A 57,671-nucleotide genomic window follows, 5' to 3' on the forward strand; every position below is an offset into this window, starting at 1 on the left:
CGGAGTGGACGGGACTCGAACCCGCGACCCCCGGCGTGACAGGCCGGTATTCTAACCAACTGAACTACCACTCCGCAGAACCATCTCGTCTGGTGCGGCGCAGATAATACGGTTATGCCTATTACGAGTCAACAAAGAATTGTCTTATTTCTTTAAAAATCCGTTCAAGCGCCGATGTTTTAGCCAATGCGCCGAGCTTTTAGCCAAGACGGTTAAAAAATCACTCAGACGGCATTTTTAAAGTACTGGCTTCATCCATTTTAGGCTCAACGCTTGGTTGGGCCGCTGGGGCTTCTTTGGCATTTTTTAACGCCGCTTCAAAAGCCTTACGTTTGCGCCACCAAATAAACAAAAATGCCAAGCCGGCAACCGCCACAAAACCGAATACCGATAACAGTATAACTAACCACAACGACATCTCTGGTTCTGGCACAACCACCGTCTTAACAACCACCGGTTCTGGCGGCGGAGGGGGAGGTGGTAAAATCACAAAATCTTCTTCAGGTAAATCGATAACAATTTCGCGGTTTTGAATCGTTGTTGCTAATAACGTCCCCATTACCCGATAGCGGCCTTGTTCTGTGGGTGTAGGCAAATCAACCGTAAATTCTTCACCGTCGGCATAAGTTTGAAAAGCTTGCTCCCACCCTACGTTGTTATATACCTTGCCGCTAATCACTACCGACTCAGGTCGCACTTCATCGGTATCTATCACCAACGCCATACGCGCTTGGCGCTGTTCGTCTTTTGGCGACATCACCTTTATAGACACTGGATTAGGATAAATAAGAACTGGTGAAAGCTGTGCGCGAGTGAAAATTTGGTTTAGCGTGCTCACCACAATCTCATACTTACCTGGCCGAGCTTCTAACCTGATGTGGGTTGTGAATACACCGTCGTCAGCATACTCGTCATAGTCTTTACCATCATCATAGAACTTTCCGAGTTCATCTCGACGCACTTCTACAGTTTGGTCTTCTAGTAACTGTTGACGCATTAGCGCTACGTTCATCAAGGCTTCTTTGAGCATGACCTCTAGATCTATCCGCTCGCCCTTAGAACTTAAACGTGCCGAGATGCGTAAACGTTCGCCTTGATATAGTTGATGGGGGATGGGATCAACGTTGAGCTCTACGTCACTGAGAATCCGAATACGGTTACGCCCGTTGTTTTCTGCCACTGCTTGCCAAGGACCACGCATCGGGTTTTCAATGGTCACAATATCCAGCTCGTCGGTTTCTAACCAGCTCACATTTTTGGGCACTTCCCAAGCGTAGATTTTGCTGCCATCGGGGCGTACTAAAATAGCAGCCGGAGAGCCCGGCGAACGATACAGCAGGAAAGTAGCTTTCTCGATACTGTGATCTAAACGAAAGCGGTTATCGATTAAAGGGATATCACGATTTTCAAAAATAGTGCTGGCTTGCAAGGGCAACGCCAGCCATAACAACAGCCACAGAGTTTTTTTAATCATTCAGTCTAGTTACGCCAGCGACACTGGCCTCCCTTTTTTTCTACCAAATCTAAGCGCTCTTGGTGCGAACCAAGTTCTTGTTCGCTGGCAAACACCACTTTTAGTGGAGGCCTATTTGAATCAACCAAGCGAACACCTACTCCGTCACCACTGCCCTTCTGCTTTAAGTTCAGCTTATTCTGGCCACCGGTCATCTTTAAGAACACGTCGGCCAATAACTCGGCATCAAGCAATGCGCCGTGATAGGTACGTGAAGAGCGGTCTACGCCATAGTAATCACTTAAAGAATCTAAGTTTTTCCGTGAAGGTAAGGGTTTATTACCCGCTAACTGTACTTCACGTTTATTGTACTCGCCTCGTCTTGCCACCAATAATGAATCGGTGATAGTACAAATATCGGCACAATTTGGCATCGCTTTAGTTAAGGTTCGCGACATCATGGCAAACTCGTGATCTAGGAAGCTAATATCGAAGTTTGCGTTGTGCGCGACTAACTCGGCACCACGAATAAACTCAACAAAGTCTCGCGCAACATCTCTAAATAGCGGTTTGTCGGCAATAAATTCATCGGTGATACCGTGAACGTGGATTGCTTCTTCATCAATCAACTGCTCTGGATTGATATACACATGAAAAGTATTACCGGTTAGCTTACGGTCAATAACTTCAACACAGCCAATTTCAATCACTCGGTGCCCTTGGTAGATAGGCCCGCCACTATCGTTCATACCGGTGGTTTCAGTATCAAATACGATTAAACGATGGCTCTTAGATTGGTTCAAAACAGCTCCTATGCGACACTAAGCAGATAATCCTGTTAGTTTACCAAAGATATGGCAAAAGAAGTTCACTTGTTTACCGATGGCTCTTGTTTAGGTAACCCTGGACCAGGAGGTTATGGCGCGCTGCTGGTATATCAGCAACATCGCAAAGAACTCAGCCAAGGCTTTCGCCTCACCACCAATAATCGTATGGAAATGCTCGCTGCTATTGTTGCCTTAGAAAGCTTAAAACAAGATTGCAAAGTCATTCTTACCACCGACAGCCAATATGTGCGTCAAGGTATTACTCAATGGATCCACAATTGGAAAAAACGCGCTTGGAAAACCGCAGCCAAAGCCGAAGTGAAAAATGTTGATTTATGGCAACGTTTAGATGCCGCTTGCCAACGTCATCAGGTTGAGTGGCATTGGGTAAAAGGCCATGCAGGCCACCCAGAAAACGAACGGGTAGACGATTTAGCTCGAGAAGCGGCTACCAATAACCCAGAGCAAATCGACCTCGCCTACGAACAGTTACACGATTAACCACTAATCGATGACGTTACAGGTATGCGCTGCTTGACTCTCCAAGCTTTTTTAATAGGAGTAAGCGGGGCTCTGCGTTTTCGAGCCACAATAAAATAAGCTGAGGCTGTGGCTCTAAAATAGCGTTTGCCCCAACGCTCAAACCATTGCGGTGCGGGTCGGCTATTAACAAAAGAGGTGTAAGCTAAACGCTCATCATTTAACACCTCAAAACCCAATAGGTTAAGCCAGTCTTTTACTCGCGCAGGAGTAAACATTCGGCAAGACCACGGCAAACCACGCTTTCTAAAAGGGAAATAACGGCGCATACCTAATAAGCTAAAAGGATTAAAACCACTAATAATAATGTAGCCGTCTGCAGTGAGTACGCGCTCCACTTCGCGCAATAATTGGTGAGGGTCTTTTGAAAAATCTAAACTGTGGGCTAACAAGCAGAGATCGATACTACTTTCTTGAAAAGGCAATTGCTCCGGTTTGGCACGCAAACCTATTAAATGCCCCTCCTTCGCCACATTTAACTGATGACGAATCATCGACGCGTGACAATTAAGCTGAGCACTTAAATTACCCAGTTTTAACATATGATAACCAAAAGCTACTGGCAGATATTGGTCCAACAAACTTTGCTGCTGATCCATTAGCCAATCACCTAATGGCAAATCTTGCCAGAAGTCAGGACTTTCAATTACTTCACGAATTTTCGCCGGCTTCATCAATTCCCCGTACCAATCTATTGCAGATAAGGCAATAATGTCTCATCGACTTTAACGACAGAGATATCATAATGCAAATCATCCATATACCCGCTTTTAATGATAACTATATCTGGTTATTAAAAGAGGTTGATTCAAACCATTGTGTCGTTGTCGACCCCGGTGATGCAAGCCCTGTGAAACAGCGTTTACAAGAAATTGATGGTCAGCTTAGCGCAATCCTTATTACCCACCATCATGCCGACCATATTGGAGGAGTAACAGAGTTACTCGAAGCCTATCCAGCAGCAGAAGTATTTGCCCCAAGTAATAGCAAATATCACTTTCCTCACACTGTTGTTAACGAAGGTATGATTATTACGCCGCAAGGTTTACGTGATGAGATGTCTGTTATTGAAGTACCAGGGCACACCTTGGATCATATTGCTTACTTTAGCCAGGGGCATTTGTTTATTGGCGATACCATTTTTTCGGCCGGCTGCGGTCGCTTGCGAGAAGGCAGCGCCGAACAAATGCACCACTCTTTAGCCAAAATTTGTCAACTTGATAGTGAAACGCTAATTTATGCCGCACATGAGTACACTCAAGCAAATCTTCAATTCGCCTTAGCTGTAGAACCTGATAATCAAGCTTTAGTGAACTTTCAGCAACAAGTAAGCAAGCAGCGTCAAATGGGATTACCCACCCTACCTACAAGTTTAGAGCAGCAACTGGCGATAAATCCTTTCCTACGTTGCCAGAATGCCTCAATTAAAGCTGCGGTAGAGCTAGAAAATTTACAGCCATTAAACAATGAGATAGCAGTGTTTGCTGCCCTCAGGTCATGGAAAGACCGCTTCTGACTTGCTAATTTCACGCGACCTCAATAACATTGGCTCTGAATTTTTAGTAGATGGATAAATCATGAAAGCGCTCATTGTTGGCCTTTTTTCATTGTTATTGGGCGCTTGCCAACTGACCACTCCCACCGTAACCGAGCAATTGGCCCCCGCCGATTCAGAGCTTACGCAACCAGAACAAAACACCGAAGTAGCGGCGAACAGTCAAACCAGTGACGACAACCTAAGCAAAGAAACAGAAGTTGTCGCTAAAGTCGAAGCGCCTCAGCCAGTGGTTTACGACGACGTGTGGCTGCGTATTGAAGACCAACTTGCGATACCGCTACCAGAAAATAACAAACGCCTACAAGCCCAGCTTAACTGGTTTTTAAAACATCCAGATTACATGCGCCGCGTATCAGTGCGCGCCGACCCTTATTTGTTCTTCATTGTTGAAGAAATTGAGCGTCGCAACATGCCATTAGAGCTGGCCTTGTTACCGATTGTAGAAAGCGCCTTTCAGCCTTTTGCCTACTCGCATGGCCGAGCGGCAGGCATTTGGCAGATTATTCCAGGAACGGGTACGCGCTTTGGCTTAGAGCAAAATTGGTGGTACGACGGACGACGTGACGTTTATGCTGCCACCCATGCCGCCTTAGATTACTTGGAATACCTCAACAAATATTTCGACGGCGATTGGTTACACGCCTTAGCGGCTTACAACTCTGGCGAAGGTCGAGTTCGTCGCGCTATTCGTGCTAACGAAAAAGCCGGTAAAGCCACTGACTTTTGGTCATTAAACCTGCCAAGAGAAACACGTGCTTACGTACCAAAACTACTGGCTTTAAGCCAAATGTTACAACAGCGTGATGACTACAAACTGAATATTCCAGCCATTGCGAACAAGCCGTATTTTGAAAAAGTAGCCACCTATAGCCAAATTGATTTAGCGTTGGCGGCTGAGCTTGCAGGTATCAAGCTAGACGAGCTGCATAAATTAAATCCTGGTTTTAACCGCTGGGCCACAGCACCAGACGGCCCACATTACTTGTTGGTTCCAACCAAAACAGTCCCCAACTTTGAGATTGCTTTAGCATCATTGTCTAAACAAGAACGCATGCAATGGGCACGTTACAAAGTAAAATCGGGTGATAGCTTAAGTGTTATTGCAAAGCGCTATAACACCACCAGCAAACAAATCCGCGAGCTAAACCAGCTGAGCAACAATACGATTCGAATTGGTCAGCATTTGTTGGTGCCGGTATCTTCTCGCAAACAAAGCGCTTATACCCTAAGCCAAAGCCAACGATTAGTTAGCCAGCAAAACAAGCCACGTGGTGACATCAAACTTAGTTACACAGTAAAGTCTGGTGATAGTTTTTGGAGCATCGCGCAAGCCTACAAGGTTAGCCACCGAAATGTTGCTAAATGGAATAGCATGGCGCCTACTGACACTTTGAAACCAGGTAAAAAGTTAGTTATTTGGCAAAAATCTAAAGCCAGTAAAAACCATATTCAAACCGTGACTTACCAAGTAAGAAATGGTGATTCACTGTCTCGTATTGCGCAAAAGTTTAAAGTATCGATAACCGATTTATTAAAGTGGAATGACCTAAATAAAAATCACTACTTACAGCCGGGTCAAAAGTTGAAGTTATACATTAACGTTGCCGAAGTGAGCGCGTAGAAAACTCAAAACTAGCCATTAAGGCGTTGTGATCCGATGTATCGGTAGCAACGCTTTGGCTACTTTGGAGCGTTAAGCCACGATAAAAAATATAATCTAAAGCTTTACCAAAAAAGCGAGTGCGTTCATCGGGTTTAAACGATACTGTTTTTAATTGATGGGCCAAAATAAACTGTTCCAACACTGCTAAACGTCCAACACTCCAGGTATTAAAATCCCCGGCTAAAATCAAAGGTCCATCATAAGCGGCCAACCAAGGGCTCAGTTGCTGTAATTGCTTTAAATAATCGGCTTCACTCAAGGTAAAGTTGATACTGTGTACATTAACAATCAATAAGCTTTTATCCTGCCACTGATAGTGTTGTAACAATGCCGATTTAGGCACCCTTATCCACGGCTCAGTGCTTAGCACCAAACAGTTCTCGCTACTCGCTTGCTTTGCAAGATTCACTACGCCTAGGCCGTCACCAAACCACTCAAATGCGATAGCTTGATACATGTGCCATTGGCTAAGCTTGCTCCATTGGCTAAAACGCTCCCTGCTCGCTTCTTGTAACAGCATAAAATCTACCTGCTGACTAAACTGCTCAAGCTGCTCTATCCATCCCTCATTTTGCCCTTTGTACGTATTCCAAACTAACACTGAAAAAGACCGGCTGTTTGGCTCGGCTTGCAGCAGCTCTGGCAGAGCTGGCTGATAAGTTAAGTCTTGATTATCGCAAGCAGGCAGCTCTGCAAAACAACTGATGCTAAATAGCACGCTGCAAGCAAGCAATAATTTAACCAGTGGTAGAGGTGTAAACAGTCTCAAGTGGCGCTCTCACAAATCAGTTTATTGTTATAAACAATAGCGATGTAAAAAAAATACGACATACTTGAGCTATCATCAAACAATGGAAACGCTAATGCAATCCAATGAGCCAAGGACTTTGGTACCCATCTTTGCGGGAGGTGGAACTCGGCTACCAGCACATATCGGGATCCTCGCGGGCTTAAAAGAGCTTAATGTTCAGTTCTCTCATATTGTGGGAGTATCTGGCGGCAGCATTATTAGTTCATTGTTTGCCAGCGGTATGGATGTAGAGCAAATCAAAGCCATTGCCCTAGATACCGATTTCGAACAGTTCAAAGGTTTTTCCTTGATCAGTTTATTACGCAACGGCGGGTTATGTTCAGGCGACAAATTCGAAGCGTGGATTGATGATTTGCTTAACGGTGCTACGTTCAAAGAACTTCCTTTACAACTGCACGTAGTGGCCACCGATGTACGCTCTGGTTCACCTGTAGTATTTGATGCTAAAAGAACCCCTGATCTCAAAGTTTCTCGGGCGGTGCGTTTTTCAATGTCTATTCCACTTATCTTTTCATTCAAGCCCTACCAAGACCATTTAATGGTAGACGGTAGCATTTTGTCTGAAGATGCTTTACATCAAGACTGGGCCACCGATGGCACCCCGGTAATTTGCTTTCGCTTACGTGGAGATAACGATATTAAGCCACTTCAAACCAACGGGATTTTCCCACTCGCGGCATACATATCACTATTAATACGTACTTTTATGACCACCATTTCTCGAGAATATGTTAATGAGAAATTCTGGCATCGCACTATTGTGGTTAATACTGGCAATACCTCACCGGTAGATTTTCATTTAGACGACCAAGCAAAACTACGCTTATTCGACACAGGATATAGAACTGCACTTGATATTGTTCCTGCTAAAATTTGGCATCAACAACACCCCGCCCCTCAAAGTGACAAAAACATTAATTAAAACAATGCATTGATCACGTTTTCAGTCATGACTAATGGTTAATACAAACTAGCTCCAGTTGCCGTCTACACTTATAAAAAGCTGTAAAATAAAACAATTTGGAAGAAAGATTATGTCCTTAACCATTCGAAAAAGACTGTTAATACTTGCCCTTGCCCCCGTGCTTATTTTGTCAATTAGTATCTTATTACTGACAATTTCAGAAACTCAAAAGCTCACTCACGGTCAATCAACCGAGACGCGAGAGAATATGGTTGCCATGAAAAAGGCAGAGTTAAAAGCCTACATGGACATGGCTTACTCCGCCGTCGCCGAAATTTATGAAAACGGCGGAACGCTTGAACAGGCACTGCCTATTTTGCAGCGCTTAGAATATGGCGAATCAGGGTATATTTTTGGCTATACCAATAAAGGTGTTCGAGTATTCATGGGGACTTTAGATAAGGGCATTGGTGATAACTTTTGGTCCTTACAAGACAAGCAAGGTCAGTATCTAATTCAAGACTTAATCAAGGCATCACAAAAAGAAGAATTTTATACCTACTACTTCCCCAAACCAGGTGCTACTGAGTCATCTCCCAAGCTTAGTTATGCTGTCTACTTAGATCGCTGGGATTTAATGATGGGAACAGGCTTTTATACCGACGATGTAGACGCGGTTATCGCTCAGCTTGAAGAGCATGCTGAAGAGAGCCTAAACTCCTCATTAATATTTTTGGGCTTAACCGCTTCTGCCCTGTTAGCCTTTGCCCTATTAATTGGATACTTCATTAATCGCAGCATTATGTCTCCACTGCACGATCTTACCCTGTCTTTTGAGAAACTGGCCAGTGGCGATGCCGACTTAAGTGCCCGCCTAAATACCAACTACGTACACGAATTTGGTCAACTCGCCACTAACTTTAATGCCTTTATTGAACTGCTGCATGAGATCATCAGCATGGTAGGCAAAGTGGCGCACGACGTAGCCCAAGAAACCTCGTCGATGTCTGACCGCGCCAACTCTGTAGACCAACTTTTAGTTGAACAACGCGAAGAAACCGAGCAAGTGGCCACCGCCATGACAGAAATGACCGCCTCGGCGCATGATGTTTCCGACAATGCTAATCAGGCCGCTAACTCTGCTCAGCAAGTAGATAACAGCGCTGGTGATGCAATGACCACAGTAGATAGCGCAGCAGCTACCGTGCAATCCTTGGCAAACGAGATAGGGCAAGCGAGTGAAGTTATCGCCAAACTAGAAGGCGATGTACAAAATATCTCATCAGCACTAAGTGTGATTCAAGGCATTGCCGAGCAAACCAACTTACTCGCACTAAACGCGGCCATTGAGGCTGCACGTGCGGGCGAACAAGGTCGCGGTTTTGCCGTGGTTGCCGACGAAGTACGCCAACTTGCCAGTCGTACTCAACAAAGTACCGGTGAAATTCATGGCATGATCGAGCGCCTTAAGAGTGGGTCTGATGCGGCAGTATCAGCCATGGATAGCAGCCAAGAACGCAGCGGAGAAGCGGTAACTGGTGCAAACGCCGCTAGTGAAGCACTACAACTGATTAAAAGTTCGATTCAACACATTATGGATATGAACGCCTTAATCGCCACCGCCACCGAAGAGCAAAGCCATGTGGGGCAAGAAATTTCTCAACGGATTGTGCATATTGCCGACCAATCAAGTCAATCGGCGGGTCTTGCTCAAGAAAATCGCAGCGGCAGTGTCAATCTTAATGAGCGAGCAGAACAACTTGAAGAGCTCGTTAAACGATTTACTTTATAAACTCAGCAAGTCGCTCACAAAAAGCCTCAATTTATTTGAGGCTTTTTTATATCAATTGTTAACTAGCCGGAATAATTCACAAAAATGACTAAGGCCTTGTGTTAGCTTGCCGAATAATAAAAAAGACCTCTAATAAAAATCAACAAGACAGGATCCAACTATGTCTCTTACAATTCGCCAACGTTTACTCGTTTTAGCCCTAGGGCCAGTTCTTATTCTTGCTACCAGCATGTTGTACCTAAGCTACAACGAAACCAAAGCACTCAGTCAAGCTCAGTCCTCAGAGACTCAAGAAAACATGATGGAGATGAAAAAAGCCGAGCTAAAAGCTTATATGGACATGGCTTATTCATCAGTCGCCAACATTTACGAAAGCGGCGGCAGTTTAGAGCAAGCTATGCCAACACTTAAACGCCTAAAGTATGGCGAATCAGGTTATCTATTTGGCTACCACAAAACCGGTACACGGGTGCTGCTAGGCGAAAATGACAAGGGTATTGGCGATAACTTTTGGTCCTTACAAGATAAACAAAATCAGTACATCATTCGCGATTTACTCAAAGCGTCTAAATCAGGTGAGTTTTATACTTACTACTTTCCCAAGCCTGGCGGTAATCAAGCGCTTCCTAAGCTTAGTTACGCCATTTATTTAGATAAGTGGGATATATTTATTGGCACCGGGTTTTACACCGATGATGTTGATGCCCTCATCACAAAACTGGAAGAAGAAGCACAAGCTAGCTTAGAGTCGTCGATGTTTTTCATATTCCTTACTGGTGCGGCATTACTGGGGCTTGCGGTGTTAATTAGCTACTTCATTAACCGAAGCATTATGGCGCCACTACAAGACTTGAATCAGTCTTTTGCTAAATTAGCCTCTGGCGAAGCCGATTTAAGTGCTCGCCTTAAGACCGATTATGTTCATGAGTTTGGTCAGTTGGCGGGTAACTTCAATGCCTTTATTGAATTGCTACATGAAATCATCAGCATGGTAGGTAAAGTTGCCTTAGATGTCTCAAAAGAAACCTCATCTATGTCAGACAGAGCCAACTCGGTAGACCAGCTGTTGGTTGAGCAGCGTGAAGAAACCGAGCAAGTGGCCACCGCGATGACAGAAATGACCGCATCTGCTCATGATGTATCAGACAACGCCAATCAAGCCGCAGACTCTGCCCAACAAGTAGATAATAGCGCTGGAGAGGCCATGACCACCGTAGATAGCGCTGCCGCTACAGTGCAATCGCTAGCAAATGAAATTGCCCAAGCCAGTGAAGTTATCGCTAAGCTAGAAGGTGATGTGCAAAATATTTCGTCTGCATTGAGTGTGATTCAAGGCATTGCCGAACAAACTAACTTGTTAGCCTTAAACGCAGCCATTGAAGCCGCTCGGGCTGGCGAACAAGGTCGCGGCTTTGCGGTTGTTGCCGATGAAGTACGTCAACTGGCCAGTCGCACCCAACAAAGTACTGGGGAAATTCATGGCATGATTGAGCGCTTAAAAAGCGGTTCCGATGCAGCGGTATCTGCCATGGACAGCAGCCAAGAGCGCAGTGGAGAGGCTGTAACAGGGGCCAATGCTGCTAGTGAAGCCCTGCAACTGATTAAAGATTCAATTCAGCACATTATGGATATGAACGCCTTAATCGCGACTGCCACTGAGGAGCAAAGCCACGTAGGCCAAGAAATCTCTCAACGCATCGTACATATTGCTGACCAATCCAGTCAATCTGCTGGCTTGGCTCAGGAAAACCGTAGCGGCAGTTTGAACCTAAAACAACGTGCCGAACAACTCGAAGAACTCATTAAACGCTTTACTTTGTAAACCCAATCACTGGTTCGCCCAATAAAAAAGCCACCCTAGGGTGGCTTTTTACTCGCTAACGTTTGATTAACCTACGTTAACGCGTGCGTTACGGAACATACGCATCCACGGGCTATCTTCGCGCCAGTCATCTGGGTGCCACGAGTGCGCCACGGTGCGGAATACGCGCTCAGGGTGAGGCATCATAATAGTCACTCGACCATCTTTTGATGACAAACCTGTAATGCCAAGCGGTGAACCGTTCGGGTTAGCTGGGTATTGCGTGCTAGCTTCGCCATAGTTATCCACGTAGCGTAAGGCCACGGTACCACTGTTAGCTAAGGCGTCTAAATGCGCTTGGTCACGCACTTCTACGCGGCCTTCTCCGTGAGATACCGCGATAGGCATTTGTGAACCAGCCATACCGTTTAAGAAAATTGACGGTGATTGCTGTACTTCTACCAAGCTGAAACGCGCTTCAAAACGTTCTGATTCATTGCGTACAAAACGAGGCCACAAGTCAGCACCTGGAATCAGCTCACTGAGGTTAGACAACATTTGACAACCATTACACACACCCAGTGCAAAAGAATCGTTACGCTCGAAGAATGCACTGAACTGTTCACGCGCTCGGCTGTTAAACAGAATCGACTTAGCCCAACCTTCACCAGCACCAAGTACGTCACCGTAAGAGAAGCCACCACAAGCTACTAAACCTGCGAACTTATCTAGGCTCACTCGGCCAGCCAAAATATCGCTCATATGAACATCTACTGCTGCGAAACCAGCTCGGTCAAAGGCGGCTGCCATTTCATGATGCGAGTTAACACCCTGCTCACGTAAAATAGCCATTTCTGGTTTTAGCCCCTTAACAATGTAAGGCGCAGCAACGTCTTCATTAATGTCAAAGCTTAAACCAATGTTCAAACCAGGATCTGCCGCATCAAACTTAGCGTCAAACTCTTGCTTTGCACACTCTGGGTTATCACGCAGCGCTTGCATTTGATAAGTAGTTTCAGCCCAAACACCGCGGTAGTGAGTGCGGGTATTAGCCAGTACCACTTCACCGTTGCGGGTAAAGCGGATAGCGTCATCATCGTTCAGTGAACCAATCACATGGCTGCAAGAGGCTAAGCCGTGACCTGCTAACACATTAAGTACTGCTTCTTTATCTTCAGTTTTAACCTGAATTACCGCACCTAGTTCTTCATTGAATAGTGCTTCTACACTGTCTCCAGCGAGCAAATCTAAGGCTACATTTACGCCGCAATGTCCTGCAAAGGCCATTTCTGCCACAGTGGTAAATAAACCACCGTCACTACGGTCATGGTACGCCAATAGCTTTTGATCAGCAGTAAGTACTTGAATGGCATTAAAGAAACCTTTAAGCAGCTCAGGTGAATCAACATCAGGCACCTTATTGCCTAGCTGTTTATAAACCTGGGCTAAACACGAGGCGCCCATGCGGTTTTTACCCTGACCTAAATCGATTAAGATTAAGTCTGAGTCACCAAGGTCATTACGCAGCTGAGGAGTCACCGTTAGGCGAATATCTTCAACTTTGGCAAAAGCACTGATAATCAATGAAAGCGGCGAAGTCACAGACTTATCTTGACCTTCATCTTGCCAAGCCGTCTTCATCGACATTGAATCTTTACCAACCGGAATGGTTAAACCTAGCGCAGGACATAATTCCTCACCCACCGCTTTAACCGCTTCATACAAACCAGCATCTTCACCAGGGTGACCCGCTGCAGACATCCAGTTAGCCGATAACTTAATATTATTTAGCGAACCAATATTAGTGGCGGCAATGTTGGTTAGTGCTTCAGCTACCGCTAAACGGGCTGAGGCAGCGTGGTCAATCAGTGCCGCAGGGGTGCGCTCACCAACCGACATCGCTTCGCCATGGTAAGTATCATAGCTGGCTGCTGTTACTGCACAGTTCGCTACGGGTACTTGCCAAGGGCCTACCATTTGGTCGCGAGCCACTAAGCCGGTAACACTGCGATCACCAATGGTAATTAAGAAGGTCTTCTCGGCAATTGCCGGCAAACGCAACAAACGCTCGGCCGCATCGCTTAAGTCTAGTTTTTCAGTGTTGAAACCAGGGCCGTTAAAGCGAGCGGATGTAACATCACGATGCATTTTAGGGGCTTTGCCTAACAGAACCTCTAACGGCATACGAATAGGATCGTTGCCAAAGTGCGAATCGTGCAGGACTAAATCCATTTCTTCAGTTGCTACACCAATCACTGCGTATAGCGCGCGCTCACGTTCACAAATGGCATCAAATACAGCTAGGTGCTCTGGTGCTACAGCAAGCATGTAACGTTCTTGCGACTCGTTACACCAAATCTCTAAAGGCGACATGCCAGGTTCGTCATTTGGCACCGCGCGTAAATCAAAAATGCCACCGCGGCCACCATCGTTTACTAATTCAGGACAAGCGTTAGATAAACCACCTGCACCAATATCGTGAATAAAGGCAATAGGGTTCGCGTCACCTAGCTGCCAACAACGGTCGATAACCTCCTGACAACGGCGTTCCATTTCTGGGTTTTCACGCTGTACCGAAGCAAAATCTAAATCTTCACTTGATTGGCCAGAAGCCATTGAAGAAGCCGCGCCGCCACCTAGGCCAATATTCATTGCTGGACCACCCAGAACAATAATTTTTGCGCCAACCGGGATCTCGCCTTTTTCTACGTGGTCTTCGCGAATGTTGCCTAAACCACCGGCCAACATAATCGGTTTGTGATAACCACGAACTTCTAAGCCGTTAAAGCTTTCTACTTGCTCTTCGTAAGTACGGAAGTAACCAAGAATATTAGGTCGACCAAATTCGTTGTTAAAAGCAGCGCCACCTAACGGAGCTTCTAACATAATCTCTAGGGCGTTAACGATACGGCTCGGTTTACCAAAGTCACTTTCCCAAGTTTGTTCAAAACCCGGAATACGCAAGTTACTAACAGTAAAGCCCACCATGCCCGATTTAGGCTTAGAACCACGACCAGTAGCACCTTCGTCGCGAATCTCACCACCAGAGCCGGTAGCGGCTCCAGGATATGGAGAAATAGCGGTTGGGTGGTTATGCGTTTCTACCTTCATAAGAATATGAATATCTTCTTGATGGTAGTTGTATTGCTTGGTGTCTGAATTTGGGAAGAAACGCCCCGCCACAGAGCCAGTCATTACCGCGGCATTATCTTTATACGCCGACAATACATAATCGCTGTTTAGCTCATAGGTATTCTTAATCATTTTGAACAAAGATTTAGGCTGTTTTACCCCATCAATTGTCCAATCTGCATTAAAAATTTTATGACGACAGTGCTCTGAGTTTGCTTGGGCAAACATCATTAGCTCAACATCATTAGGATTACGTTTCATTTTCTCAAAATTTTCTACTAAGTAGTCAATTTCGTCATCAGCTAAGGCTAAACCCAACTCTTGGTTAGCTTGCTCTAAAGCTTGTTTGCCACCGCTAAGAATATCTACCGATGTAAAAGGTGCTGGGCTAGCGTGTTCAAATAAGGCAGCTGCTTGTTCCACCTCTGCATATACCGCTTCCATCATGCGGTCATGAATCAAGCTGTTTAATTGAGCGCTTTGTAACTCGCTTAACTCACTGCTGATTTCTACGTAGTAAGCAATACCACGCTCTAAACGTTGTACGTTGGTTAGTCCACAGTTATGAGCAATGTCGCTGGCTTTTGAAGACCAAGGAGAAATTGTGCCAGGGCGAGGAGTAACCAATAACAGTTTTCCAGTTGGCTGGTGTTCTGCAATGGTAGGCCCGTAGGTTAATAACTTGTCTAATACTTGTTGTTCAGCATCACTTAAATCTGTAGATATATCAGCAAAATGCATGAACTCAGCATAGATAGAAGTAACAGGAAGGTCTTGCTCTGCGCAACGTTTTAACAGTTGTGCAATTCGAAAATCAGACAGTGCAGGTGCACCACGTAGTACCAACATATTTATGGCTCGCTTTTCCAGATGGAGGTGGGAGGGGGAAAATTGCGCGTATTATAGATAAAAACTGCGACAATGGTAAACAAAACGTTAGCTTAACGAGGAAAACCGCGCTTAAAGCTAGACAGCTAGGCGGATATCCATAAAATCGAATAAAAATATTAGTGTGGAAAACAAATTTGATGATTAAACAGCAACGCTTCACCCTGCTCTTAGCGTTGCTCGCTTTGTTTCTTTTGCAAGGCTGCGAACCCAAACCTTTTGTCTCTGAACTAGAGCAAATTCGCCAACGCGGAAAATTGCGCGTGGGAACGCTGTATAGTCAGCAAGTTTTCTATTACGACCAGCACGAGCAACCTACCGGCATGGAGTATGAGTTGCTAGAAGACTTTGCCGCTTACCTTGGTGTTGAGCTGCAAATGGTGCCTTTATATAACCAAACCGAACTTTACCGAGGCTTGCACAACAAGCAGGTAGATTTATTAGGTGCAGCTTTATCCCCCACCAATGCGCTGCGTGAGAATTTTCGTTTCTCCCCTGAAATTTATCGTGTTGATGCCAAAGTTGTTTACAAGAAAAATACCCGCCGCCCCCGCGATATTAGCCAAGTAGACTCACCGTTATGGATCACCTCGGGCAGTTATCACCAGCCTTTATTAAAAAGCTACCGTAAAGAAAATCCTGAGCTGAGCATAGAGGTGACTGACCGACTAGATAGCAGCGAACTACTTAAAAGCATTGTGGATGAGGAAATCCGCTTCGCCTTAGTCGACGATACCACCTTGGCGCTACATCAGCGCTTTTACCCAGATCTTGCCGAGGCCTTTACTCTCAACAAATCTACGTCAGTGGTATGGATGGTTAACCGGCTTCGTGATGACAGTTTGTATAGCGCCTTAATCGAATTTATTGGTGATAAGCACAACAGCGGTGGTATTACTCGTTTATATGAGCGTTATTTTGGCCATATTCAACGTTTTGACTATGTTGATACTCGCGCCTTTTTGCGCTCAACCACCACTCGCCTGCCGAAGTACGAAGACTGGTTTAAGCAATATGCGGGGAAACTAGACTGGCGCCTAATTGCTGCCGTGTCATATCAAGAGTCTCATTGGCGCCCGCACGCTAAATCGTTTACCGGTGTACGCGGCATGATGATGTTAACCCTTCCCACGGCTAAGTCTGTGGGAGTGACCAATCGGCTTGATCCAGAGCAAAGTATTCGTGGTGGAGCCGAGTACTTACAAAAGTTAATTAATCGCGTGCCCGACAGCGTGCGCGAAGATGACAAGATCTGGTTTGCCTTGGTGTCCTACAACATTGGTTTCGGCCACATGTTAGATGCCAGACGAATTACTAGAATGCGTGGTGGTGATCCCGATGCTTGGGTAGATGTGAAGGAAAATTTACCGCTATTGATGCGTAAAAAGTGGTATCAACAAACTCGTTATGGCTATGCTCGCGGCCAAGAAGCCTATAACTATGTGAACAATATTCGTCAATATTATCAAAGCTTACTGTGGTTAGATGCTCAAAGAAAAGAGTCTCAGCGACGCCAGGAGTTAATGAAGAATCGCGCGCCTTACCCAGTGAATAACCCTACAGGTTCGGTAAGCACTCCGAATAAAACAGAGATTAATCCCAACAATTAGAGAATAATCTTGACGATTTGTCACAATACTGTCATGTTTTGTGCTTAATCTACAATGGAGATTAAAAACAGTAAGCGTCCTGCCTAACATAATGGAGAGGATAGATAGTATGATTAGAAAAAAACGCGTTACCCTTCACTCGCCACGCCGCCGCATTCAACTGGCTCGTCAGCATCGTAAGGTTTTATTAAGACAACGTTCTTTTGTTTTGTCTGAAATGGGTTTAGTCAGCGTCGCTGGGTAAATCACTGCTCTGTTGTTTTTTTCGCAGCTTGTGTTGTTCACGACGCTTGCGGAAAAAACGACTAATAGTATCAGCGCAAGATTCAGCCAACACACCAGCTTCAATCTCTACTTTATGATTAAGCTGCTTACAATTAACAATATTGAACACACTTCCGGCCGCACCTGTCTTTAAATCATTGGCACCAAACACTAAGCGCTTCACACGGGCGTGCACCATTGCACCCGCACACATAGAGCAAGGCTCTAAGGTAACGTAAAGCGTGGTGTCTAATAGTCGGTAATTACCTATCTTTTTGCCTGCCTCGCGCAATGCTAGCACTTCTGCGTGAGCGGTAGCATCATTTAGCGTAATGGTTTGATTCCAGCCCTCGCCCACCACCTCGCCTTGGTAAACCACCACTGCTCCCACTGGTACTTCGCCCTGAGCCTCAGCTTTCGCAGCTAAGTTTAGTGCATAGTTCATCCAGTCAATATCAGTGTATTCCAAAACGATGTCTCTCAAGCTTAATTAGGGGGCATATTGTAAACCCGAACAGTGATAGACAAAAGCCAGCAACTCCGGCTTTAACTCATTCACAATACAACAAACACAAAAAAGCCGGCGTATAGCCGGCTTTTTTACTGATTAAATAAGCGTTTATTCAGCAGGTTTTTCTGCTGGAGCTTCGCTAGGCGCAGCCGCTTCTTTAATACTTAAACGTACGCGACCTTGGCGGTCTACTTCTAGTACTTTAACTTTAACGATGTCGCCAACAGTTAGGTGGTCAGATACATTCGCAACACGCTCTTGAGAGATTTGCGAGATGTGTACTAGGCCATCTTTACCAGGAAGGATTTCAACGAATGCACCAAAGTCTGCTAAGCGAACAACTTTACCTTCGTAGAATTGACCCGCTTCAACTTCAGCAGTTAACTGCTCAATACGTTTAATCGCTTCTTGAGCTTGCGCATTGTCAGTAGCGGCAACTTTTACAGTACCGTCATCTTCGATTTCGATAGTAGTGCCAGTTTCGTCAGTAAGTGCACGAATCGTAGCGCCACCTTTACCAATAACGTCTTTGATCTTCTCAGGGTTAATCTTAAGCGTATGGATACGTGGAGCAAACTCAGAGATATCTTCGCGAGAAGTACCGATAGCTTGGTCCATTACACCTAGAATATGTAAACGCGCGCCTTGTGCTTGACGAAGAGCGATTTCCATAATTTCTTTAGTGATACCTTCAATCTTAATATCCATCTGCAATGCAGAGATACCTTCAGAAGAACCGGCTACTTTAAAGTCCATGTCGCCTAGGTGATCTTCGTCACCCAGAATGTCAGAAAGAACAACAAAGTTGTCACCCTCTTTCACTAGACCCATTGCGATACCCGCAACAGAGGCTTTAATTGGAACACCAGCGTCCATCAATGCCAATGAGCTACCACAAACTGAAGCCATTGAGCTTGAACCGTTAGATTCAGTGATTTCAGAAACAACACGTACTGTGTACGGGAATTCTTCTGAGGTAGGCATAACCGCAGCAACACCACGTTTAGCTAAGCGGCCATGGCCGATTTCGCGACGCTTAGGAGAGCCAATGAAGCCGGTTTCACCAACACAGTATGGAGGGAAGTTGTAGTGCAACATAAAGCGAGATGTTTGCAAGCCAGCTAGCGAGTCAATCATTTGAGCATCACGCTCAGTACCTAAAGTACAGGTTACTAATGCTTGCGTTTCACCACGAGTAAATACTGAGCTACCGTGAGTACGCGGTAATACGCCAGTCATTACGTCTAGAGCACGAATCATGTCTGGTTCGCGACCATCGATACGTGGCTCACCAGCAATAATGCGTGAACGTACTACGTTTTTCTCTAATTTGCCTAGCTCGTCACCAATGTCTTGGCTGTCTAGAGCGTCGTCTTCAGCCGTTAATGCTTCAACAACTGATTTTTTGATTTCGCCAACTTTAGCGTAACGCTCAGTTTTATCAGTAATTTGGTAAGCTTCAGTTAACTTAACTTCTGCTAACGCTGCTACTTTGTCTTTAAGTACAACGTCTACTGCAGGTGCTTGCCAATCCCAAGCAGGTTTAGCCGCTTCTTCACACAGCTCGTTAATGGCAGTGATTACCGCATTAGATTGCTCGTGACCGTATACTACCGCGCCTAACATTACTTCTTCAGACAACAACTCAGCTTCAGATTCAACCATTAGTACTGCACTTTCAGTACCGGCAACCACTAAGTCTAGTTTGCTTTCTGGAAGCTCTTCAGTGGTTGGGTTAAGGATGTAGTTACCATCAATGTAACCAACACGTGCTGCACCAATTGGACCGTTAAATGGAATACCTGAAAGGCTTAATGCCGCAGAGGTACCAATTAGGGCAACAATGTCTGGTTGTACTTGTGGGTTAACAGATACCACAGTAGCTACAACTTGTACTTCGTTTACAAAGCCATCTGGGAATAGCGGACGAATTGGACGGTCAATCAAACGTGCAATTAAGGTTTCATCTTCAGAAGGGCGACCTTCGCGCTTGAAGAAACCACCAGGAATTTTACCTGCTGCGTAAGTACGTTCTTGGTAGTTAACAGTCAACGGGAAGAAATCTTGGCCAGGAGTAGCGGTTTTCTTGCCCACTACCGATACAAATACTGTTGTATCGTCCATAGTTACCATTACAGCAGCGGTTGCTTGACGAGCAATAGCGCCAGTTTCGATGGTGACTGTATTCTCACCGTATTTAAACGTTTTTACGATAGGATTCACGTGAATTTCCTTTAATTTATGTGCTCTTTTAATTCGCGCTAAAGTATAAAACAATGCTATTGCAAAAGATAACTTTATCCTTATTAAAAGCCTTGTTATTGCGCGAGTTTGTGATTTTTATTTAGGCAACAAAAAAGGGAGCCTAATGGCTCCCTTTCGGTATTCTTTCTTGGCGACGTTAAAATTAACGACGTAGACCCAATTTAGCGATCAACTCAGCGTAGCTCGCTTGGTTTTTACGCTTCAAGTAATCAAGCAATTTACGACGCTGGCTAACCATGCGTAGTAGACCACGACGGCTGTGGTGATCGTGAATGTGCTTCTTGAAGTGACCTTGCAAGTGGTTGATTTGTGCAGTTAACAAAGCAACTTGAACTTCAGAAGAACCAGTGTCTCCTGCTTCACGTGCGTATTCTGCAACGATTGCTGCTTTTTCAGTGCTACTTAGTGACATACTAACTCCTAAAAATGTAAATTTACTCTCCGCCAATCACTAACTCAGCGAAGAAGGACGCGCATTATATAGCGCGTTCAGTACAGTTGCAAGCAACGAACTTAACTATCGCTGCTTTGAATCAAACGCTTGGGCGCCACTAAACCATCATCATTCAGCTGACCAATTCCCACAAATCGGCGTTGCTCGCCAATAGTAAGCCTGAACACGTCATTCAACGGCGCGCCAGCCACTTGCATAGCTTGCCCTTGCATTAAATATCCACCCAAGGCCTCGGGGATATTTACTTCAGCTAAATGCTCAACTGCAGAGTCCATTGGCAACAATAAAGGATCCAATAACTCTTTAGGTGCAATCTCCTGCTCATTGGCTTGTTCCAATAAGGCTTCAAGTTGCTCCAGCGTCACCATTCGCTCACTGGGGTAACTAGCCACTTGCGAGCGATGCAATTTAACCACATGTGCGCCACAGCCAAGCATTTCACCTAAATCATCAATAATGGTACGAATATAGGTACCCTTACTGCAGTGCACGTCAAGCGTTAGCATATCGCCTTCAAGCGAAATGAAGTTATTCTCGTACACTGTAATCGGCCGAGCTTCGCGCTCAATAGTGATGCCTTCTCGAGCATAACTGTATAAAGGCCTACCATTGTGCTTTAACGCCGAGAACATCGACGGCACTTGATTGATAGGCCCTCGAAAAGTATCTAAAGCCGTTTCTACGTCTGTTTGATTAACGTTTACTTCACGTTGCTCAACCACTTCACCATCTGAATCAGAGGTATTAGTGCGAACACCTAGCTGAGCAGTTACTTGATAACGCTTATCTGAGTCGAGCAAGAACTGTGAAAACTTGGTCGCTTCGCCCAAACAAATAGGCAACATACCGGTCGCTAAAGGATCTAACGCGCCTGTATGCCCTGCCTTTTGAGCAAAATAAATCCGCTTAATACGCTGCAAAATGCCGTTAGACGACACGCCAGTAGGTTTATTCAGCAGAAGGATGCCATCAATCGCGCGTCCCTTTTTTCTGCGTCCTTGTCCCATTACTCGCCCTCTTTCTCTTGCTCTGCATCGTCGACTAATGTGCGACCAGAAGCTTCTGCTTTTTGCTTATCGTCTTTCACCGCTTTAGTCGCCAGCTCTGTCATGCGTAAACCTTCACGCAATGAGCCGTCGTAATGAAAACGCAACTCTGGTACCGCACGTAAACGCATTGCTTTAGCTAATAGATGACGAACATAACTAACATGCTCTTCTAACGCTTCTAGGCTAGCTTTTACCGCGTCTTCGCTGTCATCTAAAAAAGTGACAAAGACTTTGGCATAAGCTAAATCTCGGGTCACTTCTACCGCTGATACTGTTACCAGGCTCAAGCGAGAGTCACGTACTTCACGCTGTAAAATTACAGCAACTTCTTTTTGAATTTGTTGGGCTACCCGATCAGGGCGGCTAAATTCTCTAGGCATCACATTTCTCCTGATACCACTCCCAAGGGAGCATTAAAAACACAAATGGGGGCGCAAGCCCCCATCTTAGAGATAATGTATAAACTTACACTTACAGTGTGCGTTTAACTTCTACTATCTCAAATACTTCGATTTGGTCACCAGCGCGCACGTCATTATAGTTCTTCACGCCGATACCACATTCCATGCCGTTACGAACTTCGTTTACGTCATCTTTAAAGCGGCGTAGAGATTCTAGCTCACCTTCATAGATAACCACGTTTTCGCGTAGTACACGGATTGGGTTAGAACGTTTAACTTGACCTTCAAGTACCATACAACCAGCAATAGCGCCCAGTTTAGGTGACTTGAATACGTCGCGAACTTCTGCCAAGCCCATAATCTGCTGTTTGAATTCAGGGGCTAATAGACCCGTCATCGCACTTTTCACTTCATCGATTAAGTCATAAATTACGCTGTAGTAGTGTAAATCTACGCTTTCTGATTCGATGATGCGACGCGCAGTTGCGTCGGCACGAACGTTAAAGCCAAGAACAATTGCGTTAGACGCTGCAGCAAGGGTTGCGTCGGTTTCAGTGATACCACCTACACCACGACCAATGATGTTAACTTTAACTTCTTCTGTAGACAGTTTAGTTAACGAATCTGCAATTGCTTCTAGTGAACCTTGTACATCAGATTTCAGTACAATGTTCAGCTCTTGAACCTCACCTTCTTCCATGTTGGCAAACATGTTTTCTAGTTTAGATTTCTGTTGACGAGCAAGCTTAACATCGCGGAACTTACCTTGACGGTACAAGGCTACTTCACGAGCTTTCTTCTCATCACGAACTACTGTCGCTTCGTCGCCAGCTTGTGGCACACCAGAAAGACCTAAAATCTCTACTGGAATAGACGGACCAGCAGTCTCAATATCTTTACCGTTCTCATCTCTCATAGCACGAATACGACCGTATTCTAAACCACAAAGAATGATGTCACCTCGTTGCAACTGACCATGCTGAACTAAGATAGAAGCAACTGGGCCTCGGCCTTTATCAAGACGAGACTCAATAACCACACCTGAAGCTGCACCAATATGGCTAGCAGTTAGTTCAAGAACGTCTGATTGCAATACAATGGCTTCTAATAAGTCATCGATGCCTTCACCGCTTTTCGCTGATACGTGAATAAACTGAACATCACCACCCCAGTCTTCTGGAATAACTTCATGTTGTGACAATTCATTCTTAACGCGATCAGGATCCGCGCCTTCTTTATCCATTTTGTTTACAGCAACAACCAATGGTACTTCAGCCGCACGAGCGTGCTGAATTGCTTCAACAGTTTGAGGCATTACGCCATCATCTGCAGCAACAACTAACACAACGATATCGGTTGCTTTAGCACCACGAGCACGCATTGAAGTAAACGCAGCGTGTCCAGGAGTATCTAAGAAGGTAACCATGTTACCGTTAGTTTCAACGTGGTAAGCACCAATGTGCTGGGTAATACCACCCGCTTCACCATCGGCAACTTTAGCGCGGCGAATGTAATCAAGTAGCGATGTCTTACCGTGGTCAACGTGACCCATAATGGTAACAACAGGAGCACGTGTAGTTTGCTCGCCAGTTGATTCAGCTTCTTGCATAACTTGTTCTTCAAGTGCGTTTTCTTTTACAAGAACAACTTTATGGCCAAGTTCTTCAGCTACTAAAGTAGCAGTTTCTTGGTCAATCACTTGGTTAATGGTCGCCATGGCGCCCATCTTCATCATCGCTTTTATCACTTCGGTCGCTTTAACGGCCATTTTGTTAGCTAGTTCACCAACAGAAATGGTCTCGCCAATGCGAACGTCACGCTCTACTGGCTGCGCTGGCTTATTGAAGCCATGCTGCATAGCAGAAGGTGTTGCAACCTGACGCTTGTTGCCTTTACGGCCACCGCGGCGATGGTTGTTATCGTCATTTTGCTTAGGCTTACGCTTTTTACGACGTGGCGCTTCAGCTTTTTGCTCTTGCTCATCTTCTGCGGCTCGCGCATAAGTAGAGGTAGTTACGTGGTAGTCTGCTGACTCTTCACGTTTCTTACGAAGCTTTTCTTCTTCGGCCCAACGAGCAGCATTTTCAACTGCCAGCTTTTTAGCTTCTTCAGCCTTTTTCTCGGCGTCGGCTTCAGCTTTAGCAATAGCAGCTTCTTCTTGCTTACGAGCAATATCAGCAGCTTCTTTCTCAGCAGCTAGTTGCTCTGGAGATTTCTCTGCATCAGCTTGCTTAGAGGCTTCTTTCGCTTTAGCGGCGGCAGCTGCAGCGGCGGCAGCTTTCTCTTCACGCTTAACTTTGTCTTCTGCAGCCTGCTTAGCAGCCGCTTCAGCAGCTTGCTTAGCAGCCGCTTCAGCATTAACGCGAGCAGCTTCTTCAGCTTCAATGCGTTCTTTTTCTTCTGCTTCTTGCTTAGCCTGTTCTTCAACAGCGCTACGCTTCACGTATGTGCGTTTCTTGCGAACTTCAACTTGCACAGAGCGTGCTTTACCGCCACCAGTACCAGCAACATTCAAGGTGCTTTTTGTTGTGCGCTTCAAGGTCATACGGCTTGGCGAGCTTTCTTCACCATGCTGTGATTTTAAGTGCTCAAGAAGCTTAGTTTTCTCTTCTTGAGTAACACTATCGGTTAAAGATTTTTTAATACCAGCGTCTGCAAATTGCTGAATTAGTTTATCTTCGTTTGTTCCCACGTCGGTCGCGAGTTGTTTAATTGAAACTTCTGTCATCGGGCTATAATCCTCCGTCGACCTTATTCTTCGTCGCCGAACCAACAAATCTGTCTGGCGGCCATAATCAGTTCGCCGGCTTTTTCTTCCGACAATTCTTCGATATCTTCTAACTCGTCAATGCCCTGCTCTGCAAGGTCTTCCAAGCTAATTACACCTTTACTAGCCAGTACAAACGCAAGGTGGCGTTCCATACCTTCTAGAGCAAGTAATTCTTCACTTGGTTCAGCATTATCTAAAGACTCTTCTTTAGCTAATGCTTCTGTAACGAGTGCTGCTTTAGCACGTTCGCGCAAGGCATTTACCATGTCTTCATCTAGACCTTCAATACTTAGTAACTCGTTAACCGGTACATAAGCAATTTCTTCTAGAGTGGTAAAACCTTCTTCCGCAAGTACTTCAGAGAACTCTTCATCAATATCTAAATATTGTACAAAAGTATCTACCGCTTTTTGTGCTTCAGCTTGATGCTTGCTATTAGCATCTTCAACGGTCATCACGTTAAGTTCCCAACCCGTTAGTTGAGAAGCAAGACGAACATTTTGACCATTGCGACCAATCGCTTGCGCTAAGTTGTCAGCCTCAACAGCAATGTCCATTGAATGACTATCTTCGTCAACGATGATTGAGGCAACTTCAGCTGGCGCCATAGCGTTAATCGCAAACTGTGCTGGGTTATCGTCCCATAACACAATATCTACACGCTCATTGTCCAACTCACCCGATACAGCCTGAACACGCGCGCCGCGCATGCCCACACACGCGCCAACAGGGTCGATACGGCGATCGTTACTTTTCACTGCGATTTTTGCACGAGAACCTGGGTCGCGGGCAGCCGCTTTAAGGTCAATCATTTCTTCAGCAATTTCTGGCACTTCAATGCGGAATAATTCAATCAGCATTTCAGGGCGAGTACGGCTCATAAACAATTGAGCACCACGCGCTTCGGGTTTAACTTCATAAAGTAAACCACGCACTCGGTCACCTGGTCGGAATGCTTCACGGGGAAGCGATTCTTCGCGATGAATCACTGCTTCTGCGTTATTACCTAGGTCAACAATGATATTTTCACGGCTTACCTTTTTAACAACACCTGTTACTAATTCGTTAACTTGATCGAAGTACTGCTCAACCACTTGAGCGCGCTCGGCTTCACGTACTTTTTGTACGATAACTTGCTTAGCAGTTTGTGTAGTAATACGGTCAAATACTACTGACTCAATTTGCTCTTCTACGTAATCACCAAGTTCTTTATCTGGTTCTTCGTATTGGGCAGCTTCTAAAGTAATTTCGCGATATGGGTTCTCAATCGCTTCTTGGTTTTCTACCACCATCCAACGACGGAACGTTTCAAAACTACCGTCCTTACGATCGATATCAACTCGAACTTCGATATCACCTTCATATTTTTTCTTGGTTGCAGTGGCTAAGGCGACTTCCATAGCTTCGAAAATCTTTTCGCGCGGCAACGCTTTTTCGTTAGATACCGCGTCAACAACCAACAAGACTTCTTTGTTCATTCCTGGCCCTCTTTAATCAAACTGGGGAACTAGATGCGCTTTTTGTACGTTACCCAGCGCGATCCGATGTTGTTCTTTGTCTACTGCAAGCACGACAGTGTCGTCTTCCACAGCAATAATTTCACCCTGCCATTTGCGGCGATTGTTTACCGGCATACGTACTTGCAAAAAAGCAATTTCGCCAATAAAACGTTGGTAGTGTTCCGCTTTAAAAAGGGGGCGTTCTAAACCAGGAGATGACACCTCAAGGTTATATTCGGTACTAATTGGATCTTCAACATCCAAAATAGCGCTAGCTTGTCGACTTACGTCGGCGCAGTTATCCACGTTAATACCGTCTTCATGATCAATGAAGATACGTACAATGGAGTGCTTGCCAGCACTAACATATTCAATACCTACCAACTCAAATCCCAGCGCTTCAACCGCTGGAGTAAGCATGTCAGTTAGTCGTTGTTCTACAGTTGCCAAGGTTCCCCTCCAGAAACAAAAAAAGGGCGTAAAAGCCCAGTTCTAGCACCTAAGGTGCGGCGCGAAAATAACAAAAAGCCCCGAATGAAGCGGGGCTTTAAAATTTCTGAGCCTTTTACACTACCCATACCTAAGTATTTGATAGTTGGTTGCGGGAGCCGGATTTGAACCGACGACCTTCGGGTTATGAGCCCGACGAGCTACCAGACTGCTCCATCCCGCGTCCGATTGCCGAGGATTATAACAATCACTCTGACAGTATGCAAAAATAACTATTGGTGCCGAGAGCGGGACTTGAACCCGCACGTCCATAGGACACTACCCCCTCAAGGTAGCGTGTCTACCAATTCCACCACCTCGGCTAAAATTAGTTTGGTACGTCGCTACCTGGACTAGCAGGTGATACCGGTACATCACCATCTTGGATAACTTGTTCTGCTGCAGGTTGCGATAAATCGCCCCACTCATCAACTTGTTGTGTTTGTTTGGCAGAGAGGTTGCCTAACACTAAGCTGATAACAATAAACAAGGTAGCAAAAATGGCCGTTGCTCTAGTTAGGAAGTTACCTGAACCAGAAGAACCAAACACAGTGTTTGACGCGCCAGAACCAAAAGATGCGCCCATGTCGGCACCTTTGCCTTGCTGAATTAACACTAAACCAATTAAGGTTAGCGCTACTACTAAATAAACTACTAATAAAATTTCGTACATTCTCTTTCACCTAAGTCTGGGTCGGCCTTTAATCCGACCGTCATTTAGTGAAACACAAGTCACCAAAGCGGGCGAGATATTAGCGAACCTCTGCGACTAATACAAGCACCAGCTTCAAAAAACTTTTACTCTGTGTTCAACCGTTTAAATATTGTTCGCTTTAATCGCAAGCAACACGTACTGCTTCAGCAATATCGTTTGCGCATTGTTCAACTAATGCGGAATCGGCACCTTCTACCATTACACGCAGCAATGGCTCTGTTCCTGACTTACGCAATAAAACGCGACCAGAATCACCTAACTGCGCTTCGGCTTTTTGCTGGGCCATTTTGACCAAATCGCTACTCAGTGGATCTGATTCGCCTTTAAAACGAACATTCACTAGCAACTGCGGGTATAAAGTCAGCTCGCTTAATAAACCGCGCAAACTTTGCTTTTGCGCCAACATAGCGGCTAGCACCTGTAGTGCAGCAACAATACCATCGCCAGTGGTGGTATGACCTAGGCAAATAATATGGCCTGAGTTTTCGCCGCCGTAGCTCCAGCCTTTTTCAGAAAGCTGCTCCATAACGTAACGGTCACCTACTTTTGCACGGCTAAATGGAATGTCCATATCAGCAAATGCCTGCTCCAGCGCTAAATTACTCATTAACGTACCAACAACACCGCCACTTAGGTGATGGCTTAATTTGGCATCTCGAGCCAAAATGTAGAGGATTTCGTCACCGTCAACTTGCACGCCGTGTTGATCTATCATCATCACGCGGTCGCCATCACCATCAAGAGCAATACCTAAGTCGGCTTTATGCTCTAACACTTGCTCAGCTAATAAGCCGGTATCGGTGGCGCCACATTTCTCATTAATATTAAGCCCGTCTGGCTGATTACCAATCGCGATAACTTCAGCGCCTAACTCACTAAACACTTTAGGTGCGATATGGTAGGTAGCACCATGAGCACAATCGACTACTACTTTTAATCCAGCAAGGCTGAATTTGTTAGGAAATGTACTTTTACAAAACTCAATGTAACGACCTGCTGCGTCTTCGATGCGGCGGGCTTTACCTAACGCCGCAGACTCAACACACGTCATAGGGTTATCAAGCTCAGCTTCAATGGCCAGTTCTACTTCGTCAGGTAATTTGGTGCCACCAGCTGAGAAAAACTTTATGCCGTTGTCGTAGTAAGGGTTATGTGAAGCGCTGATTACAATGCCCGCTTCTGCACGGAAAGTACGCGTCAAATAAGCTACCGCAGGGGTTGGCATAGGGCCAACAAAGCTTGCTTGAACACCCGCTGCCGAAAGCCCAGCTTCTAAGGCCGACTCCAACATATAACCAGAAATACGGGTGTCTTTACCAATTAATACTTTACGCGTTCCAGTACTCGACAATACCTTACCTGCAGCCCATCCTAGTTTTAATGCAAATTCGGGAGTGATTGGGTATTCACCCACTTTTCCACGAACACCATCCGTGCCAAAATATCGTCTTGTCATTACTTACTCATCTGTACTTTAGAAAAAATTGTTAGTGCATCTACCGTTTCTTTAACGTCATGCACACGAAATATGTGGGCTCCTTGTTGAGCCGCTAACACTGCGCCGGTAATACTTGCTGCTAGTAGATTATCTGTCGATGTAGACAATAATTTACCGAACATGCTTTTACGCGACATGCCTGCCAATATGGGCAAACCTAACTGTTTAAACTCACTCAGTTGAGCTAACAGCTGAAAATTATGGTCAAGAGTTTTACCAAATCCAAAACCAGGGTCAACTATTATATTCGATTGGCAAATACCTGCCGCAACACAGCTCTCAACTCGCTGCTTTAGGTAAGTGATTACTTCGCTAATAACATCTTGGTATTCAGGATTTGCTTGCATAGTGCGCGGTTGCCCCTGCATGTGCATCAAACACACGGGTACATTTAAGCTAGCGGCTACCTCTAAAGCACCGGGTTTGCTTAAAGCACAAACATCATTAATGATATCGGCACCGGCTGTAACGGCCTGCAGCATCACTTCAGGTTTGTTGGTATCAATAGAAACTAAACACTCGAAGCGTTGCTTGATCTCGGAGATGAGACTCACGGTTCTATCTAACTCATCATCAAGACTTACCTCAGCAGCGCCAGGGCGAGTCGACTCGCCACCAACGTCTATTATATCAGCCCCTTCCTCCAGCATTTGCTCTACGCGCGCTAACGCCTGCTGACGAGCGAAATAGCTGCCACCATCTGAAAAAGAATCTGGAGTGATATTAAGAATGCCCATAGTCACCGGTCGAGAAAACTGATGAGGACCAATATTGAATGCTTGAGTCATATTTTTTACTTACAAAAAAGCCCTGCAAGCAACTTACAGGGCTAAAACATTATTACCAATTACTGTGCTGGGTCTTCACCTACAGTTTTTGGTTGTTCAGGTGTCTCGGCCTTTGGCTCATCGCCCTTGTCGTTAGACTCTGGCGGAGTACTTGGCTTATCTGAATCATCCCAATCAGCAGGTGGACGCGGTGTTTTGCGTTCCATCAAGTCATCGATTTGCTTAGCATCAATAGTTTCGTACTTCATCAACGCATCTTTCATGGAATGTAATACATCCATATTTTCGTTGAGTAATGCTTCTGAGCGCTTGTAGTTACGATCAATCACCGCTCGAATTTCTAAATCGATAGCCTTAGCTGTATCGTCAGACATATGCTTAGTCTTAGCAGCGCTGCGACCTAAGAACACTTCGCCTTCTTCGTCAGCGTACAGTAACGGTCCCATAGAGTCAGATAAGCCCCACTGGGTAACCATTTTACGTGCAATTTCAGTCGCGCGTTCAATGTCGTTACTCGCCCCTGTAGACACTTTCTCATCGCCGTAGATAATGCGCTCAGCTAATCGACCACCGTAGAGACTAGAAATCATACTCTCTAGGTGTTGCTTGCTATGACTCACTCGATCTTGTTCAGGTAAGTACATCGTGACACCTAAAGCTCGACCCCGTGGAATGATGCTTACTTTATAAACAGGATCGTGCTCAGGCACTAAGCGCCCAACAATAGCATGACCCGCTTCATGGTATGCAGTCATCTCTTTCTCAGCTTCAGTCATCACCATAGATTTACGCTCAGCGCCCATCATGATTTTGTCTTTGGCTTTTTCAAACTCTTCCATTGAAACAGTACGTTTGCTACCACGAGCAGCAAATAGCGCAGCTTCGTTTACTAGGTTAGCTAAATCAGCACCAGAGAAACCTGGAGTACCACGCGCAATAACTGCAGCATCTACGCCATCACCTAGAGGAACTTTGCGCATGTGCACTTTAAGAATCTGCTCACGTCCGCGAATATCAGGCAGACCTACGGTTACTTGACGGTCAAAACGACCTGGACGCAGTAAAGCTGGATCTAATACATCTGGGCGGTTCGTTGCAGCGATAACAATAATACCTTCGTTACCCTCAAAGCCGTCCATTTCTACGAGCATTTGGTTAAGAGTTTGCTCACGTTCATCGTGACCACCACCTAAACCTGCGCCACGTTGGCGACCGACCGCATCAATTTCGTCGATGAATATAATACAAGGTGCCGACTTTTTAGCTTGTTCAAACATGTCGCGCACACGTGATGCACCCACACCCACAAACATTTCTACAAAATCAGAACCAGAGATAGTAAAGAACGGTACTTTAGCTTCCCCAGCAATAGCTTTGGCTAATAGGGTTTTACCTGTACCTGGAGGGCCTACCATCAAAATACCAGTAGGGATTTTACCACCTAACTTTTGGAATTTAGTCGGGTCGCGCAGATAATCAACCAGCTCACTGACTTCTTCTTTCGCTTCATCACAACCTGCAACATCAGCAAAAGTAGTCTTAATTTGGTCTTCGCTCATCAAGCGCGCTTTACTTTTACCAAATGACATCGCGCCTTTACCGCCACCGCCTTGCATCTGACGCATAAAGAAGATCCAAACACCAATCAGCAATAGCATTGGGAACCACGAAATAAAGATAGAAGTTAACAAGCCTTGTTCTTCTGGCTGCTCACCCAATACCTTCACGTTGTGATTAATAAGATCATTTAACAGGTCTTTATCATGCAGAGGAATGATTGTGCTGAACTGTTCACCAGTACGCTTGATGCCTCGAACATCTTGCCCACTGATTCTCACTTCGCGGATCTGTTCTTGATTCACTTCCTTAACAAAGGTGGAATAATCCATTTGCCGACCACTGTTTGAATCAGGGCTAAAGCTTTGGAATACAGACATCAAAACCACTGCTATTACTAGCCATAGAATCAGATTTTTTGCCATGTCACTCAAGACGTAAACCTCACCGGTTATATTTAAATAAGAATTATTAGCTAGCCTACTATAGTTTAAAGCCACTAGCCACTATATAGACTTCTCTAGAGCGAGCTCTAGAAGAGTCAGGTTTGCGTGTTTTTACGCTGGTAAACATAGAACGTACTTCTTGTAGGTATTGATCAAAACCTTCGCCTTGAAATACCTTAACGGCAAAACACCCTTTAGGTGCAAGTACTTCTCGACACATCTCTAATGCTAGTTCAACCAAGTACATTGCACGCGATTGATCAACATTATTGTTGCCGCTCATGTTTGGCGCCATATCAGACAACACAACATCAACTTTTTTCTCGCCTACTCGCTCAAGCAAAGCGTTAAGTACATCTTCCTCACGGAAATCGCCACATAGAAAATCTACGCCCGCAATCGGATCCATTGGTAAAATGTCACACGCAATAACATGTCCGTCTAGACCCACCTGTTCTACACAGTATTGCGACCAACCACCCGGGGCGGCGCCTAAGTCCACAACTGTCATGCCAGGTTTAAGTAATTTGTCTTTATTTTGAATTTCTTCAATTTTAAATACAGCGCGCGAACGCAGACCTAGCTTTTGCGCTTTTTGTACATAGTGGTCGTCGAAATGTTCGGTTAACCAGCGTTTAGAACTGGCTGTATGTTTTTTATTGGTCACAAATTGTTTCCACTATAGTTACAAAACCACACGGTATGTTGATTATAAAATAGTATTAAGACTTAGATGGCGCTAGAATGTGCTTTTTTCAACCCCGAGTAAGCAGAAAGTTTCATGCAACTGACTAACAAACAAAAACAACACCTGAAATCCTTGGCTCATAACCTAAAGCCAGTTGTGATGCTTGGGTCTAATGGGCTAACCGAAGGGATTTTGGCAGAAATAGAGCTGGCCTTAGAGCACCATGAATTAATCAAGGTGAAAATTGCCACTGACGATAGAGAAATGAAGCAATTAATTGCAGACACTATCGTAAGTAAAGCAGAGGCAGCAAAAGTTCAAGTGATTGGACATATCTTGGTCATTTACCGTCCTAGCGACGCTAAGAAAATCGAACTACCAAGAAAATAAAAAAAGCGGCTTTAGCCGCTTTTTTTTAACTCATTAACCTTAAACGGCTAACGCAACACTTTGATAAGGTTCTGGCTGTGGTTCTTCATTTCCCCCACCATACTTGGCATAAAACTCGGCAATCGCTAATTGTTGATTAACTTGCTTTTGCTGCTCTAAGTTACTGTTTATGCTTTCTAAGGCTTTGTAGCTAACGGGATTGCTGCCACTATTTTTAGAGTCGTTTCCGGTAGCGCTAGTGTAATAAGTATCGAGTAAATTCTGCTGGTGATTCACCGCCGACACACCCACTACAACATTACGTTTAGCATCAATCTCTGCTTGCTGTTTTTGCTGATAACTGGCTACTTCCCCGCCAACATACAAGCGAGCATTACGTTGTTCTTCAGGGCTTAATTGGTCATATTCGTCAGAAATCTTATCAACAATATCACCATAATTGGGACTGCTTTGAGAGGACGTAACTGAACTAGTTGACGAGGTACTAGGCTGCGGATATTGGTAGACCGAGCTTGAGTTGACTTGCATTGACATTAATTCACCTCTAAATCAGTTAAAAAGCAACCAATCCTTGGCGAACTTCTGCACTATAACAAATGCTTAGCGCGTGTACAATTAATAAGCTAGATATCTACAATAAGTCAAATGAATAACTTAGGTCTGCATCGATTAAGCAGTAAATAACTCCCTGATCACCGGTAAATTAAGAATTTACCGCCATAAAAGCATCTAACTTCATATCTTTAACTAGGACACAGTCCATACCTGCGTTATGCGCAGCTTGTAGGCCAAATGGCGTATCTTCAAATACCAAGCAACGTTGCGGAGCAACACCTAGTTGTTTAGCCACTTGAAGAAAGGTATCAGGCTCGGGCTTATGGGCTTGCACATCTTCAGCACAAACCATCGCTTCAAAGTATTGAGCCAAATCTAAGTTGCTAATAATTCTCTGCATGTTTACTCGCTCTGCACCCGTGCCTAAGCCAAGCTTTTTAGTTTGTTGAAACTCTGCTAGCAATTGACAGCTCGCATCGATGCGGGACACTTTCTGCCACAAAGCATCAAACCCTGCACGCTTATCTTGAAGCAGACGCTCTCCATCAATATTCACCTTAAAGTGCTGTTGATACTGATCAGCAATTTTTAAGGTCGGCATTCCACCACGCTGGGCAACAAAATCAATATGCACTGGCAGCTGCTGCTTAAGCAAGGCTTGCTCCCAAGCGGACAAATGCGCAGGCATGGAGTCTACTAGGGTGCCATCCATATCGAAAATTAAGGCATCGTATTTAGCGTAATCAATGGTTAACACAAACTTTCTCCCATAAAAAACGCAGCCTTATAGCTGCGTTTTTTGAATGACTTAAATACTAGATGTATTCAACGCCAGTAATTTCGTATTCTACTTCGCCACCCGGTGTAGATACCGTCACTTCATCTTCAACACTTTTGCCTATAAGTCCGCGAGCAATTGGAGAATTTACCGAGATGCGGTTTTGCTTAATATCGGCTTCGTCATCACCCACGATGGCGTAGGTGACTTCTTTATCGGTGTCCAAATTTAGCAAATTCACAGTGGCGCCAAAGATCACTTTGCCCACATTGTTAATTTTGGTTACGTCGATAACCTGCACGTTGCTCAGCTTGCCTTCAATGTCTTGAATTCGACCTTCACAAAAGCCTTGCTGCTCACGAGCTGCATGATATTCAGCGTTTTCTTTTAAATCGCCATGCTCACGCGCTATCGCAATATCTTCAATAATTTTAGGTCTAACAACTGTCTTTAAGTGTTCTAGCTCTTCGCGTAATAGCGTTTCGCCGCGCACCGTCATAGGAACTGGTTTCATATCTACTAACTCAATCAAACTGAAAAAACAGAAAAAAATTTGGCTGTCGAAGACAGCCAAATTTCCTTGTACTAATAATTGCAGTGTAACGCTATTTCACGCTGCGGTGAAGATCTTCACCGCTTTAGGCGCAACAATAGTCACCGATTAGATGATGCGTTTATGCAATTCTTGAACAGATGTCACAGTACCGCGGTCATCAGCTGTGTGTGCTTGGCAAGTTGCAAATGCACCATTTAAGGTAGTGGTGTAGTTAACTTTTTGCGCTAAGGCTGCACGACGTAACTGACGAGAATCTTCAATAGATTTGCGCCCTTCGGTAGTGTTAATCACGTAGCTATACTCGCCATTTTTCAAACGGTCGAGAATATGTGGACGCCCTTCATGCACCTTGTTCACTAAGCGAGGATTAATCCCTGCTTCGCCAAGGGCAACTGCTGTGCCGTGTGTAGCATCTAGCTCATAACCAAGCTCTAATAACTTACCGGCAAGCTCTGCTACACGTTTCTTGTCTGAGTTACGCACTGATAACAGTACACGACCACTCTTAGGGCCATCGTTACCAATACCTAATTCAGCTTTTGCGTAAGCTTCTGCAAAAGTGTCACCTACACCCATCGCTTCACCCGTAGAGCGCATTTCTGGGCCTAAGATAGGGTCTACACCGTGGAACTTGTTGAATGGCAGTACCACTTCTTTCACTGAGTAGAACGGTGGGATCACTTCTTTAGTAATTCCCTGCTCAGCCAAAGAAACACCCGCCATTACCCGCGCGGCTACTTTTGCGATGGGTACGCCAGTGGCTTTAGATACAAACGGTACAGTACGTGCAGCACGAGGGTTAACTTCGATAAGGTAAATCTCATCGTCTTTAACCGCGAACTGAGTATTCATTAAGCCAATTACACCAAGCTCAAGAGCTAACGCGCGAACTTGTTCACGCATGCGGTCTTGAATTTGTGGGCTCAAGGTATATGCCGGTAATGAACACGCAGAATCACCCGAGTGAACACCTGCTTGCTCGATATGCTCCATAATGCCGCCAATCACTACATCTTTACCATCACAGATGGCATCAATGTCAATTTCAACAGCATCGTTTAAGAAACTATCAAGTAGTACTGGCGAATCATTAGATACGCTTACCGCCTCTTTAAAGTAACGGCGTAGGTCAATTTCGTCGTAGACGATTTCCATCGCTCGGCCGCCCAATACATAAGATGGACGAACAACCAATGGATAACCGATGCGCTCGGCAGAAATAACCGCTTCTTCGGTAGTGGTAACTGTGTCATTTTCTGGCTGTTTAAGCTTCAAGCGGTCTACAGCTAGCTGGAAACGCTCACGGTCTTCGGCGCGGTCAATCGCATCTGGAGAAGTACCAATAATTGGTACACCAGCCGCTTCTAGTTCGCGCGCTAGCTTAAGTGGCGTTTGACCACCGTATTGAACAATAACGCCCGTAGGCTGTTCAACACGTACAATTTCTAATACGTCTTCCAGCGTAACTGGCTCAAAGTACAAACGATCTGAGGTATCGTAATCGGTAGAGACTGTCTCTGGGTTACAGTTAACCATAATGGTTTCGTAACCGTCTTCACGCATAGCGAGTGCCGCGTGAACACAACAATAATCAAACTCAATACCTTGGCCAATACGGTTAGGACCGCCGCCTAGCACCATGATTTTTTTGTTATTCGATGGCTTCGCTTCACACTCTTCATCGTAAGTTGAGTACATGTAAGCAGTATCGGTAGCAAATTCTGCAGCACAGGTATCTACGCGCTTGTAAACGGGTAACACCTCTAAACGATGGCGCAGTTTACGCAACTCTTTTTCAGACACGCCCGTTAGCTTGGCTAAACGCGCGTCAGCAAAACCTTTGCGCTTAAGTTTACGCATCATTACTGCGTCTAAACTAGCAACGCCATCTTTAGCAACTTGCTGCTCAAGTAATATGATGTCTTCGATTTGTACCAAGAACCAACGATCGATATTCGTTAAGCCAAAGATATCTTCTACACTCATGCCGGCACGGAATGCGTCAGCAATGTACCAAATACGATCACACCCTACGTTTTGTAGTTCGTGACGAATGGTTTCAATAGCGTCAGGGGCATTTAAGTCAACGATAGGATCAAATCCATCAACGCCAACTTCTAAGCCACGTAAGGCTTTTTGTAGAGACTCTTGTTGGTTACGACCAATCGCCATCACTTCGCCTACAGACTTCATTTGCGTGGTTAAGCGATCGTTAGCACCAGCAAATTTTTCGAAGTTAAAGCGAGGAATTTTTGTAACAACGTAATCAATTGAAGGCTCAAACGATGCAGGTGTTTGACCACCCGTAATATCGTTTTGCAGTTCATCAAGGGTGAAACCAACAGCCAGCTTCGCAGCAATTTTAGCGATTGGAAAACCGGTAGCTTTAGAAGCAAGCGCAGATGAACGCGATACACGCGGGTTCATCTCAATAATCACCATACGGCCAGTATTAGGACAAATACCAAACTGTACGTTTGAACCGCCAGTTTCTACACCAATCTCACGCAAAACAGCCAAAGAGGCGTTACGCATTAACTGGTATTCTTTATCTGACAAAGTTTGAGCTGGTGCTACTGTGATTGAGTCACCAGTGTGCACACCCATAGGGTCAAAGTTTTCAATGGCACATACAATGATGCAGTTGTCGTTTTTATCACGAACCACTTCCATCTCGTATTCTTTCCAGCCAATTAAGCTTTCATCAATCAGCAATTCACTGGTTGGCGAAAGATCTAAACCGCGAGTACAAATTTCATCGAATTCTTCTTTGTTATAAGCTATACCGCCACCGGTGCCACCCATAGTGAAAGAAGGACGAATAATACAGGGAAAGCCAACTTCGTCTAATACGCTGTAAGCTTCTTCCATTGTGTGTGCAATACCGGCATTTGGACATGCCAAACCGATACTTTTCATGGCTTTATCGAAACGGCTACGGTCTTCGGCTTTATCAATTGCGTCAGCGGTAGCGCCAATCATTTCAACATTGTATTTTTCTAGTACGCCTTTGCTTTCTAGCTCAAGTGCACAGTTTAATGCTGTTTGACCGCCCATAGTGGGTAATACGGCGTCTGGGCGTTCTTTTTCAATAATGCGCTCAACCACTTCCCAATGAATAGGTTCGATGTATGTAGCATCGGCCATTTCAGGATCTGTCATGATGGTAGCGGGGTTAGAGTTAACCAAAATAACTCGGTAGCCCTCTTCGCGTAGCGCTTTACAAGCCTGAGCGCCAGAGTAATCAAACTCACAAGCTTGGCCGATGACAATTGGGCCTGCGCCCAATATTAAAATGCTTTTTATATCATTACGTTTTGGCATAAGTTCTGCTGCTCTCTACCTACGCTTGGCCGTTAAGGCGCTGCTCGATTAATTCAATGAAATGGTCAAACAATGGTGCTGCATCATGCGGACCAGGGCTCGCTTCAGGGTGACCCTGGAAGCTAAACGCAGGCTTATCGGTGCGATGAATCCCTTGTAAGCTCTGGTCGAACAATGAGAAGTGAGTCATTGTAAGGTTTTCAGGTAAGGTCTTTTCATCAACAGCAAAACCATGGTTTTGCGCAGTAATCATTACCCGGTTGTGTTCAATATCTTTAACCGGGTGGTTACCACCATGATGACCAAATTTCATTTTCACTGTTTTAGCGCCACTGGCTAAAGCAAGAATTTGATGGCCTAAACAAATACCGAATACTGGAATATCAGTTTCTAAGAAAGTTTTCACTGCAGCAATGGCATAATCACATGGTTCTGGATCACCTGGTCCGTTTGATAAGAAGATACCATCTGGCTTAAGTGCTAGTACTTCTTCAGCTGGTGTTTGTGCAGGAACAACCGTAAGTTTACAACCTCGGTCCACTAACATACGCAAAATATTACGTTTAACACCGAAATCGTAAGCAACCACGTGAAACTTACTGTCTTCACTGTCGGCCGGTAAGCCGTCAACCAAGTCCCAGCTACCTTGCTTCCATGTATAGGTTTCTTTAGTGGTAACTTCTTTAGCTAAATCCATGCCTTTAAGGCCAGGGAATCCTTTAGCAGAAGCCAAGGCTAGAGCCTCATCTAAGTCATCACCCGCTACTACACAACCAGCTTGCGCGCCCTTTTCTCGAAGTATGCGGGTTAGCTTGCGGGTATCGATGTCAGCGATACCAACTACGTTACGCGACTCTAGGTATTCACTTAAGCTTTGTTGACTACGGAAGTTACTCGCAACCAAAGGCAAATCTCGAATCACTAAACCACAAGCATGGATAGCGTTCGATTCTTCATCTTCGGGGGTCGTACCATAGTTACCAATATGTGGGTAAGTGAGGGTGACTATTTGGCGAGCATATGAGGGGTCAGTTAAAATTTCTTGGTATCCAGTCATCGAAGTATTAAAAACGACTTCTCCAACGGCGGAACCATTGGCTCCGATTGCGGTTCCACGGAACACGGTACCGTCTTCTAATACCAGCAGCGCTGATTTGCTCAAGGCAACCTCCTAACAAAGAACTGTCGACACGACAAAGTTGAACTAAGGTTAAAATTTAGTCCAATACGATAAAAATTTGGCAAATTCCGCGGATTATAGAAGAGATACTCAGAAAGGTCTATCAATTTTTATACAAACTTATAAAAATAAAGCACTAACGAAAGAATTTGGACATAAGCCTTAAAAAAGCATATTTACCTAGCAAGATAGGGTTTCTTGGCATAGCTACAAGCTGGAAAATTGAATCGACAAATGATCATAAAAAAACCAGCCCCGAAGAGCTGGTTATTATCACATAATCTTTCTAGCTTAGAGCTTATTCACCACTACATTCCTGAATGATGAAGTCACCAGCTACGCCAGATTCAACAGAAGTATCAATCATCATTTTGAATGACCAAGTTCCATCTTCTAATGTCACTGTGTTGTTGCTTTGACCACCATCACCTTTAGTAATGTCGTAGTTAAGTTCTGCTTGCAGTGCAGCAGGAACACCTTCGCCATCGGCTACAAAGTATTGGCTAGTCCAGCTTCCGTCACCAGAGGCGATTTTAAACTGTGCTGAGCCACTGTGTGCAACAACAGCTTGGTAGACTTCTTTGTCACCGTCCATGCCTTTGTATAACATTTGGTAAGCAGAATCTGCTTCCCAGCCAGTTAAGTCACCTCGTACATAATGTGCTTCAGAAATAGTGCCACCTTCTTGTACAGGTAAATTAGTACATTCAGCGGCAGCTTCTTCAAAAGTCACAGTTACGATTGGGTTGTTAACATCGCTAGCATTAAAGCTAATATGGTAAATACCAGCTTCGGTAAAGTTGGCTGCAATGTTGCCATTGGCATCACCAGTACAAATAGTCAGTGCTTGATCAACTGCTAACTCATCATCACCACTACACACAGAGTACTTGTTATCCCATGTGTCGTTGTTAGTGAACAACAAACCGTTTGGCGCAAAGGCAGCTGAACCATCATAGTTCAGGCTTATCTTGTAAACACCATTTGCATCAAACGCTAGAGCGTTATCAAGATCCCAATGCTCTGAGTAACCACGTAGGTAAACCACGTTGTCACCAAATGGTGGGATTGCACTTAAGTCTTTGTTAGAAGTATCTACAGGAAGACCTGTGCCACGAGCACCATCTCTTGGTTGAACAAATACTGCTGTAGTACGAGCAGGTACCGTAAAGCTTGCGCCAGTAAAGCTTGCGCCCATTACGACAGAGTCAGCTGAAGCTTGTTGAACCTCATGCAACTCAAAACCAGTTGCGCCAGTTACTTCAAACTCTTGCTCTTCATCAGTGGCGTTTAAAACCACTACAATCGCATCATTGTTTGCGTCTAAATCGTCGCCAGCACCCGTGCCGTTATCGATAGACATAACAATTAAGCCCTGTACCTGCTCTGCACCTACGTTGCGGAAGTCAACACGAGCTTGAACATCTTCAGCTGTAGTTAAGCGGAACAAGTCACTGCTAGAGCGGATAGTGAGCATTTCCAAGAATTGAGCTTTAGCTAACGCAATATCAGCTTCGGCTGGCTTCGTTGAATCATCAGCAATAATAGTCTTAATTAGATCCCAGTTATCGCCATCTTTGTCCGCACGAGGAAGACCCACATTCCAGTTATTGTCTGAACCGTCAAACCTTACACGGTTAAACCAATCGCCTGAATCGTAACTATCACGCTGCATAGACTTAGAGCGCAGTAATTCAGAACCCATGTGAACAAACGGAATACCTTGGCCAAACATCACCGTTGATAAGCTAACGGCTTGCATACGCGAGCGGTCTGCAGGTGAGGTACCAGTAGATGCTTTATACGCGTTGTTATCCCACAAAGTCTGGTTATCGTGCTTAGACACATAAGAGATATTCTCTGATGGGATTAAGGTATAACCAGCAGGAGCACCGTTATAGTTAACATCTTGGCCTCGTTTAGTATTGCCTTTCGAGTCAAGTAAAATGAATTTTTGCAAGTTACCTGCCATACCAACACGGATTAAGTCTTGATTATGAAGGGCGTCTACACGGTAAGCTTCAGCATCTGTATTAAGATCATTTAAGGTATCAGCATTACCAAAACCTTGAGTTTTACGAATACCTTCACCGCTATCAAATGGGCTACCACCACGAACAGCATCACGTAAACGGTCAGAGAAAGTACCAATCTCAGTACCAGCCATGTTCCACTGTGTAGCTTGTTCAAAACGAGCGTTATTGGCTACTTCACCAAAATCCCAACCTTCGCCGTAGAACAATGTATCAGGGTCTACTACGCGAACAGCTTCTAGAGAATCAACCATCAAATCTTTTGGTTGGTGCCCCATTAAATCAAAGCGGAAACCATCTACTTTGTAAGCCTCTGACCAAGTAACTAATGAATCGGTCATCAGTTTACCCATCATTAGGTTTTCAGTAGCGGTGTTATCACAACAAGTTGACTGCTCCACTCCACCGGTGTTTGCGTCACGACGGTGGTAGTATCCTGGGACAATTTTATCTAAAACAGACTTGTCATTAACGCCAGAAGCATTGGTATGGTTATATACAACATCCATAACAATTTTAAGACCCATGCCATGAGTGGCTCTAACCATTTCACGGAACTCTAAAATACGGGTAGTGCCTTCAGCATCAGAAGCGTAACTTCCTTCAGGAACGGTGTAATGGAACGGGTCGTAGCCCCAGTTAAAGCTATCAAGGCCACGTAGGTCGTTCATTAACGATTGCGCGTCACCAGTAGCAGGGTCAAAGCTTTCTAACTTGGCTTCAATAGTGCCGGAAGCGCTTGCGCAGTAGTCATCTGTTTTCTCAATCGCTGCACATAGATCAGCTAATGGTGCATCGATGTCGATGGCATTTTCTTCATCAACTGTTGCTATATCGAAAGCAGGAAGAATATGTAAGGTTGTTAATCCGGCATCTTTAAGCGCTTGTAGGTGAGTCACTGACTCACGTTCAGATTCGGTTAACGCTAAGTATTTGCCGTTATTAGCGGCAGTACCTTGGGTATCGCTTACACTAAAGTCGCGTAAATGAGACTCGTATAATACATGGTCAACATCTTCAGCCATTTCTGGGCGAGTATAATTGTCCCAATCAGCAGGTTTGAGTTCTGTAGCATCTAAGTCAACAACTAATGAATACAATGAGTTAGTTGAAAGTGCTAATGAGTATGGGTCTGTAACCATACGTGTTTCAATTTTCTTCGTCGTTGGGTGATATACCGTTACTTCGTAACGATAGTATTTACCCACAACACCAGATTGGTCAGCAGACCAAACACCGTTTGCAGCTTCAGTCATCGTTACAGCTTCACCAGCTGAAGTCATGTCTTCATTGTACATGTACAATTTAACGCTTTGAGCCGTAGGCGCCCAAACTTTAAAGCTTACGTCATCACCGCTAACTACCGCACCAAGCTCAGCAGCTAATGCACCACCATCACCTTTCACGAATACTTCGTCAATTACACCTGGTTTTTGAACTTGTGTAGCTGCCGTTGCAACGCCTTCTGCGTCCATCGCTACTACTACGATTTGGCTTTTCAGAATAGCTTTAAGGGTTGCATCATCTACTTCAATGGCTGCTGCTGATAAACCAGATAAGTGAGGGAAACGTGCTTTAGCATCGTCTGTTAGAGTTCCAGCTGATAAAGCAACCGCAGTACCGCCTGTTACCTCTTTAGTATCAGGGTCCATCTCTATGCCATTTGCAGGGTCATAGCGGAGCTCTAATTGAGTTGCACTACCAGCAGATTCCCAAGCGATAGTGCCAGCATCTACCCAGTGAGCTTTAGCACCATCAATGGCAACTGGACGTTCCGCGATTGGAGCATAGAATAGCTCGCTGCTACCATGGAAACCAAATATGCCTTTATCTGCGTCTAATTTAGTCAGCTCAACCTTCAAGTTGCTACTGCCAAAGCCGCGATCATCACCACTATGTAAAATGAAGTTCATACACTCATGTGGATCCGATGCGCCAGCGTCTACTTTTAGTACATAATACGCACCGTAGGTTTCACTGATACCGGTAGCCATCATTGGCGAAGCCCAGTCAGTGCCACCATCAGCAATTCCCATACCTGCTAAATCTGTGCTGGTACAGCCTTCACCATTCCATAAGTGTAAGCCCCAACCTTCATATGCAGACTCATCAACCTTGGCATGAGCTTCGTCGCGCTTGTAGTAAATGACAACTTCGTTTTCCCCTGCTGGGTGCAAGCCATCAATAACGCCACCGCCACCAGGTGTGGTGTCGTCATCACTTCCACATGCTGCAAGTAATGCTGTTGCTAGAACGGGCATGGTAAGCCTTGCTAGCTTACTAATTTTTATATCCATGTCAGCCTTTCCTTTCCTATTACTGAACCGATATTCAGCAAATTAATGTTTTTATGTGTAAATTTTTTTTTGCTCTCGCCTTCCATTGGACGAGATGCACATAAGGTAGGATTTCGGGCAAAAAAGGACTGTGACGACAACGTAACTTTGGGTAACACAATGTTACATAGCAGTGTTTTTTATAGGCTTTGTGAGACTGCTCAAAGAACATAATTCTTGAAAACGGTTTCATAAAAACCCTTGATAACGCTTTCAAGATGTTTAGCCGAATAAAATACTATGTGGAATTAAGTTAGAAATAAAAAAACGCCGCATAGCGGCGTTATTTAATAAGCGGAAGAACGAGTATCAATTAGTCGTTTAAATCCAATACGTCTCGCATGTTAAACAAACCCTTAGGTTTATCTTGTAACCAAACGGCAGCTCTTACGGCACCATTAGCAAAAGTCATTCTGCTAGAGGCTTTATGGGTTATTTCTACACGTTCGCCAATATCGGCAAACATGGCAGTATGCTCGCCCACTAAATCACCAGCGCGAATAGTCGCAAACCCAATTGTTTCTCTGTCGCGCTCACCGGTAATACCTTCTCGGCCATATACTGCAACTTTCTTTAAATCTCGGCCAAGTGTATCTGCAATCGCTTCGCCCATGCCTAGAGCGGTCCCAGAAGGAGCATCAACTTTATGGCGATGATGACCTTCAATAATCTCAATATCGGTGTAATCACCCATCACTTTGGCAGCAACTTCTAGCAGCTTAAATACTAAATTCACTCCAACACTCATGTTAGGCGCAAACATAATCGCGATATCTTCAGCGGCATCAGCTAATTCTTGTTTTTGTGCGTCACTAAAACCGGTCGTGCCAATAACCATTTTCTTACCATTTTCTCGGGCCCAAGCAAGGTGTGCGAGTGTAACGACGGGTGCGGTAAAATCGATGATAACGTCAATGTTGTCTTTAGCTTGTTCAATACTGTCCACGATAGCGATGTCGAGTTTACCTAAACCAGCCAACTCACCAGCATCAACACCAATTAAACTAGAGCCAGGGCGCTCTGTGGCGGCGCCTAAAGTGGTGGCTGAACTTTCATTTACTGCTTCCAGTAAATTTTTGCCCATTCGTCCATTACATCCAACAATCGCTACTCTTACTGGCGACATAACTATTCTCCTTTTAAACCGCTACTGATACCGAGATTGTGCTCGACTATAACAAAGCAAGCTATATAAAACGAGGCTTAGCCAAGAGTTAGGCGAAGAGTGGCTAGAAACACATAATCTTCTAGTGAATTACGCTATAGGCAGTCTTGCCAGCTTTGACTCCGCATTGACAAAAAGGCCACTGTTAACGTGGCCTTTTAGTTATTTAAAATGCGAGCAATGCTTACGCTGCCTCGCCTGATTTAACCAGTTTAGGTTTAACTTTTTCACTCGCCTGAGCGGGATTACGCTGGCGCTCATACAAGAATTTAAGCACTTGTGAACGGTAATGGTTATATTCTGCATCATCGGCTAAGGCCACCCTATCGCGCGGACGTGCTAGTTTTACATCTAATACTTCACCAATGGTGGCAGCAGGTCCATTGGTCATCATAACGATTTTATCTGATAGCAAAACGGCTTCATCTACATCGTGAGTAATCATAATAACGGTGTTGTTAAGCTCTTGCTGGATCTCCATTAAAGAATCTTGCAGGTGAGCCCGAGTTAAGGCGTCTAAGGCACCAAAAGGTTCATCCATTAACAGCACTTTAGGTTGCATTGCTAAAGCCCGTGCAATACCAACCCGCTGCTTCATACCGCCAGAGATCTCATCTGGTCTTTTGTCTTTCGCATGAGTCATATGCACAAGCTCTAAATTGTGCTCAATCCACTCTTTCATTTCAGCTTTAGACTTTTGCCCTTTAAAGACTTCTTTTACCGCCAACTCAACATTTTGATAAGCGGTTAACCAAGGTAATAAAGAGTGGTTTTGAAACACTACCGCGCGGTCGGGGCCAGGTTGGTAAACTTCTTTGCCCTCCAAAACAACGCCGCCTTCAGTGGCGTTATACAACCCTGCCACAATGTTAAGTACCGTCGACTTACCACAACCAGAGTGGCCAATCAGCGATACAAACTCACCCTTGGCTATTTTTAGATCTACACCATCTAGTGCTCTAAAAGGCCCGTTTTTGGTGGGGAAATCAATGCTTACATGATCGATTTGTAAATACTGTGACATAGTTATTTCCTTATCCTAACGTGCACTTTCTGGGCTTGAATGAGAGATTATTTTTTGCAGGCTTACCATCAACCAATCAAGCACATAGCCAATTAATCCAATCACTACTACAGCCACCATAATGCGGCCTAAAGAGTTGGAGCTACCATTTTGGAATTCGTCCCAAACAAACTTACCCAAACCGGGGTTTTGTGCCAGCATTTCAGCGGCAATCAATACCATCCAACCAATACCCAAGGAGATACGTAATCCAGTGAAGATCATTGGCAACGAAGCTGGAATCGCAATTTTGAAGACTTGTTTGCTCCAGTGCAGCTGAATCACGCGGCCCACGTTTAACCAATCTTTATCAATAGAGGCAACACCTGTGGCCGTATTGATTAAAGTAGGCCATAACGAACATAGCGTTACGGTGATAGCTGAGGTAACAAATGACTTAGAAAACATCGGGTCGTTACTCACATATACCGCGCTCACCACCATGGTCACAATAGGCAACCAAGCGAGCGGTGATACTGGTTTTAATATTTGAATAATCGGGCTAATTGCCCCGTAAAGCTTTTTGTTTAAACCGCATGCTACACCAATAGGAATGGCGATAATGCTCGCTAAAATAAAGCCGGTAAACACGGTAAATAAGCTGGTAAGAATTTGGTCAAAAAAGGTTTCTTTTCCGGTATAAGGACGAACCTTTATTTTAGCATCGGGGTTCTTGGCTAATTTTTTTTCATTACGCACTTCTTGGCGTTGATAAAAAGCCTCTTCTTTTAACCGCTCTTCTTGGTGTTCAACCACCAAGCCCTGATACTGCTGCCACACTTGCGAAGGGCCGGGTAAGGTCCCTAAACTGGTTTGCACCTTAGCTGCCGATACACTCCAAAGCAGTAAGAACAAAGCAATCGCCAGAATAGGCAATCCAATACGCTCAAAAATTTCACTTAATTGCTGCTTTGGGTTTTCACCGCTGGCCAAACGCACCATGGGTACTACAGGGCTCAAACCTACTGTTTCTAGAGAGTGAATTAATTTATCTTTCATCACTACAACTCCTTTTGCGAATCTCGATGCCGGGCACTAAGCCCGGCCGCTCTCAATAATGATATGGCTTAGATCTTGTCGTCTTTTTTCAAACCAATGTCGAACTTATCTAAGTAGGCATTTGGTTTTGAGCCGTCATATACAATATTGTCAATGAAGTGTGTTTGCGGTGGTTTAAAACCAGTCTCAGTTTGGAAGTTAGGAAACTCTGAGGCATCAATAACACCATCAGCAATCAGCTCTTTTGCCGCTGTCGCGTAAATGTCTGGACGGTAAACCTTTTTGGCAATATCCATGTACCAAGAATCTGGTTTGTTATCTGAAATTTGTCCCCAACGACGCATTTGCGTTAAATACCAAATTGCATCGCTGTAGTAAGGGTAAGTCGCGTTGTAGCGGAAGAATACGTTAAAGTCTGGCACTTCACGTTTGTCGCCTTTTTCGTACTCAAAAGTACCGGTCATGCTGTTAGCAATAACGTCGTAATCGGCACCCACGTATTGGCTTTTAGACAAAATTTTCACAGCTTCTGGACGGTTCTTGTTGTTCTCTTCGTCTAACCACTTAGCGGCGCGAATCATCGCTTTAACGACCCGAATGTGAGTATTTGGGTATTCATCAGCCCAGCCTTGACTCACCCCAAATACTTTTTCTGGGTTATTTTTCCAAATCTCGTAATCGGTAACAACCGGTACACCAATGCCTTTAAATACTGCTTGTTGGTTCCAAGGTTCGCCCACGCAGTAACCGTAAATAGTTCCGGCTTCCATAGTAGATGGCATTTGCGGTGGAGGTGTCACCGACAACAGGGCATCTGCGTCAATTTTGCCTGAGGTATCACCTTTATGTGGCGCATAATAACCAGGGTGAATACCGCCAGCCGCTAACCAATAACGTAGTTCGTAGTTGTGGGTAGACACTGGAAACACCATGCCCATATTGAACGGCTTGCCTTGCTCAATGTAACTATCAACAACCGGCTTTAGCGCGTCGGCTTTAATCGGGTGAACGGGCTTGCCGCCTTCATGAGGCACATGTGGTTTCATTTGCGCCCAGATATCGTTTGATACAGTAATCGCGTTACCGTTTAAATCCATGCTGAAGGCTGTAATAATGTCGGCTTTAGTACCAAAACCAATGGTTGCACCTAGTGGCTGACCCGCTAGCATATGAGCACCATCTAGCTCACCGGTAATCACCCTATCTAATAAAACCTTCCAGTTCGCTTGTGCTTCTAGCTGAACATAAAGGCCTTCGTCTTCGAAGTAGCCTTTCTCATAAGCTACCGCTAACGGCGCCATGTCGGTTAACTTAATAAAACCAAATTTTAAATCTTCTTTTTCAGGCTCTCCCACTTCGGCATGAGTAAAGCCAATAACACTGGCCGAGAGCACAGCTGTAGCAATGGTTGTTTTAATAATTTGTTGTAAGTTAACTGTGATTAATTTTTGCATCCCTGCTCCTAAGTACCTAGTTTGAAGTAATCATAAGGTGTTAATACTTAGTAGGTAGCCAATCACGTGCCAAGATCTAGATCACATTTTTTTAACGCTATAAATCATCAACTTAAAATTATTTATACCCCTTAAGTGGTATTTATATTTTTTCAATGAATTCACTAACTTAGACCACCGTCGCACAACTTTGGCGCACAAGAATAGAGATAGTACGTAAGGCTATACCGTTACTTATCAGTGTTTTCGAGTGAGAGACAAAACCCCAAGTCATAACGATTCATAAGGAAATAACCCGCTATTTAGGTGTTCGACTATTTTGTTTTTCGTCTCTATAATCTACGAATTGTATTAAAACAAGTTAAGAAATATGAAGAACCTTGTATTCTATTTGTTGTTTTGCTTGATGTTATCACCCACCCTATCCGCTAAAACGTACCGTACAACCCAAGTGATTAGCGGGCCGCTCGCAGAAATGGGGCAAGCTTTATTAATTGAAGCATATTACCGCGCGGGAGAACGCGTTGTATTTGAGTTATTACCCAGCGCAAACGCCTTGGAGGCAACCAATAGCGGCGTGTACGATGCGGAGATGTTTCGTATCGACAATTTACAGACTAAGTACGCCAATTTAATTCAAATTCCTACCAGTTACTTAAGCTCAGAGAATGTGGTTTTTACTCGTTTAAGTGATCTAAAAGTGGAAGGATATGAGAGCTTAAAACCCTACAGCATTGCTTATCGCAGTAGTTTAAAGGCAGCTGAAATAGCCACCTTAGGTTTTCCCAAAACTAACCAACTTCAAGACTTAGATTCAGCCTTAAGATTTATGAGTATAGGTAGAGCAGACCTAGTGGTAGAAGAACGCTGGTTAGGCCTAAAGCGTATAAAGGCGCTTAAGCTCAACAATGTTAGCTTAGTTGAACCACCTGTTGACCAATTAAAGCTCTATCATTATGTACATAAAGATCATGTCGAACTAGCGGCAAAACTCGATGAGGTATTTAAACAGATGCTTAAAGATGGCAGCGCTCAATCAATCATTGAGAGTGTATTGAAAAATGTAGAGTAATTCAGGTGGGTCATTCTATACAAAAAAACCGGCCAATGGCCGGTTCTTTAAGAAGGTTTATAGCTATTAGCCAAGAATAGCTAATAACTCAACTTCAAATACTAATGCTGCAAACGGAGGAATTGCCGCGCCAGCACCTTGTGAGCCATATGCTAGCTCTTGAGGGATGTAAAGTTTCCACTTGTCACCCACTTTCATGCGTTGTAGTGCTTCGGTCCAGCCTTTGATTACGCCGTTCACAGGGAACTCTGCAGGTTGACCACGCTGAACTGAGCTATCAAATACTTCACCAGAAATTAAAGTACCTTCATAGTGAACTTGTACTTTACTGCTAGCGCTTGGAGTTTCGCCTTCGCCTTCAACAAGTACTTCGTACTGAAGACCCGTTTCAGTTTTGTTGATTTCAGGACGTGAACCATTTTCAGCTAGAAAAGTTTCGCCTTCAGCCATTGCTTCTTTATGCTGCTCAGCTTTTTTAGCTTCGATATCTTTAGTGATTTCTTGGAAAGCCGCACCAATTACTGCTTCGTCAAGTTGTGGTTGAGCACCACTCATCACATCACGAATACCATCTAACATGGCATTTAGCTCTAATCCGTCGAATGCTGCGCGCTCAATTTGCTCGCCAATTTGAAGGCCGTAACCGTAACTTGCTTGCGCTGCTGCGCCTTGATATTTATCGCTCATTTCAACTCTTAAATCTAATCAATAAAAAGAGCCAAAAGGTTAACATAAAGTGGCTAGAAAAACCGCGAATCAGTGGCTAAATGCGCCTTTTTTTGCACAAAATCACTACCAGAAAACGCCACTTTACGAAGCTCTCCGTCAAAGGTAAAACCTAAATGGCGGTAAAAGCCCTCGGCATGCTCGTTATCTTGCATCACCCAACAATGTAACCGCTTCACATTCGCCTGCTGACAAGCGTGTTTAAGCATTGCCCGCCCCCAACCCTTGCCAATCGTTTTAGGCAAAAGGTATAGCGCCGCTAGCTCTGTTTCGTCAGCTTGTTTCTCTAGCATTAACAACCCTTCTAGTTGTGGATTTTTTAGCACCCACACTTGGTTATTGTCATTGCTTACTCGTTGCTGCCAAAGCTTTTGGTGCAAACTGGAGGGCAACACTTTGAACATTTTTTTTACTAGTTGCGGTGAGTAAACATGCTGCCAGCTTTTCCGCTGAACCAGGCAGATGTTTTCAATATCACTCTGCGTTGCTAGTTTTATCGGCATCTGACTTTTCGCTGTCTATATCAAAACTTGCCGGGCGTTTACACTGGGGCACTTTCCCCTGGGCGATAGCTTGCTTTTCTAATTGCGTAGCACGCGACATTCGTGCTTCTAAGTCGGCGATACGGGTTTTATTTGAAGGGTGGGTAGACAAAAACTCGGGAACCGAACCACCACCGGCTTTCGCCATGTTCTGCCATAAGGCCACACTGGCTTGCGGATCAAATCCTGCACTAGCCATTAAGTCTAAACCCATTACGTCGGCTTCACTCTCCTGAGTTCGACCATAGGGCAATAATACGCCATATTGAACACCTAAACCCAAAGCTGCCATGGCTGCGCCTTTGTGTTTAACGTCATCGCTCACCCCAATGGCTACAGCAGCAACAGCGGTGCCAATACCGGCGATTTGGTTTTGTGATAATCGCTCGTTACTGTGCTCTGCCAATACGTGGGCAATTTCGTGACCAATCACCGTGGCCAGCTGATCCGGTGTTTCTGCCACTTGAATCAACCCGGTATACACACCAATATGGGCTCCTGGCAAAGCAAACGCGTTCACTTGTTCGGAATCAAATACCACCACTTCCCAGTCTTCATCACCATAGTGACCAGGAATTTCTGCGGTTACCGCGTTAGATACACACGCCACGTAGTCGTTGGTTGCTTTGTCGTTATAGATCTTTTCTTGCTTTTTAATTTCATCAAAAGACTGAGCGCCTAACGCACTCATCTTCGAATCATCATAAAGCAATACCCGCTTACGCCCCGTTGGAGAAGCAGAGCAACTCAGTAAAGCCGCTAGCGAAACGGTGACAACCGCTGTTTTTAGCATTTTATTCATGTATGGACTTCCATTCTAAGCAAACCTTTAGGCCTGCGTATCCTTTAATATTAGCGGCAATCCAGCGCTAATTAATACAACCTTGTGGGCTTTTGCAGCTAAAGCTTGATTTAAACGCCCTAATTCATCAGCAAACATTCTCGCCATGGGGTTATCAGAAACTAAACCTAGGCCGACTTCGTTACTCACAATCACTAAGTCACTAGAAAACTGCTCAAGACAAACCAGCAACATCGAGGTTTGCAGCTTTATTTCCTGTAATTGTTCATTCGGACTTTTATCCGTGCATAACCACCAACCCAGCCAAGTCGACATGCATTCCAACAGCACAGGCTTATTTTGCATCGCGTACTGGCTCAGTACATCACTTAAGTTCTCGGATGAAAAATCCAACTCATGAGTATCAAATGCCGCTTTTCTTAAGGATTGATGGTGCTGAATGCGCTGAGCCATTTCGGTATCACTGGCCATCGCTGTAGCGATGTACACCGGCTTGCTATTGTTGAGCGAACTAAACTGCTTTTCGGCCCACGAACTTTTGCCGCTTCTAATACCACCCAATACTAGGCTTATCATTTAGCTACCCTATTGTTTTACCGAATAATAACATAGCTAAACTGGGTTTTGATATGGCTAAGCTCTATGCAATACGCCAATCAACAGACACAAAAAAAGCGGCTAATGCCGCTTTTTCTTTAGTTAATCGATTAACTGGTTAGGTCATCAAAAAACTTTTTAACCCCGTCGAAGAATCCTTCGGCTTTAGGTTTATGTTTGCTACCAGCAGACCCTCCACAGCTCTCTTCGAAATCTTTAAGCAATTGCTTCTGAGTTTCGTTGAGCTTAATCGGTGTTTCAACAATCACTTTACAGATTAAGTCACCAATTGGACCGCCACGTACTGACTTAACGCCTTTGCCGCGCATTCTAAACATGCGGCCAGTTTGGGTTTCGTTTGGTACTTTTAAGCTCACTCGACCATCTAAGGTAGGCACTTCAATCTCGCCACCTAATGCTGCTAAGGTAAAGCTAATTGGCACTTCACAGTAAAGATTGTTTTCTTCACGCTTGAAGATTGGGTGTTCTTTTACATGCACTTGTACATATAAATCACCGGCAGGAGCCCCGCTCTCACCAGCTTCGCCTTCACCCGATAAGCGAACACGATCACCAGTATCTACGCCAGCTGGGATGCTAACCGATAAGGTTTTAGCGCGCTCGTAACGACCTTCGCCATGACACTTATGGCAAGGATCTGAAATGATTGAACCTTTACCTTTACAGGTAGGACAAGCTTGCTGAACCGCAAAGAACCCTTGGCGCATTTGTACTTGGCCTTGGCCATGACAAGTTCCACAAGTTTTTGGCGTTGAGCCTTTTTTAGCGCCACTACCGTTACACTGCTCACAGTGCACTAAAGTAGGAACGCGAATTTCTTTTTTAACGCCTTTAACGGCTTGCTCTAAGCTCAACTCTAGGTTGTAACGAAGATCAGAACCACGTTGAGGTTGGCGTCGACCGCCGCCGCCTCCACGTCCACCGCCGAAGATATCACCAAAGATGTCGCCAAACGCATCACCAAAGTCGCCCTGTCCGCCACCAAAACCACCGGCTCCGCGGTTAGGATCAACCCCTGCGTGGCCGTAATGATCGTAAGCTTCTTTCTTCTGAGGGTTATTCAGAACCTCGTAGGCTTCTTTTACTTCTTTAAATTTTTCTTCAGAAGCTTTATCACCCTTGGTTCTATCGGGGTGAAATTTCATCGCCAAACGTTTGTAGGCTTTTTTAATTTCTCGCTCGCCGGCATCTTTGCCTAGACCAAGAACTTCATAATAATCGCGTTTTGACATAATGGGTGTTCTACTTTCTTACAACGAAACTCGTTGAAAGTATTGGCTTTGATAGACGTACGGGCGTTGTTCTCACAACGCCCGTTATTAACTTACTAAAAGTGTTTAAGACAAATTATTTTTTGTCGTCTTTCACTTCTTCGAACTCAGCATCAACAACGTCATCTTGAGCTGGTGCAGCTTGCTCAGCATCAGCTTCGCCTGCATTAGCTTGGGCTTGTTGTTGAGCCACTTCCATTAGCTTTTGAGAAGCTTCGATAAGGGCTTGAGTTTTTGCTTCAATCTCAGCTTTATCTTCGCCTTTGCTAGCAGCTTCTAGTTCAGTTACTGCAGCGTCAATCTTCTCTTTGTCTTCAGCAGGAAGGGCTTCGCCAGCTTCTTCAACTTGCTTACGGGTACCGTGTACAAGTGCATCAGCTTGGTTACGTGCTTGAACGAGTTCTTCGAATTTTTTATCTTCTTCAGCGTTAGCTTCAGCTTCGTTCACCATCTTGTTGATTTCGTCGTCAGACAAACCAGAAGACGCTTGAATGGTAATTTTCTGTTCTTTAGCTGTATCTTTGTCTTTAGCAGATACGTGTAAGATACCGTCGGCATCCAAATCGAAGGTTACTTCAATTTGTGGTACGCCACGCTGTGCAGGACGAATACCTTCTAGGTTAAATTGACCTAAAGATTTGTTGTCTGCAGCACGCTTACGCTCACCTTGAATTACATGAACTGTTACAGCACTTTGGTTATCGTCTGCGGTTGAGAATACCTGTGAACCCTTAGTTGGGATGGTGGTGTTCTTTTCTACTACGCGAGTCATTACGCCGCCCATCGTCTCAATACCTAGAGACAGTGGAGTAACGTCTAGTAGTAGTACGTCGGTTTTATCACCAGAAAGTACCGCACCTTGAATAGCTGCGCCCATGGCTACTGCTTCATCAGGGTTAACGTCTTTACGCGGCTCTTTACCGAAGAACTCTGTTACTGCGCTCTGTACTAGAGGCATACGAGTCTGACCACCAACAAGAATTACATCGTTGATGTCGCCAACTGAAAGATCAGCATCTTGTAGAGCAATGCGTAACGGCTCTAAAGAACGTTGTACTAGTTCTTCAACCAAAGACTCAAGCTTAGCGCGAGTTACTTTGATGTTAAGGTGCTTAGGACCTGAAGCATCAGCAGTAATATAAGGTAGGTTTACATCTGTTTGCTGTGCAGAAGAAAGTTCACATTTTGCTTTCTCAGCCGCTTCTTTTAAGCGCTGCATCGCTAATGGATCTTGCTTAAGGTCAAAACCTTGGTCTTTCTTAAATTCTTCTACTAAGTAGTTGATTAAGCGGTTATCAAAGTCTTCACCACCTAGGTGAGTATCACCATTGGTTGCTAATACTTCGAAGGTTTTCTCGCCGTCTACTTCGTCAATCTCGATGATAGAGATATCGAATGTACCACCACCTAAGTCGTATACAGCAACAACGTTGTCGCCTTTAACTGAGTTAACGCCGTAAGCAAATGCTGCAGCAGTTGGTTCGTTAATAATACGTTTAACGTCTAGGCCCGCAATACGACCAGCATCTTTAGTTGCTTGACGCTGTGAATCGTTGAAGTAAGCAGGAACAGTAATTACTGCTTCAGTTACCGCTTCACCTAAATAGTCTTCTGCAGTTTTCTTCATTTTTTTCAAAACTTCTGCAGAGATTTGTGGCGGTGCTTTCTTCTCACCTTTTGCTTCAACCCATGCGTCACCATTATCAGCATTAACAATGTTGAATGGCATGATTTCGATATCACGTTGAACTTCGTCATCAGTAAAACGACGACCGATTAAACGCTTAATAGCAAAAACGGTGTTTTTAGGGTTAGTCACTGCTTGGCGCTTAGCAGGCTGGCCTACTAATGTTTCGCCGTCGTCTGTGAACGCAATGATCGACGGTGTTGTGCGATCGCCTTCTGCGTTCTCAATTACTTTAGGGGTATCGCCGTCTAATACTGCAACACAAGAGTTAGTGGTTCCTAAATCGATACCAATAATTCTACCCATGATGGTGTTCTCCAAATTCTGTTGTAACTATTATTTCGTTGTTGAGAAAGTAAGTGGGGGCAGCAAAAAACTTTTCAAGGGAAAAGCTAAAAAAAAATGACTAAAGATGAACAAGGAAAATAAAATTACATTTGATTACTGATTGAGCAGAAGATCACAGATTCAGCACACAAATTCACCGACAACCAAGCTAGCAGTGCTATAAATGGCTATTTTTATAACCTGTGATACTATGCGCCCAACTTTAAGTTATATACAGATGAATACTCTGTGTAAAAAATAGAGAGAAGGGAAATGAAAAACGATTCAAAACTGAGTCTTACTCACAAAATACTTATCGGCATGGTTGCCGGTATTGGCTTAGGGGTTTTCTTACAAACCTTTTTTGCTGAGTCTATCTTAGTCAAAGATTACATCGTTGATGGCATCCTAAACATCACAGGCTCTATCTTTGTAGCCAGCTTAAAAATGCTAGTGGTTCCACTGGTATTTGTATCTTTAGTGTGCGGCGTATCGTCGATGAAAGATACTGCTCGCTTAGGCCGCCTTGGTGGTAAAACCGTATTGTTGTATTTGGCGACGACTGCCATTGCAATTTCTTTAGCTATGGCAGTTGCGCTGCTGGTTCGCCCAGGAACAGGCATTGAGTTAACCACCGAAGCCGCTTTTGTTGCTAAAGAAGCACCAAGCATTAGCCAAGTCATTATCGACATGTTCCCAGATAACCCTATTGCTTCAATGGCACAGGGCAACATGCTACAAATTATTGTATTTGCATTGCTATTTGGTATCGCCATCGCTATTTCTGGTGAGCCAGGAAAACGCATTGGTAAACACTTTGAAGACTTTAATGTCGTCATCATGAAGTTAGTGACCATTTTAATGAACCTTGCCCCTTATGGCGTATTTGCCCTATTGGCAAAACTGTTCTTTGAAATTGGCTTTGACGCGATTGCGAGCTTGCTGAGCTACTTTATGGTGGTATTAGTGGTTCTGTTGCTACATGCCCTAGTGGTTTATCCAGCCTTGTTAAAAGCATTAACCGGTTTAAACCCTATCTTGTTCATCAAGAAAATGCGTGAAGCTATTGTTTTTGCATTTAGTACAGCCTCTTCAAATGCCACTATTCCTGTGACCATGGAAACGGCGACCCATAAATTAGGCGTTCGTAACTCTACCGCTTCTTTCACCGTGCCATTAGGCGCTACCATTAATATGGACGGCACCTCTATTATGCAAGGTGTGGCGACTATCTTCATTGCAACGGTTTACGGCATCGATTTAACCGCCGGAAACTTCTTAATGGTGATTGTAACCGCCACCTTAGCCTCTGTAGGCACAGCGGGTGTACCAGGTGTAGGTTTAATTACCCTAGCCATGGTTTTGCAGCAAGTAGGACTGCCAGTTGAAGGTATTGCCTTAATTATTGGTGTGGATCGATTATTAGATATGGTGCGTACCGCAGTAAACATTACTGGCGACAGTATGGTAACAGTGGCTGTAGCTAAATCTGAAGGCGATTTGAACTTAGAGACTTACAACAACCCTAAAGCAGGTTTGTCGGAAGAAGAAGTTCACTTACCATTCGAAGTAGAAACGCCGTTAACTAAGGCCGAAAAAGCTTAAGTTAACTCGCAATAAAAACGCGGCATTAGCCGCGTTTTTTTATGTCTGCAATATGTCATTACAACATTTATTCTAGTCCGGTTCGTGAAATGTCCAATGTATTAAGAATGCCGTTTTGAATCGAATAGATGCAACCATGTACCGATAGCTCTTGGCCATTGCGCCACGCATTTTGCACGATAGAGGTTTGCGATACGTTTTTAACTTGCTCCATCACATTAAGCTCACACAAACGATCAGCACGCTGCTGTTTGTCTGCTATGGCTTCCAGTTCTTGCTCGTGATAGCGATAAACATCTTTAAGATGGCGTAACCAGTTATCAATAAGGCCAAACTGCTTATCTTCCATAGACGCTAACACGCCCCCACAACCGTAATGGCCGGTAACAATAATGTGCTTAACTTTAAGTACGTCTACCGCGTATTGAATGACCGACAAACAGTTTAAATCGGTATGTACTACAACATTGGCAATATTACGATGAACAAATACTTCACCGGGTGGTAGGCCAGCGATCTGGTTAGCGGGTACTCGGCTATCGCTGCAGCCAATCCACAAGAATTCAGGATTTTGCTGTTCAGACAAATCACAGAAAAAGGTAGGGTTTTGCTCTTTTATATTTTTCGCCCAGCTACGGTTATTGCTGATTAGCTGATTTAAATCACTCATAGGACCTCTAAATAACAACACATCCATATCTCTGGATGCATATATTGCCCGATGTGAAAGGCATCTGCCACTGTTTAACGCAGTAATAACTTACTAAAAAGGCAGTTCGGTTTGCGGGGGAGTTTGCTGTTGTTGCTCGGCCAGT

General features: G+C 44.6%; 47 protein-coding genes and 3 tRNA genes (1 of these 50 running past the window's edge). 11 read left to right on the plus strand and 39 right to left on the minus strand.

Features of this window, described 5'->3' with window-relative positions:
• The 3 genes from Q4549_RS02725 to dnaQ all read right to left on the minus strand — a co-directional run bounded on the left by Q4549_RS02725 (window position 1) and on the right by dnaQ (window position 2,256).
• A tRNA-Asp gene (locus Q4549_RS02725) sits at window positions 1-74 on the minus strand.
• A gap of 146 nt (window positions 75-220) precedes the next feature.
• Complete coding sequence (locus Q4549_RS02730) at window positions 221-1,474, minus strand: TIGR03503 family protein (RefSeq protein WP_303549703.1); 1,254 nt, start codon at window positions 1,472-1,474, stop codon at window positions 221-223.
• Between the two features lie 5 nt (window positions 1,475-1,479).
• Entirely contained in the window at window positions 1,480-2,256 is a 777-nt protein-coding gene (gene dnaQ / locus Q4549_RS02735) for a DNA polymerase III subunit epsilon (RefSeq protein WP_303549700.1), read from the minus strand.
• 51 nt (window positions 2,257-2,307) lie between these two features.
• Here dnaQ and rnhA point away from each other — a divergent pair, with 51 nt between their 5' ends.
• Window positions 2,308-2,781 (plus strand): ribonuclease HI, encoded by a 474-nt coding sequence (gene rnhA / locus Q4549_RS02740; protein WP_137674937.1) that lies wholly within the window; start codon window positions 2,308-2,310, stop codon window positions 2,779-2,781.
• Here the strand turns inward: rnhA and Q4549_RS02745 are convergent.
• The gene (locus Q4549_RS02745) at window positions 2,778-3,494 is read right to left on the minus strand and encodes a methyltransferase domain-containing protein (protein WP_303510210.1); all 717 of its coding nucleotides are present in this window, start codon (window positions 3,492-3,494) and stop codon (window positions 2,778-2,780) included. The two genes, rnhA and Q4549_RS02745, sit on opposite strands and share 4 nt — an antisense overlap.
• A gap of 71 nt (window positions 3,495-3,565) precedes the next feature.
• Between Q4549_RS02745 and gloB the strand changes: the two genes are divergently transcribed.
• Window positions 3,566-4,336: a hydroxyacylglutathione hydrolase gene (gene gloB / locus Q4549_RS02750; RefSeq protein WP_303549697.1), complete on the plus strand. Its 771-nt coding sequence runs from the start codon at window positions 3,566-3,568 to the stop codon at window positions 4,334-4,336.
• A gap of 61 nt (window positions 4,337-4,397) precedes the next feature.
• Complete coding sequence (locus Q4549_RS02755; RefSeq protein ID WP_303549694.1) at window positions 4,398-5,999, plus strand: LysM peptidoglycan-binding domain-containing protein; 1,602 nt, start codon at window positions 4,398-4,400, stop codon at window positions 5,997-5,999.
• On the opposite strand, the gene Q4549_RS02760 is transcribed toward Q4549_RS02755, so the two are convergent.
• Window positions 5,974-6,810 (minus strand): endonuclease/exonuclease/phosphatase family protein, encoded by an 837-nt coding sequence (locus Q4549_RS02760; protein ID WP_303510202.1) that lies wholly within the window; start codon window positions 6,808-6,810, stop codon window positions 5,974-5,976. The genes Q4549_RS02755 and Q4549_RS02760 overlap by 26 nt on opposite strands.
• Window positions 6,811-6,904: 94 nt before the next feature.
• On the opposite strand from Q4549_RS02760, the gene Q4549_RS02765 reads away from it, so the two are divergent.
• From Q4549_RS02765 to Q4549_RS02775, 3 genes are all read left to right on the plus strand, one after another.
• Window positions 6,905-7,774, plus strand: coding sequence for a patatin-like phospholipase family protein (locus tag Q4549_RS02765; protein ID WP_235836262.1), 870 nt, complete (start codon window positions 6,905-6,907; stop codon window positions 7,772-7,774).
• Window positions 7,775-7,886: 112 nt separating this feature from the next.
• Window positions 7,887-9,548: a methyl-accepting chemotaxis protein gene (locus tag Q4549_RS02770; protein WP_303510199.1), complete on the plus strand. Its 1,662-nt coding sequence runs from the start codon at window positions 7,887-7,889 to the stop codon at window positions 9,546-9,548.
• Between the two features lie 160 nt (window positions 9,549-9,708).
• The gene (locus Q4549_RS02775) at window positions 9,709-11,370 is read left to right on the plus strand and encodes a methyl-accepting chemotaxis protein (RefSeq protein ID WP_303510198.1); all 1,662 of its coding nucleotides are present in this window, start codon (window positions 9,709-9,711) and stop codon (window positions 11,368-11,370) included.
• 66 nt (window positions 11,371-11,436) lie between these two features.
• Here the strand turns inward: Q4549_RS02775 and purL are convergent, their stop codons facing one another.
• Complete coding sequence (gene purL, locus Q4549_RS02780; protein ID WP_303549691.1) at window positions 11,437-15,330, minus strand: phosphoribosylformylglycinamidine synthase; 3,894 nt, start codon at window positions 15,328-15,330, stop codon at window positions 11,437-11,439.
• Between the two features lie 179 nt (window positions 15,331-15,509).
• Here purL and mltF point away from each other — a divergent pair, with 179 nt between their 5' ends.
• Complete coding sequence (mltF, locus tag Q4549_RS02785; protein ID WP_303549689.1) at window positions 15,510-16,979, plus strand: membrane-bound lytic murein transglycosylase MltF; 1,470 nt, start codon at window positions 15,510-15,512, stop codon at window positions 16,977-16,979.
• Window positions 16,980-17,088: 109 nt separating this feature from the next.
• Window positions 17,089-17,223: a hypothetical protein gene (locus Q4549_RS02790; protein ID WP_303510189.1), complete on the plus strand. Its 135-nt coding sequence runs from the start codon at window positions 17,089-17,091 to the stop codon at window positions 17,221-17,223.
• Here the strand turns inward: Q4549_RS02790 and tadA are convergent.
• From tadA to rlmE, 15 genes are all read right to left on the minus strand, one after another.
• Entirely contained in the window at window positions 17,203-17,712 is a 510-nt protein-coding gene (tadA, locus tag Q4549_RS02795) for a tRNA adenosine(34) deaminase TadA (protein ID WP_303549686.1), read from the minus strand. The two genes, Q4549_RS02790 and tadA, sit on opposite strands and share 21 nt — an antisense overlap.
• 150 nt (window positions 17,713-17,862) lie before the next feature.
• Window positions 17,863-19,977: a polyribonucleotide nucleotidyltransferase gene (pnp, locus tag Q4549_RS02800; RefSeq protein ID WP_303549683.1), complete on the minus strand. Its 2,115-nt coding sequence runs from the start codon at window positions 19,975-19,977 to the stop codon at window positions 17,863-17,865.
• Between the two features lie 184 nt (window positions 19,978-20,161).
• Window positions 20,162-20,431, minus strand: coding sequence for a 30S ribosomal protein S15 (gene rpsO, locus Q4549_RS02805; RefSeq protein WP_016402372.1), 270 nt, complete (start codon window positions 20,429-20,431; stop codon window positions 20,162-20,164).
• Between the two features lie 101 nt (window positions 20,432-20,532).
• Complete coding sequence (gene truB / locus Q4549_RS02810) at window positions 20,533-21,480, minus strand: tRNA pseudouridine(55) synthase TruB (RefSeq protein WP_303549680.1); 948 nt, start codon at window positions 21,478-21,480, stop codon at window positions 20,533-20,535.
• Entirely contained in the window at window positions 21,480-21,902 is a 423-nt protein-coding gene (gene rbfA / locus Q4549_RS02815) for a 30S ribosome-binding factor RbfA (RefSeq protein ID WP_303510168.1), read from the minus strand. Before rbfA ends, truB begins: the two co-directional genes overlap by 1 nt.
• 91 nt (window positions 21,903-21,993) lie before the next feature.
• Window positions 21,994-24,651 carry a translation initiation factor IF-2 gene (gene infB, locus Q4549_RS02820; protein ID WP_303510165.1) on the minus strand — a complete coding sequence of 886 codons (2,658 nt, stop codon included), beginning with the start codon at window positions 24,649-24,651 and terminating at the stop codon, window positions 21,994-21,996.
• Between the two features lie 23 nt (window positions 24,652-24,674).
• The gene (gene nusA / locus Q4549_RS02825) at window positions 24,675-26,171 is read right to left on the minus strand and encodes a transcription termination factor NusA (protein WP_137675436.1); all 1,497 of its coding nucleotides are present in this window, start codon (window positions 26,169-26,171) and stop codon (window positions 24,675-24,677) included.
• A gap of 12 nt (window positions 26,172-26,183) precedes the next feature.
• The gene (gene rimP, locus Q4549_RS02830) at window positions 26,184-26,642 is read right to left on the minus strand and encodes a ribosome maturation factor RimP (RefSeq protein WP_137675437.1); all 459 of its coding nucleotides are present in this window, start codon (window positions 26,640-26,642) and stop codon (window positions 26,184-26,186) included.
• Window positions 26,643-26,788: 146 nt separating this feature from the next.
• Window positions 26,789-26,865 (minus strand) — tRNA-Met (locus tag Q4549_RS02835).
• A 53-nt stretch (window positions 26,866-26,918) separates the two neighbouring features.
• A tRNA-Leu gene (locus tag Q4549_RS02840) sits at window positions 26,919-27,004 on the minus strand.
• A 5-nt stretch (window positions 27,005-27,009) separates the two neighbouring features.
• Entirely contained in the window at window positions 27,010-27,354 is a 345-nt protein-coding gene (gene secG / locus Q4549_RS02845; protein ID WP_137675438.1) for a preprotein translocase subunit SecG, read from the minus strand.
• Between the two features lie 160 nt (window positions 27,355-27,514).
• Complete coding sequence (gene glmM, locus Q4549_RS02850; protein ID WP_303549677.1) at window positions 27,515-28,852, minus strand: phosphoglucosamine mutase; 1,338 nt, start codon at window positions 28,850-28,852, stop codon at window positions 27,515-27,517.
• The gene (gene folP, locus Q4549_RS02855) at window positions 28,852-29,682 is read right to left on the minus strand and encodes a dihydropteroate synthase (RefSeq protein WP_303549674.1); all 831 of its coding nucleotides are present in this window, start codon (window positions 29,680-29,682) and stop codon (window positions 28,852-28,854) included. Before folP ends, glmM begins: the two co-directional genes overlap by 1 nt.
• A gap of 59 nt (window positions 29,683-29,741) precedes the next feature.
• Window positions 29,742-31,673 carry an ATP-dependent zinc metalloprotease FtsH gene (gene ftsH / locus Q4549_RS02860; protein ID WP_303510149.1) on the minus strand — a complete coding sequence of 644 codons (1,932 nt, stop codon included), beginning with the start codon at window positions 31,671-31,673 and terminating at the stop codon, window positions 29,742-29,744.
• 49 nt (window positions 31,674-31,722) lie between these two features.
• Complete coding sequence (gene rlmE, locus Q4549_RS02865) at window positions 31,723-32,352, minus strand: 23S rRNA (uridine(2552)-2'-O)-methyltransferase RlmE (protein ID WP_137675442.1); 630 nt, start codon at window positions 32,350-32,352, stop codon at window positions 31,723-31,725.
• 114 nt (window positions 32,353-32,466) lie between these two features.
• Here rlmE and yhbY point away from each other — a divergent pair, with 114 nt between their 5' ends.
• Window positions 32,467-32,763 carry a ribosome assembly RNA-binding protein YhbY gene (yhbY, locus tag Q4549_RS02870; RefSeq protein ID WP_137675443.1) on the plus strand — a complete coding sequence of 99 codons (297 nt, stop codon included), beginning with the start codon at window positions 32,467-32,469 and terminating at the stop codon, window positions 32,761-32,763.
• Between the two features lie 39 nt (window positions 32,764-32,802).
• On the opposite strand, the gene Q4549_RS02875 is transcribed toward yhbY, so the two are convergent.
• The 10 genes from Q4549_RS02875 to Q4549_RS02920 all read right to left on the minus strand — a co-directional run bounded on the left by Q4549_RS02875 (window position 32,803) and on the right by Q4549_RS02920 (window position 48,206).
• On the minus strand, window positions 32,803-33,297 hold the full coding sequence (locus Q4549_RS02875) for a hypothetical protein (RefSeq protein ID WP_303549671.1): 495 nt from the start codon (window positions 33,295-33,297) through the stop codon (window positions 32,803-32,805).
• 169 nt (window positions 33,298-33,466) lie between these two features.
• A complete protein-coding gene (locus Q4549_RS02880) occupies window positions 33,467-34,075 on the minus strand; it encodes an HAD family phosphatase (protein ID WP_303510141.1) in 609 nt (202 codons plus the stop codon).
• Between the two features lie 58 nt (window positions 34,076-34,133).
• Entirely contained in the window at window positions 34,134-34,610 is a 477-nt protein-coding gene (greA, locus tag Q4549_RS02885; protein WP_137675238.1) for a transcription elongation factor GreA, read from the minus strand.
• A 147-nt stretch (window positions 34,611-34,757) separates the two neighbouring features.
• Entirely contained in the window at window positions 34,758-37,976 is a 3,219-nt protein-coding gene (carB, locus tag Q4549_RS02890) for a carbamoyl-phosphate synthase large subunit (protein WP_303549668.1), read from the minus strand.
• Between the two features lie 19 nt (window positions 37,977-37,995).
• On the minus strand, window positions 37,996-39,138 hold the full coding sequence (carA, locus tag Q4549_RS02895) for a glutamine-hydrolyzing carbamoyl-phosphate synthase small subunit (RefSeq protein ID WP_137675240.1): 1,143 nt from the start codon (window positions 39,136-39,138) through the stop codon (window positions 37,996-37,998).
• A gap of 316 nt (window positions 39,139-39,454) precedes the next feature.
• On the minus strand, window positions 39,455-43,486 hold the full coding sequence (gene pulA, locus Q4549_RS02900; RefSeq protein ID WP_303549665.1) for a pullulanase-type alpha-1,6-glucosidase: 4,032 nt from the start codon (window positions 43,484-43,486) through the stop codon (window positions 39,455-39,457).
• A gap of 352 nt (window positions 43,487-43,838) precedes the next feature.
• Window positions 43,839-44,651 (minus strand): 4-hydroxy-tetrahydrodipicolinate reductase, encoded by an 813-nt coding sequence (gene dapB, locus Q4549_RS02905; RefSeq protein ID WP_303549662.1) that lies wholly within the window; start codon window positions 44,649-44,651, stop codon window positions 43,839-43,841.
• Window positions 44,652-44,874: 223 nt separating this feature from the next.
• Entirely contained in the window at window positions 44,875-45,714 is an 840-nt protein-coding gene (locus tag Q4549_RS02910) for an ABC transporter ATP-binding protein (RefSeq protein ID WP_303510125.1), read from the minus strand.
• 15 nt (window positions 45,715-45,729) lie between these two features.
• The gene (locus tag Q4549_RS02915; RefSeq protein WP_303549736.1) at window positions 45,730-46,695 is read right to left on the minus strand and encodes an ABC transporter permease; all 966 of its coding nucleotides are present in this window, start codon (window positions 46,693-46,695) and stop codon (window positions 45,730-45,732) included.
• A gap of 125 nt (window positions 46,696-46,820) precedes the next feature.
• Window positions 46,821-48,206, minus strand: a complete 1,386-nt coding sequence (locus tag Q4549_RS02920) for a CmpA/NrtA family ABC transporter substrate-binding protein (RefSeq protein WP_303549659.1) — start codon at window positions 48,204-48,206, stop codon at window positions 46,821-46,823.
• Between the two features lie 370 nt (window positions 48,207-48,576).
• Here Q4549_RS02920 and Q4549_RS02925 point away from each other — a divergent pair, with 370 nt between their 5' ends.
• Window positions 48,577-49,278, plus strand: a complete 702-nt coding sequence (locus Q4549_RS02925; protein WP_303549656.1) for an ABC transporter substrate-binding protein — start codon at window positions 48,577-48,579, stop codon at window positions 49,276-49,278.
• A 66-nt stretch (window positions 49,279-49,344) separates the two neighbouring features.
• Here Q4549_RS02925 and Q4549_RS02930 read toward each other — a convergent pair whose 3' ends face one another.
• From Q4549_RS02930 to dnaK, 6 genes are all read right to left on the minus strand, one after another.
• Window positions 49,345-49,965 carry an FKBP-type peptidyl-prolyl cis-trans isomerase gene (locus Q4549_RS02930; protein WP_137675246.1) on the minus strand — a complete coding sequence of 207 codons (621 nt, stop codon included), beginning with the start codon at window positions 49,963-49,965 and terminating at the stop codon, window positions 49,345-49,347.
• 53 nt (window positions 49,966-50,018) lie between these two features.
• On the minus strand, window positions 50,019-50,408 hold the full coding sequence (locus tag Q4549_RS02935; RefSeq protein ID WP_303510117.1) for an N-acetyltransferase: 390 nt from the start codon (window positions 50,406-50,408) through the stop codon (window positions 50,019-50,021).
• A gap of 70 nt (window positions 50,409-50,478) precedes the next feature.
• Entirely contained in the window at window positions 50,479-51,339 is an 861-nt protein-coding gene (locus Q4549_RS02940) for a M48 family metallopeptidase (RefSeq protein ID WP_303549733.1), read from the minus strand.
• A gap of 36 nt (window positions 51,340-51,375) precedes the next feature.
• Window positions 51,376-51,924 carry a bifunctional adenosylcobinamide kinase/adenosylcobinamide-phosphate guanylyltransferase gene (gene cobU, locus Q4549_RS02945; RefSeq protein ID WP_303549654.1) on the minus strand — a complete coding sequence of 183 codons (549 nt, stop codon included), beginning with the start codon at window positions 51,922-51,924 and terminating at the stop codon, window positions 51,376-51,378.
• Window positions 51,925-52,055: 131 nt separating this feature from the next.
• Window positions 52,056-53,198, minus strand: coding sequence for a molecular chaperone DnaJ (dnaJ, locus tag Q4549_RS02950; protein WP_303549651.1), 1,143 nt, complete (start codon window positions 53,196-53,198; stop codon window positions 52,056-52,058).
• Between the two features lie 115 nt (window positions 53,199-53,313).
• On the minus strand, window positions 53,314-55,230 hold the full coding sequence (dnaK, locus tag Q4549_RS02955) for a molecular chaperone DnaK (protein ID WP_303549650.1): 1,917 nt from the start codon (window positions 55,228-55,230) through the stop codon (window positions 53,314-53,316).
• Between the two features lie 294 nt (window positions 55,231-55,524).
• Here dnaK and Q4549_RS02960 point away from each other — a divergent pair, with 294 nt between their 5' ends.
• Window positions 55,525-56,856, plus strand: a complete 1,332-nt coding sequence (locus Q4549_RS02960; RefSeq protein WP_303549648.1) for a dicarboxylate/amino acid:cation symporter — start codon at window positions 55,525-55,527, stop codon at window positions 56,854-56,856.
• A 67-nt stretch (window positions 56,857-56,923) separates the two neighbouring features.
• Here Q4549_RS02960 and can read toward each other — a convergent pair whose 3' ends face one another.
• Together can and Q4549_RS02970 are read right to left on the minus strand one after the other, a co-directional pair.
• Window positions 56,924-57,526 (minus strand): carbonate dehydratase, encoded by a 603-nt coding sequence (can, locus tag Q4549_RS02965; RefSeq protein ID WP_137675253.1) that lies wholly within the window; start codon window positions 57,524-57,526, stop codon window positions 56,924-56,926.
• 93 nt (window positions 57,527-57,619) lie between these two features.
• Window positions 57,620-57,671, minus strand: the 3' end of a protein-coding gene (locus tag Q4549_RS02970) for a DUF1289 domain-containing protein (RefSeq protein ID WP_137675254.1). 200 nt of this gene lie beyond the right edge of the window; 52 of the gene's 252 nt are visible here — the last part of the coding sequence; the start codon falls outside the window, past its right edge; it ends in the stop codon at window positions 57,620-57,622.

The sequence above is a fragment of the Agarivorans sp. 2_MG-2023 genome (genome assembly GCF_030548085.1).
Lineage (GTDB): Bacteria > Pseudomonadota > Gammaproteobacteria > Enterobacterales > Celerinatantimonadaceae > Agarivorans.

Coding starts and splice junctions, on each gene's coding strand:
- Q4549_RS02730 (WP_303549703.1), bottom strand. CDS start 1,474: ATGATTAAAAAAACTCTGTGGCTGTTGTTATGGCTGGCGTTGCCCTTG.
- rnhA (WP_137674937.1), top strand. CDS start 2,308: ATGGCAAAAGAAGTTCACTTGTTTACCGATGGCTCTTGTTTAGGTAAC.
- Q4549_RS02745 (WP_303510210.1), bottom strand. CDS start 3,494: ATGAAGCCGGCGAAAATTCGTGAAGTAATTGAAAGTCCTGACTTCTGG.
- gloB (WP_303549697.1), top strand. CDS start 3,566: ATGCAAATCATCCATATACCCGCTTTTAATGATAACTATATCTGGTTA.
- Q4549_RS02755 (WP_303549694.1), top strand. CDS start 4,398: ATGAAAGCGCTCATTGTTGGCCTTTTTTCATTGTTATTGGGCGCTTGC.
- Q4549_RS02765 (WP_235836262.1), top strand. CDS start 6,905: ATGCAATCCAATGAGCCAAGGACTTTGGTACCCATCTTTGCGGGAGGT.
- Q4549_RS02770 (WP_303510199.1), top strand. CDS start 7,887: ATGTCCTTAACCATTCGAAAAAGACTGTTAATACTTGCCCTTGCCCCC.
- Q4549_RS02775 (WP_303510198.1), top strand. CDS start 9,709: ATGTCTCTTACAATTCGCCAACGTTTACTCGTTTTAGCCCTAGGGCCA.
- purL (WP_303549691.1), bottom strand. CDS start 15,330: ATGTTGGTACTACGTGGTGCACCTGCACTGTCTGATTTTCGAATTGCA.
- mltF (WP_303549689.1), top strand. CDS start 15,510: ATGATTAAACAGCAACGCTTCACCCTGCTCTTAGCGTTGCTCGCTTTG.
- Q4549_RS02790 (WP_303510189.1), top strand. CDS start 17,089: ATGATTAGAAAAAAACGCGTTACCCTTCACTCGCCACGCCGCCGCATT.
- rpsO (WP_016402372.1), bottom strand. CDS start 20,431: ATGTCACTAAGTAGCACTGAAAAAGCAGCAATCGTTGCAGAATACGCA.
- truB (WP_303549680.1), bottom strand. CDS start 21,480: ATGGGACAAGGACGCAGAAAAAAGGGACGCGCGATTGATGGCATCCTT.
- rbfA (WP_303510168.1), bottom strand. CDS start 21,902: ATGCCTAGAGAATTTAGCCGCCCTGATCGGGTAGCCCAACAAATTCAA.
- infB (WP_303510165.1), bottom strand. CDS start 24,651: ATGACAGAAGTTTCAATTAAACAACTCGCGACCGACGTGGGAACAAAC.
- nusA (WP_137675436.1), bottom strand. CDS start 26,171: ATGAACAAAGAAGTCTTGTTGGTTGTTGACGCGGTATCTAACGAAAAA.
- secG (WP_137675438.1), bottom strand. CDS start 27,354: ATGTACGAAATTTTATTAGTAGTTTATTTAGTAGTAGCGCTAACCTTA.
- glmM (WP_303549677.1), bottom strand. CDS start 28,852: ATGACAAGACGATATTTTGGCACGGATGGTGTTCGTGGAAAAGTGGGT.
- folP (WP_303549674.1), bottom strand. CDS start 29,682: ATGACTCAAGCATTCAATATTGGTCCTCATCAGTTTTCTCGACCGGTG.
- yhbY (WP_137675443.1), top strand. CDS start 32,467: ATGCAACTGACTAACAAACAAAAACAACACCTGAAATCCTTGGCTCAT.
- Q4549_RS02875 (WP_303549671.1), bottom strand. CDS start 33,297: ATGTCAATGCAAGTCAACTCAAGCTCGGTCTACCAATATCCGCAGCCT.
- greA (WP_137675238.1), bottom strand. CDS start 34,610: ATGAAACCAGTTCCTATGACGGTGCGCGGCGAAACGCTATTACGCGAA.
- carB (WP_303549668.1), bottom strand. CDS start 37,976: ATGCCAAAACGTAATGATATAAAAAGCATTTTAATATTGGGCGCAGGC.
- pulA (WP_303549665.1), bottom strand. CDS start 43,486: ATGGATATAAAAATTAGTAAGCTAGCAAGGCTTACCATGCCCGTTCTA.
- dapB (WP_303549662.1), bottom strand. CDS start 44,651: ATGTCGCCAGTAAGAGTAGCGATTGTTGGATGTAATGGACGAATGGGC.
- Q4549_RS02910 (WP_303510125.1), bottom strand. CDS start 45,714: ATGTCACAGTATTTACAAATCGATCATGTAAGCATTGATTTCCCCACC.
- Q4549_RS02915 (WP_303549736.1), bottom strand. CDS start 46,695: ATGGTGCGTTTGGCCAGCGGTGAAAACCCAAAGCAGCAATTAAGTGAA.
- Q4549_RS02920 (WP_303549659.1), bottom strand. CDS start 48,206: ATGCAAAAATTAATCACAGTTAACTTACAACAAATTATTAAAACAACC.
- Q4549_RS02925 (WP_303549656.1), top strand. CDS start 48,577: ATGAAGAACCTTGTATTCTATTTGTTGTTTTGCTTGATGTTATCACCC.
- Q4549_RS02930 (WP_137675246.1), bottom strand. CDS start 49,965: ATGAGCGATAAATATCAAGGCGCAGCAGCGCAAGCAAGTTACGGTTAC.
- Q4549_RS02935 (WP_303510117.1), bottom strand. CDS start 50,408: ATGTTCAAAGTGTTGCCCTCCAGTTTGCACCAAAAGCTTTGGCAGCAA.
- Q4549_RS02940 (WP_303549733.1), bottom strand. CDS start 51,339: ATGCTAAAAACAGCGGTTGTCACCGTTTCGCTAGCGGCTTTACTGAGT.
- cobU (WP_303549654.1), bottom strand. CDS start 51,924: ATGATAAGCCTAGTATTGGGTGGTATTAGAAGCGGCAAAAGTTCGTGG.
- dnaJ (WP_303549651.1), bottom strand. CDS start 53,198: ATGTCAAAACGCGATTATTATGAAGTTCTTGGTCTAGGCAAAGATGCC.
- dnaK (WP_303549650.1), bottom strand. CDS start 55,230: ATGGGTAGAATTATTGGTATCGATTTAGGAACCACTAACTCTTGTGTT.
- Q4549_RS02960 (WP_303549648.1), top strand. CDS start 55,525: ATGAAAAACGATTCAAAACTGAGTCTTACTCACAAAATACTTATCGGC.
- can (WP_137675253.1), bottom strand. CDS start 57,526: ATGAGTGATTTAAATCAGCTAATCAGCAATAACCGTAGCTGGGCGAAA.